Consider the following 56462-nt stretch of genomic DNA (forward strand, 5'->3'; position numbering starts at 1 on the left):
CAACGGTTCTTCAGGGCACTTTATTTCTGATTTCCCGAAAAACATGCAATCGGTGCGCTAGCTTAGCCAAATCGCCTGTCCGGGGGGCGGACATGCGATGGCGCGGCGGCCTTCGGCCTTGAATCCGCGCCGGGACCAGATCGTCCAACGTCCGCTCACGGCCAATACCGCCTGCGGCAAACCCGCCTCAGGCCACCCCTGCCCGAAGGCAATCATGGATATGCAAGAGACCGCGCAGCCGTCCCTCTTCTCCGACCACCAGAAGCGCGCCGATCTTGTGACGGTTCATCAGGCCGAGCGCCTCCGAGAGCAGCATCTCGGGTGTCGCGATGCGCGGATCGGGGGTCGCCACGGCTCCGGCTGTCCGCCCCATCAGCCCGTCGAGGTTGCGCCGCAGATCGCCGTCGGTGATGACCCCGCGCAGGCGGCCCTCCTCGACCACCGCTGCCACGCCGAAGCCCTTGGCGCTCATCTCCACCAGCGTCTCGCCCATGCCCGTGTCGGGGGCGACGACCGGCAGCGCATCGCCGACATGCATCACGTCGGACACCCGCAGGAACTGCGCCCCCAGCTTGCCGCCGGGGTGAAACACGTGGAACGCCTCCGCCGAGAAGCCGCGCGCCTCCATCAGCGCCACGGCGAGCGCGTCGCCCAGCGCCAGCGCGCAGGTGGTCGAGGTGGTGGGCGCCATGCCGATGGTGCAGGCCTCGGGCGCGTCGGGCAGGATCAGCGCCACCTCCGCCTGGCGCGCCAGCGTGCTGCCCGCCACCCGCGTGACCGCAATCACCGGGATGCCGAAGCGGCGGGTGTATTGCACGAGGTCCGACAATTCCCGTGTCTCGCCGGAATTCGACAAGAGGATGCAGACATCGCCGCCGGCCACCATGCCCAGGTCGCCGTGGCTCGCCTCGGCGGGATGCAGGAACAGCGCGGGCGTGCCGGTCGAGGCAAGCGTCGCCGCGATCTTGCGCGCCACGTGGCCCGATTTGCCCATGCCGGAAACCACCACCCGCCCCGGTGCATCCAGCACCAGCCGCACCGCGCGGGCAAAGCCCTCTGGCGGATCTTCGGCCATCGCGGCAAGCGCTGCCGCCTCCATGCGCAACACCCGGGCGGCCACGGCTCGCAGACGATCGCGCTCCGTCGCCCGCTCTGGCGTCATGTCGGATCGGGGACCATCGGATGCGCCCATCTGCCTGCCCTCCCAGCCGGTGCACCTCCCGCCATAGCGGCAGGCCGCGCCGGGGACAAGCCCGCCTGCACCGGGCACCGGCGCCTCAGCACCCCCTGCGGCAGACCACCGTGACCAGCGTGCGCCAGAAAAGATAGAGGTCGAGTCGCAGGCTCATCTCCGCGACATAGCGCAGATCCAGCGCCACCTTCTGCCGCGTGCCCTCGATGCAGTCGACATAACCAAGATCGGTCTGCGCCAGCCCGCTGATGCCGGGGCGCACGTCGTGGCGGCGGCGATAGCCGGGTATGCTGCGCACGTAGCGGCGCGCGTGGTGGAAATAATCGGGCCGTGGGCCGATCAGGCTCATCTCGCCGCGCAGCACGTTGACGACCTGCGGCAACTCGTCGATCCGGCTGCGCCGCAGGAACCGGCCCAGCGGCGTGATCCGCTCCTGCTCCAGCGGGTCGTCGGCGCGGCGCGTCACCCGCGCCACGGGCCGCATGGTGCGGAACTTGATGGCCCCGAACGCGCGGCAGGCGCGGCCCATGCGGGGCTGGATGAAAAAGACCGGACCACGGTTGAAGACCGGGTTGACCAGCACCAGCAACACGGCCACGACCGCCACCACCGGCAAGAGCAGAAGACTGACCGCGACATCCAGAACCGGCTTGATCCACCGTCGATATGCCCTGTCCCGAGGACGCGGTGACGGGACATGCTCTGCCAGGTGCGAATCGAAAACCTTGTACTTCAACCGAACATCCCCCTAAAGCCGCACCGACGCATCACTCTTAACGTGATTGAAAGTCACCTAATGCAACTTTAGGTTGCTTAGCATTTTACAACTTTCCCGAATAGAAAATTCTCTTCATATATTCTTGCGTTGCATTTCGAATACCGTTCTCATACCGCCGCGCGCGCCCTATCCATTCTGATAGTCGCTTGATCTCAGACGGTTTTTCCGGTTCCCGATGCCAGCCCAACTGCCCGGCAAGAAAATGCCAGCCGTGCCCCCCTTGCATCCGCCGCGCGGCCCGCCTAAGCCCCGCCCATGACCGCGATCTTCGACGAGGGGCCGCCGCCGCCCTGCCCCGCGCCCTTCAACCTTGCCGCGCATGTGCTGGCCGCCGCTGCGCGGCGACCGGACAAGGTGGCGCTGGCCGTGATCGGGCTGTCGGGCGCCGAGAGGTGGAGCTATGCGCGGCTCGAAGGGGCGGTGCGCGGCACCGCGACGGGGCTTCTCGCGCAGGGGCTCGCCCCCGGCGACCGGGTGCTGATGCGGCTGGGCAATACCGTGGAATTCCCGCTCACCTATCTCGGCGCGATCACCGCCGGGCTGGTGCCGGTGCCCACCTCCAGCCAGCTCACCGAGTCAGAGGTCGCGGGCGTGATCGCCACGACCGAACCGCGGCTGATCCTGCGGGGCGGCGGCATCGCCTGCCCCGACGACACCGGCCTGCCGGTGCTGGACGAGGCCGCGCTCGACGCCATGCGCGAGCTGCCCCCCGCCGACTGGCACATTGGCGATCCCGACCGGCTCGCCTATGTCATCTACACCTCGGGCACCTCCGGCATCCCGCGCGCGGTGATGCACGCGCACCGCGCCATCGTCGCGCGCGAGATGATGCACGCGGGCTGGTATGGCCTGGCCGAGAGCGACCGGCTGTGCCACGCAGGTGCGTTCAACTGGACCTTTACCCTCGGTACCGGGCTGCTCGATCCGTGGCGCGCGGGCGCGACCGCGCTTATCCCCGCCGCCGGGGTGACACCCGCGCAATTGCCGCTGCTGCTCAAGCGCCACGACGCCACGCTCTTTGCCGCCGCCCCCGGCGTCTATCGCAAGATGCTGGCCACCGACACGGACCGACCGCCGCTGCCGCCCCTGCCGCGCCTGCGCCACGGGCTCGCCGCGGGCGAGAAGCTGTCGGACGCGATCCGCACCCGTTGGCACGAGGCCACCGGCACCACGATCCACGAGGCCTACGGCATGTCGGAATGCTCCACCTTCATTTCTGCCAGCCCCGACCGCCCGGCGCCGCCCGGCACGCTGGGCCGCCCGCAGCGGGGCCGTCGCGTTGCCATCGTCGACGCGGACGGAACGCCGGTGGCGCATGGCGAGGAGGGCACCATCGCCATCCACCGCGACGATCCCGGCCTGATGCTGGGCTACATGGGCGCGGCGCAGGCGACGGCAGAGAAATTCGCGGGCGAGTGGTTCCTCACCGGTGATCGCGGCACGATGGACGAGGACGGCGCCATCACCTACATGGGCCGCGCCGACGACATGATGAACGCGGGCGGCTATCGCGTCTCGCCCATCGAGGTCGAGGCGGCGCTCGGCCTCCATCCGGGCATCCACGAGGCCGCCGTCACCGACATCGAGGTGAAAGAGGATGCACGCCTCGTCATGGCCTTCTATACTGGCCCCGAACCGCTCGACCCTGCGGAGCTAGACGCCCATTGCCGCGCCCGGCTCGCGGCCTACAAATGCCCGCGCGGCTTCTTTCACGTCGAAAGCCTGCCCACGGGTGCCAACGGAAAACTCCTGCGCCGCGCCCTGCGGCCGATATACGAGGCCCTCAATGGTCCGGCTTGACATCATCTCCGACCCGATCTGCCCCTGGTGCTACATCGGCAAGACCCTGCTCGACCAGGCGCTCGCGCAGCGCCCCGATCACCCGTTCGAGATCCACTGGCAGCCGTTCCAGCTCAACCCCGACATGCCACCCGAGGGCATGGACCGTCGCGAATACCTGGAGGCCAAGTTCGGCGGACGCGAGGGCGCGGCGCGGGCCTACGCGCCGGTGCTGGAGCGCGCCGAGGCGGCGGGGCTCGACATCGACTTCGCGTCGATCCCGCGCACGCCCAACACGATCGACGCGCACCGCCTGCTGCACTGGTCCGAGGTCGAGGAATGCCAGACGCCGATGGCGATGGCGCTGTTCCGCGCCTATTTCCACGAGGGGCGCGACATTTCCGACCACGAGGTGCTGGCCGATCTGGCCGACGGGCTGGGGCTCGACGCGGCCCTTGTCGCGCGGCTTCTGGCCTCGGATGCCGACCGCGAGGAGGTCGCCGCTCGCGATGCGCAGTTCCGCCAGATGGGCGTGACCGGCGTGCCCACCTTCATCGTGGCCGGCCAGCACGCGGTGCCCGGCTGCCAGCCGCCCGAAATGTGGCTGCAGGTGATCGACGACATCGCCCGGCAGGCGGTGAACGGCGCGGGCTGAGAGCGATGCGCGCGCGCACGCTTCTCGCCCTGCTCGCCGCCGTGATCGTCGGCGGCACCGTGTTTTTCCGCCTCGTCGAGGGGTGGAGCTGGCTCGACAGCTATTTCTTCACCGTGGTCACGCTCTCGACCGTCGGCTATGGCAACCTCGTGCCGGCCACGGTCGCGGGCAAGATCGGCACCACCGTGTTCATCATCGCCGGTCTCGGTATCTTCGCCGCGGCAATCCAGCGCTTCGGCTTTCACGCCATTGCCCGCCACCGCCGCGACAGCGAGGAGGAAGCCGAGGCCCGCCACAGCCTCGCCGCCCAGCGCAGCAAGAAGAAATGACCGCCCCGCAGCCCCCCGCGCGCCCCATGCCGCCGCGCGCGGAATTCATCGCGCTGATGGCGATGATGGCCGCCTCGGTGGCGTTCTCGATCGACGCGATGCTTCCCGGTCTGTCGGCCATCGCCACCGATCTCAGCCCCGCCGCACCAAACCGGGCGCAGCTTGTCGTCACCGCCTTTCTGGCCGGGCTGGGGCTGGGCACGCTGATCGCCGGGCCGCTCTCGGACAGCTATGGCCGCCGCCCGGTGATCCTCGGCGGGGCCGCGATCTACATCGGCGGCGCGGCGCTGGCGGTCATGGCGCAATCGCTCGACACGCTGCTCGCGGCGCGGGCGGTTCAGGGCTTGGGTGCGGCGGCGTTCCGCATCGTGGCGCTGGCGATCATCCGCGATGTCGCCTCGGGGCGCGACATGGCGCGGCTCATGTCCTTCGTGATGATGGTGTTCGCGCTCACCCCGGCGATGGCCCCGCTCATCGGCGCGGGGCTGATCGCGCTGGCGGGGTGGCGGGCGGTGTTCGCGGCCTTCATCCTCTTCGCGCTCATCCTCTCGACATGGATGATGCTGCGCCTGCCAGAGCCGCTGCCATCCGCGCGCCGCAGCCCGTTCCGCCTGCGCCCGCTCGTGCGCGCCCTGCGCGCGGTGGTGGCCCACCCCGTCACCCGCCGCGCCATCGCGGTGCAGATGCTGGCGATGACCACGCTCTTTACCTCGCTCAGCGTGGTGCAGCCGACGTTTGACATGACCTTCGGGCGCGGCGTGGAATTTCCCTTCTGGTTCTTTGGCATGGCGCTGGTGGCGGGCAGCGGCAGCCTGGTGAACGCGCGGCTCGTGGTCCGCTTTGGCATGGTGCGGATGGTGCGCGCGGCGCTCACGGTGCAGGTGGCGCTCACCTCTCTGGCGATCCTCGCATGGGTCACGGGGCTGCCGCCCGGACCGCAATTCGCCGTGTTCCTCGTCTGGCAGACGGGGGTTTTCATGCAGGCGGGATTCACCCTGGGCAATCTCAACGCGCTGGCGATGGCGCCGATGGGAAGTGTCGCGGGCATGGCGGCGAGCGTGACCGGCGCGGTCGCCACGCTGGGCAGCGTGGCGCTCGCCATCCCCATCGGCCAGCAATTCGACGGCACGCCGATGCCCGCGCACCTGGGCGTGCTGGCGGCGGTGCTGGCGGGGCTGGCGCTGCTGCACGGGCTGCGCGGCACGGCGGCGGAGGCGGTTTGATGACGGGTTTGGCGGCCGGGCGGGCGTTGCGAATGGCCTTGAGCGGACGTTCAGGCCTTAGTGAAAATGCGCGGAATCAAGGCGTGCTTGCACGCCGCCGCGCATCGCCGGGCCGCCCCCACGGCACGGCGATTTGGCTACAACCTGCGCGCCGCTGAAGTCTTTTTCGGATTTGGCCGCCATTAAGCACGCTAGCAAGACCGTCGGATCGCCGCGCCGCGGCCCGTCGATGCGCGGCTAACCGCAACGTCCCCTCAAGCCCAATAACCCGCCACCGCACCCGACAACGCATATCGTGTGTCGCAAGGTGGCGCCGGAGCCCCTTCCGCGCATTTCTTTATGTATACCGTCGCATACTATCTTTCCCACGCCGCGCTTTTCCGCTATGAGGCGCCCAAGCGGACGAGTCGTCCGGACCGCACCGGATCGCAAGGAGGAGCCCAGAGATGGCCAACACCGACATTCCCGACATCATCTACACCAAGGTGGACGAAGCGCCCGAGCTCGCCTCGGCCTCGCTCCTGCCGATCATCCGCCACTTCGCATCCGCCGCGGGCATCACGGTCGAGACCCGCGACATCTCGCTCGCCGGGCGCATCCTCGCCGCCTTTCCCGACCACCTGACCGCGGATCAGCGCCAGCCCGACCACCTCAAGGCCCTGGGCGAGATCGTCAAGACGCCGGGCGCCAACGTCATCAAGCTGCCCAACATCTCTGCCTCCGAGCCGCAGCTCGTGGCGGCAATCCGCGAATTGCAGGGCCAGGGCTACGCGCTGCCCGATTACCCCTACGATCCGACCACCGAGGACGAGAAAGCCGTCCGCGCGCGCTATGACGCGCTCAAGGGATCGGCGGTCAACCCGGTGCTGCGCGAGGGCAATTCCGACCGCCGCGCCGCCCCCGCGGTCAAGAAATACGCGCAAGCCAATCCCCACCGCATGGGCGAGTGGACACCCGACAGCAAGACCCGCGTCGCCACCATGTCGGCGGGCGATTTCTTCTCCAACGAGCGCTCTGCCACCTTGCCCAAGGCGACCGGCGCGAAGATCGTGCTGGAGACGGCAGACGGCGAAACCGTGCTCAAGGACGGGCTGAGCTACCCCGAGGGCACCGTGGTCGATGCCACCTACATGAGTGCGCGCGCCCTCGACGCCTTCCTCGCCGAGGAGATCGACAAGACCAAATCCGAGGGCATCCTGTTTTCCCTGCACATGAAGGCCACGATGATGAAGGTCTCGGACCCGATCATCTTCGGCCACGCGGTGCGGCAGTTCCTCGCGCCCGTGTTCGAACAGTATGGCGACGAGATGAAATCGCTCGGCGTCTCGCCCAATGCCGGGCTCGGCGACCTGTTGGAGCGCGTCAAGGACCGCAAGGATATCCTCCAGGCCATCGACGCCTGCATGGCCGACCGCCCGGCGATGTACATGGTCGATTCCGACCGTGGCATCACCAACCTGCACGTGCCATCGGATGTCATCATCGACGCCTCGATGCCCGCCCTCATCCGGGGCGGTGGCAAGGGCTGGGGCCCGGACAACAAGGAACATGACGCCGTCTGCGTCATCCCCGACAGCAGCTACGCGCCGGTCTATGACGAGGCGATCAGGTTCTTCAAGGAGAACGGAAAACTGAATCCCGCCACCGCCGGAACGGTGCAGAATATCGGCCTCATGGCGCAGAAGGCCGAGGAATACGGCTCGCATCCAACCACCTTCGAGATGCCCGAGGGCGGCACCGTGAAGATGGTGCTCGACGATGGCACCGTGCTGCATCAGCATGAGGTCGAGGCGGGCGACATCTGGCGCTCGGCCTCGGCGCGCAAGGCGCCCATCGAGGATTGGGTGAACCTCGCCATCGCCCGGCAAAAGGAGACGGGCTATCGCGCGATCTTCTGGCTGGACGCGGCCCGCGCCCATGATGCCGAGTTGATCTCTTACGTGAAACCCATCCTCGAAGCCGCTGGCGTCACTGACAAATTCGAAATCATGGCCCCGCGCGAAGCAACCCGCGCATCGCTGGACACGATCACCAAGGGCGAGAACACCATCGCCATCACCGGCAACGTGCTGCGCGATTACCTGACCGACCTCTTCCCAATCCTCGAGCTGGCCACCTCGGCCAAGATGCTATCGATCGTCAAGCTGATGCAGGGCGGCGGGTTGTTCGAGACCGGCGCGGGCGGATCGGCCCCCAAGCATGTCCAGCAGCTTCAGGCCGAGAATCACCTGCGCTGGGATTCCTTGGGCGAATTCTGCGCGCTGGCCGAGAGCCTCAAGTTCCTCGCCCAGACCCACGACAACGCCCGCGCCCGCATCCTTGGAGAGGCGGTCGAGGCCGCAACGCAAGGCGTGCTCGACCACGACCGCTCGCCCTCGCGCAAGGTGGGCGAGCCCGACAACCGCGACAGCCACTACTGGTTCGCCCGCTACTGGGCCGAGGCGCTCGCCGCACAATCGGATGACGCAAGCCTCGCACAGGAATTCGCCCCGGTGGCCCGCGCGCTGGCCGAGGGCGAAGCGCAGATCACCGGCGAGCTGGCGGCGGCACAGGGCAGCCCGGCGGATATCGGCGGCTACTACCACCCCGACGCCGGGAAACTCGCCTCGGTGATGCGGCCCTCGGCGACGCTGAACGCGATCATCGGGTGAGGTGCGCGGTTGGGGGGCAGGTGATCGGTTTTGGCCTTGAGCTGCCGTTGCGATCTTACCCCCGCGCGGAGCAAAGGCGTGCTTGCACGCCGCCGCGCGAGCGCCTGACCGCCCCCTCGGGCGGGCGCTTCTGCAACGGTTCAAACAACGGAAATATAAGAGGTATCTTTCACCATAAATCGCAGAGCGTAACCCGTTTTGCGCCCACCCGGCGGTCGGGCGCTTGCGCAGCTCAGCGCTTGTTTCTCAACACCTGCTACAGGCCAATGCCGCCGCCCAACCCTTCCCGCACGACACCACCGCTGATATAGCCAGACCACACCCACCCCAACCGCGGAGCGCGCCCCATGTCCAAGATCAAGGTCGAGAACCCCATCGTCGAGATGGACGGCGACGAGATGACCCGCATTATCTGGGATTTCATCAAGCAGAAACTCATCCTCCCCTATCTCGACGTGGACTTGCTCTATTACGATCTCGGCATCGAAGAGCGTGACCGCACCGAGGATCAGGTCACCATCGACGCGGCGGAAAAGACCAAGGAGGTCGGCGTCGCCGTCAAATGCGCGACCATCACCCCCGACGAGGGTCGGGTCGAGGAATTCGGCCTGAAAAAGATGTGGCGCAGCCCCAACGGCACTATCCGCAACATCCTGGGCGGCGTGGTGTTCCGCGCGCCGATCATCTGCCGCAACGTGCCCCGCCTCGTGCCCGGCTGGACGCGCCCCATCGTGATCGGTCGCCATGCTTTCGGTGACCAGTACCGCGCCACGGACATGAAATTCCCCGGCCCCGGCACGCTCAGCATGAAATTCGTGGGCGAGGACGGCACCGTGATCGAGGAAGAGGTGTTCCGCGCCCCCTCGTCGGGCGTCTACATGGGCATGTACAATCTCGACGCCTCGATCATCGACTTCGCCCGCGCCTCGATGAACTACGCGCTGGACTTGGGCTGGCCACTCTATCTCAGCACCAAGAACACCATCCTCAAACAATATGACGGCCGCTTCATGGAGCTGTTCCAGAAGGTCTATGACGAGGAATTCGCCGAGAAATTCGAGGCCAAGGGCATCGAGTATCAGCACCGGCTGATCGACGACATGGTGGCCTGCGCGATGAAATGGAACGGCGGCTTCGTCTGGGCGTGCAAGAACTACGACGGCGACGTTCAGTCCGACACCGTCGCGCAGGGCTTCGGCTCGCTGGGGCTGATGACAAGCCAACTGCTCACCCCCGACGGCAAGATCATGGAGGCAGAGGCGGCGCACGGCACCGTCACCCGCCACTACCGCCAGCACCAGCGCGGCGAACAGACCTCGACCAATTCCACCGCCTCGATCTTCGCGTGGTCCGGCGGGCTGCGCCACCGCGCCAAGCTCGACGACAACGCCGCGCTTGCTCATTTCGCCGAGACGCTGGAACGGGTGGTGGTCGAGACCATCGAATCGGGCGACATGACCAAGGATCTCGCGCTTCTCGTCGGCCCCGACCAGGGCTGGCGCACCACGATGGGCTTTCTGGAGAAGATCGACGAGAACCTCGACGCAGCACTCGGAGGCTGAGCGCCCTTAGCGCCCCCGGTTTTGCGTTTTCGCGTGCATCTCCGCGATCATCCGGCTTGCCGTCCGCTCGAAAACGCAAGGGATGATCGCGTGGATCAACGCCGCGCCCCCGGCCGCGAACAGCCGCAGCGCAAACCACCCGGCAAAGGCGGCATGTTCGGTATAGCTCTCATCCACACTGCGCGGATGATCGAGAAAGAGCCTGCTCAGCATCACTTCTGTCCTCCTGTTCGGGTTTCGCGGACAGGGTAACGCGACAGCAGGGTGACATTGTCCCATTTTTCCTTCCCTGATCACTTTCCTTGGGAATATTTCCACAGTATCATCCAGATCATGAGCATCATTGACGATATCGACCGACGGATACTCGCCGAATTGCAGCGCGACGCGAGCCTCGCCCTCGACGCGCTGGGCGCAAGGGTCGGGCTGTCGCGCAATGCCTGCTGGCGGCGTGTCCGTGCGCTCGAATCCGCCGGCGTGATCCGCGCCCGCGTGGCGCTGCTCGATCCCGCACGCATCGGCCTGCCGCTCACCGTGTTCATGCAGTGCCGCGCCGGCGCCCATGACGCCGCCTGGCTCGACACCTTCGCCCGCACCATCGGCACGCTGCCGCAGGTACAGGGCGTGTGGCGCATGAGCGGCGATCTCGATTACCTGATCCGCGCGCAGGTGGCCGACATGGCCGATTACGACCGGCTCTACCGCGCGCTCATCGCGCGGGTGCCGATGGGCGACGTCTCGGCCAGCTTCGTGATGGAGGAAATCCGCGCCACCACCGAGTTCCCGCTCAACCACGCCTGAACAACCGCCCACCATTGTGACCGCGCAGAACCGTGCTAAGGTCACGCGCGGGCAATCAGGGGAATCGGAGCATGGCCTCTCGGGTGATCCCGGTCGATCCGTTCGACCTGGTGATTTTCGGCGGCACGGGCGATCTCGCGCGGCGCAAGATCCTGCCTGCGCTCTATCGCCGGTTCGTCGCCGGGCAGTTCGGGGCCGATACGCGGCTCACCGGCGCCGCCCGCAGCGAGATGGACAGCGACAGCTATCGCGCCATGGTGCGCGACGCCCTCGACGAGTTTGCCCCCGAGGCCGCCGCCGACACGTCCTGCCGCGATGCCTTTCTCGACATGCTCGCCTACGTGCAACTCGACGCGCGCGGCACCGAGGGCTGGGAGGCGCTCGCCGCCCGGATGCGCGCGGGCCGCATCCGGGCCTTCTATTTCTCCGTGGCCCCCGGCCTCTTCTGTGACCTGGCCGAGCGGTTGCACCACCACGGGCTCGCCGACGACCGCGCCCGCATCGTGGTGGAAAAACCCTTCGGCCACGATCTCGACAGCGCCCGCGCCCTCAACCGCACCCTCGCGCGGTATTTCGACGAGGGCCACATCTACCGGATCGACCATTATCTCGGCAAGGAGACGGTGCAGAACCTGATGGCGATCCGCTTCGGCAATGTCCTGTTCGAGCCGCTGTGGAACAGCCAGTATGTCGATCACATCCAGATCACCGTGGCCGAGAGCGTGGGCGTCGGCGGGCGCGGCGATTACTACGACCGCGTCGGCACCATGCGCGACATGGTCCAGAACCACCTGATGCAGCTCCTGTGCCTCATCGCGATGGAGCCGCCCGCCCGCTTTGCCCCCGATTCGGTGCGCGACGAAAAGCTCAAGGTCATCCGCGCCCTCGACCCGGTGGCGCGCGCCGACGCGGTGCGCGGACAATACGAGGGTGAGGGCGACCAGCCCGGCTACCGCGACCAGGTCGGCAATGCCGAGAGCACGACCGAAAGCTTCGTGGCGCTCAAGGTGCATGTCTCCAACTGGCGCTGGGCCGGCACCCCCTTCTACCTACGCACCGGCAAGCGACTGCGCGCGCGCACCAGCGAGATCGCGGTGGTGTTCAAGGACGCGCCGCACTCGATCTTCGGGGCCGAGGCCGGGCGCCACCGCAACATCCTGATAATCCGTCTCCAGCCCAACGAGGGGATCGAACTGGGCGTGACGATCAAGGAGCCGGGACCGGGCGGCATGCGCCTTGTCGACGTGCCCCTCGACATGACCTTCGCCGAGGCGCTGGGGCCGGAAGAGACCGATTTCCCCGACGCCTACGAACGGCTTATCATGGACGTGATCCGCGGCAACCAGACGCTGTTCATGCGCGGCGACGAGGTCGAGGCGGCCTGGGCCTGGGCCGACCCGATCATCGCCGGGTGGGACGCGGACGGCGAGGCCCCCCTGGCCTACGCCACCGGCTCGGCGGGACCCGAGGATGCCCTGATGCTCATGCACCGCGACGGGCGGCGCTGGCGGGAGATAAGACCATGAACCTGACCAAATACGCAGATGCCGAGATGATGGCGCTCGATCTCGCCAACCTGCTGGCCGGCGAATTGCGCACCGCGCTCGACCACAAGGACCGCGTGCTCTTCGTGGTGCCAGGCGGCACCACGCCAGGGCCCATATTCGATGCGCTCTGCGATACCGACCTCGAATGGGATCGCGTGGACGTGCTCTTGTCGGACGAACGCTGGCGGCCCGAGCTTCATATCCGCTCCAACACGCGGCTCATTCGCGCGCGTCTGCTGACCGGGCGCGCGGCGGCGGCGCGCTACCTGCCGCTCTATGCCCGCGCCGACACGCCCGAGGCGGTGCTCGCGGAACTGGAATCCAACATCGCCCCGGCCCTGCCCATCGACATCTGCCTGCTGGGCATGGGCGCGGACATGCACACCGCCTCGCTCATCCCCGGCGCCGACGGGCTCGAGGCGGCGCTCGACCCGGATGACGCTCCGATCCTCGCCCCGATCCGCGTGCGCGGCGAGGAAGAGCCCCGCGTCACCCTCACCGCGCGGGTGCTGACGGGCGCGATCAACACCCATGTCGTCATTACCGGCGAGAAAAAGCACCGCGCGATCGAGCGCGCGCGCCACCTGCGCGCGATCGAGGCCCCCGTTGCCGCCGTGCTCGATGGCGCGACAGTCCATTGGGCGCCGGAGGACTGAGGCCCATGTGGGACGAGGTGAGAGCGGCGGCCCACGCCGCCCGATCCCGCCGGATCACGGATCTTTTCGCCACCGACCCGGATCGCGCCGCGACCTTCTCGGTGGCCGCCGACGGGATGCTTCTCGACTGTTCCAAGACCACGATGACCTCGGCCGACCGCGACACGCTGCTCGGGCTCATCGACGCGCAGGGGCTGGCGGCGCGCCGCGACGCGATGTTCGCGGGACAGCCCGTCAACGAGACCGAGAACCGCGCCGTGCTGCACACCGCGCTGCGCGATCTCACCTCCGAGGCACTTACCCTCGCGGGCACCGACATCCTGTCCGATATCCGCGCCACCCGCGCCCGCATGGCGGCTTTTGCCGATCAGGTGCGCGCGGATGGCTGGCGGGACGTGGTCAATATCGGCATCGGCGGCTCGCATCTCGGCCCCGAAATGGCCACCCGCGCGCTCAGCCCCTACCATGACGGGCCGCGCTGCCATTTCGTCTCCAACGTCGACGGGGCCGACATCGCCGACACGCTTCAAGCGCTCAACCCGGCGCGCACGCTGTTCATCGTCGCCTCCAAGACCTTCACCACCGTCGAGACGATGACCAACGCCGCCACCGCCCGCGACTGGCTCGTCTCCCACGGGCGCGACGCGGGCGCGCAGATGGCCGCCGTCTCCTCGGCCACCGACGAGACCACGGAATGGGGGATCGACACGGCCCGCGTGTTCGGATTCGGCGATTACGTGGGCGGGCGTTACTCGGTCTGGGGGCCGGTGGGTCTCGCGCTGATGATCGCCATCGGGCCGCACCGGTTCGAGGAATTCCTCGCCGGGGCGGCGGCGATGGACGCCCATTTCCACACCGCACCGCCCGCGCGCAACATGCCGGTTATGCTGGCGCTCACCGGGCTCTGGCACCACCAGGGCTGCGGCCACGCCACCCGTGCGGTGCTGCCCTACGACCAGCGCCTCGCCCGGCTTCCCGCCTATCTCCAGCAACTCGAGATGGAATCCAACGGCAAGGGCGTCACCATGTCCGGCGCGCCGCCGCCCGCGCCCACCGGGCCGGTCGTCTGGGGCGAGCCGGGCACCGGCGGGCAGCACGCCTTCTACCAGCTCATTCACCAGGGCACGCAGGTGGTGCCCTGCGAATTCATGGTGGCCGCAGAGGGGCACGAGCCCGCCCTCGCCCATCACCACCGGCTTCTGGTGGCCAATTGCCTCGCACAATCCGAGGCGCTGATGCGCGGGCGCAGTGAGGCCGAGGCGCGCGAAATGCTGCGCGCCGCCGGGCTCACCGGCGCGGAACTCGACCGGCAGGCCGCGCACCGCGCGTTTCCGGGCAACCGCCCCTCCACCACGCTGGTCTACGACCGGCTCACCCCGCACCGGCTGGGCCAGATCATCGCGCTCTACGAGCACCGGGTTTTCGTCGAGGGGGTGGCGCTCGGGATCAACTCTTTCGACCAATGGGGGGTGGAACTGGGCAAGGCGCTCGCCACCGAGATGGCCCCGCTGATCGACGGCGCGGATGCGTCGGCCAAGGACGGCTCGACGCGCGCGCTGCTCGCGTTCTTGCGCAGGGCCGGTACTGATCGCTGATCTTCCTGGCCCGAGATGGACGCGCGGCCCCATCGCGCCCCCAGAGGAACTTCAACCATGAAGTAATGAAATGACGTTTCCTCTTGGCAAAAATTCGCGATTTCGTCATTTCCTTCCAAAGGGGCTTGCGATTTGGAATTGCCGTTCTGTAAAAGGCGATCTATCTTTACGCACTTATAGGAAAAAGAGGCACCTGAATGGCCAATCCAGATCTCAACGCGCTTTCCCTCAAGGAACTGCGGCAATTGCAAAAAGACGTGGCGCGCGCCATCAACAGCTACGAGGAACGGCAAAAGGCCGAGGCCCGCGCCAAGCTTGAGGCGATGGCCCATGAATTGGGTTATTCGCTGGCCGAACTGGCGCCATCGTCCAAATCCGGCGCCAAGGTTCCGAAATACTGCCACCCCGAGGATCCGCGCCTCACCTGGTCGGGTCGCGGGCGCAAACCGCGCTGGTTCACCGAGGCGATCGCCGCGGGCCATAGCCCCGACGACATGCTGATCGCCAAGCGCGGGTGAGCCCGCGCGTCGAAACGTGATCGCGGGGCATGCGCAAAACATTTGCCTTGGCGGGCCCGGCTTGCCAAGACTTGTGACATGACGCGCCCCGCTTTCCTCGCCCTCGCCGCGCTCCTCTGCGCCACCGCTGCCCTCGCAGAGCCGCGCGGCACGTTCCGCCACGCCCACAACGTGGGCTTCGGCGCACAGTCGAGCCTCGACCCGGCCTCCAAGGGCCGCGTCCTCCAGATCATCGAGAAAATCCAGAGCCGCCTTGTCCGCCCCGGGCGCGACGGCACCCCGGCGCCCGATCTCGCCACCCGGTGGTATCCCAACGAGGACGGCACCGTCTGGACCTTTCATATCCGCGAGGGCGTGCGTTTTCACGACGGCAGCACGCTCGACGCGGATGACGTGGTCTACTCCCTCGCCCGCGTCATCGACCCCGATTACGGAAGCCCCGCCCGCGCCGCCGTCAAGATGATCGAAACGGTCGAGGCCACCGGCCCGCACACCGTGCGTATGGCGCTATCCTCCACCTTCGCCGATTTCCCGCTGCAACTGATGGATCCCCGCCTGCGCATCATCCCCGACGGCTCGGGCGACACGGTGGACCAGACCGGCATCGGCACCGGGCCCTTCCGGGTGGAGAAATTCGACCCCGACGGCAACACCATTCTCACCGCCTATGACGCGTATTGGGAAGGGCCCCCCGCGCTGGAGCGGATCGAGGTGATCGGCGTGCCCGACGCGCAGGCGCGGCTACAGGCGTTCCTCTCGGGCCAGCTCGACATGGAGCGCGGGATCGCCCCGGTGCTGCGCCGCGCGCTCGACAAATCCCTGCGCTACCAGCTTCTCGAAATCCCCACCGGCAACTGGATGGGCCTCGTCTTCCGCGCCGATTACCCGCCCTTCGATGACGCCCGCGTGCGCCGCGCCCTGCGCATGGTGGTGGACCGCGAGGAAATGCTCGCCCTCGCCCTCGACGGTGGCGGCGTGCCGTCCTGCGACACGCCGGTGGCCCCCAATGATCAGTACCGCCTGACCATGTCCTGCCCGCCCGACCCCGAGCGCGCCCGCGAATTGCTGGCCGAGGCAGGCTACCCCGACGGCATCGACGTCAATATCCACGTCTCGTCGCTGGACCCGAGCTGGCCGGTGCTGGGCGTCGCGTTCCAGGAACAGGCCGCCGCCGCGGGCATCCGCGTCACGCTCGACAACGCCGCCGCCGATGGCTACTGGTCCAATGTCTGGATGAAGAAACCCGCCTTCGCCACCGCCTGGGGCGCCCGCCCCGCCGACCAGGTGCTCAACGAGGCGTTCCATTCCTCGGCCAAATGGAACGAGAGCCACTACCACGACCCCAAATTCGACCGCCTGTTAGAGGCCGCCCGCGCCGAGCTCGATTTCGACAAACGCCGCGCGCTCTATCACCGGGCGCAGCGCCGCCTGACAGAGAACTCCGGCACCCTCATCCCCTTCCACGTCACGCAACTGGTGGTGCTATCCAACCGCGTGACGCACTTTGACCCGGTGCAGAACGATGCCTTGCGGTGGCATCTGGTGTCGGTGGTGGATTGAGGGGGGATGATTTTGTCCGTACTCCCGGTAGTTAGGTGGCAACCGATGCCTTGAGGACGAAGTTGAACGCTGTTTAACACAAGGTTTCTGTTGCAAGTAAAGCTCGATTACTGACATCTAAGAAGGTAATGGCCAGAGAGCAGATTCCCATAACTCCAAGAGTCCTACGGTGGGCACGAGAAAGAGCACGCCTCTCAGTAGATGAGATGCGCGCCGAGTATCGTGACATAGAAGCGTGGGAAGAAGGTGAATCTTGTCCAACATATCCTCAGCTTGAACGGCTTTCGGAAACCTTAAAGGTGCCGGTCGCTGTGTTTTTCTTCCCCGAACCACCTGAGGTGCCGCCTATCCGGGAGTCCTTCCGGACCTTACCAGATGTGCAGTTCGACGCGCTGCCTAGAGACGTGCATTACCTACTGCGCAAGGCAAAGGCGCTTCAGATCAACCTTGCCGAGTTGAACGAGGGCAGGAATCCAGTTGATCATTTCATCCTTCACGATCTTCGCTTCGCGCCTGACATGGACATCCCAGCAATGGCGCAGCGAGTGCGTCACTATTTGGGCATAACGCTTAACACGCAAACAGGGTGGGCAGATACCGAAACTGCATTTTCGGCGTGGCGTGAAGCGTTGGAAGCTCGCGGTGTCGCAGTTTTTAAAGATGCTTTCAAGAATGACTTTTATTCTGGGTTCTGCTTATATGATGATACCTTTCCTTTGATTTATGTGAATAACTCCGTAAAGACACGGCAGATTTTTACTATTTTTCACGAATTGGCGCATCTTCTTTTTCATACGAGCGGAATCAATACGCTAAGCGATGAGCCTGACGATGAACTACCAATCCCAAACAGGCAGATCGAGATAGTTTGCAACCAATTCGCGGCTGAATTTTTACTCCCCGCAGCACAATTTGAAGCAGACATGCGAGATCTAAGACCGACAGAAGAAACGGCAGAGATTCTTGCAGATCGTTATCACGTTTCGCGAGAATCGATCTTTCGGCGCTTTTTGGACCGTGGAGATATCACTGTAAACCAATATCGGGACGCTGCTAATCGATGGATTGGGCAGCGCCAGAGAGGAAGTGGAGGGAACCATTACTGGACCAAGATAGCGTATCTCGGAACCAACTATATCGATCTAGCTTTTTCCCGTTACTATCAAAATCGCATCTCGGAACCGGAACTCGCCGACTACCTAGATACGAAAGTGAAAAACCTTCCGAAACTAGAAAGTTATTTTGCGAGGAAGGTCATTTAAATGTATGTTTTTGACACCTCTCCTTTATCAAACCTCTTTCGGCATTTCTACAGGCGAAGATTTCCAACTCTTTGGGAAAGTTTTGATGAACTCATCGCGAATGGTGACGTAACTTCCACGCGTGAAGTTAAGCGAGAGTTGGAGCGTTATGCTCACGTTAATGAAGATTGGATGCGTGACAATGCTGCCATCTTTACAACACCTACAGCAGCGGAAGGGGGAATCATCCGCAACATTTACGCTGTTCCCCATTTTCAACAGAATATTGAGCTAAAGAAAATTCAAAAAGGAGGGTTAAACGCTGATCCTTTTGTTGTTGCGAAAGCTCTCGTGGGGGAAGGGACGGTGGTCACGCTTGAAGGTGCTCCGCCCAACGCAGCGAAAATACCGAACATCTGCCGCCATTTTAACGTTCGCTGTCTAAATCTCGAGGAATTTATGGAAGAAGAAGGTTGGCAATTCTGACCTCACCCCAACGCCCCCTCCAAATCCCTGATCAAATCCCCCGAATCCTCGATCCCCACCGACAACCTAATCAGCGTCTCCGGGATGCCCGAATGCGGCTCGATGCTGGCGCGGTGCTCGGCGAGGCTCTCGACGCCGCCCAGCGACGTCGCCCGGTGAAACAGCCGCAGCCGCCCCAGCACCTCCAGCGCGCGCGCACGGTCGCCCTTCACCATGAACGACAGCAGGTACCCGTACCCCCCGCGCATCTGCCGCGCGGCGACGTCATGCCCCGTATGCTCCGCCAGCCCCGGATATAGCACCGCCGCCACCCCCTCATGCGCCGCCAGGTACTCCGCCACCGCCATCGCGTTGGCGCACATCCGCTCCACCCGCAGGGGCAATGTCCGCATCCCCCGCATCAACAGCCACGCCTCGAACGGCCCGATCACCGCGCCCGCATCATGCCGGTCGGTGGCGATCTCGGCCCACATCGGCAGCTTGGGATCACGGCACGACAGCACACCGCCCAAGACATCCGAATGCCCCCCCAGCGCCTTGGTCGCCGAATGCATCGACAGGTCGGCGCCGAGGTCCAGCGCCCGGGTCAGCACCGGCGTCGCTGCCGTGCCATCGACCACCAGCACCGCGCCCGCCTTGTGCGCCATCCCGGCGGCTGCGGCGATATCCACGGTCTTCAGCCACGGGTTCGACGGCGTCTCGATCCACACCATGTCGGCCGACGACCGGCACGCATTGGCCAGCGCGTGCGTGTCCGACGCGTCCACCTCGTCCAGTATGATCGCGCGGCGCACGCAATACGCGCGCACCCATTTCAGCGTGCCCCAGTAGATGCCATTCTGCATCACCACCCGCGCGCCCGACGGCAGCGCCCGGAACACCGCCGCCACCGCCGCCATACCGCTGGGAAACAGCAGGCTCGCCGCCGCCCCCTCCAGCGCGCGCACCACCTCCTCGGCCTGCCGCACGGTGTCGTTCTGGTCCCGGCCATAGGTGTTGTCGGGGCGCAACAGCGCGTTGTCGGCGCCGCGCAGGTAGGTGGTGGCAAGGCTGATCCCCGGCACCACGCCACCGGTCTGCGCATCCGCCGCGCCGCCTGCCTGCGCCGCGACGGTGGCGGGGCTCAATTTGCTGTCCTTCATGGCCGTTTTCGTCCTTTTATTGTTCGTTGTCTTTCAATGCGCACCAGCGCCGCTATCCCCCGCCCGGCGGCACCGCCGGGCAGCGCCTGCCTGCCCCCCGGCAGGCGCTTCAGACGTTACACCAGGTAGCAACGCCGCGCATTACTTGACCGCATCGCCGCTGGCACGGTTACGCCCGCGCGCCCGCCCAGGCGGGCGCTGCCCTCAGCACAACAGCACATCATGCCGCACTCTTTCACACCGCAAACAGCCGCCCCGGCCCCCAGCCCCGCGCCCGCTCGCCCGCGCCCGCCAGCCGCAGCATGTGCCAGAACATCGCCTGGTTCGAGGTCACCACCGGCTTGCCCAACGCCGCCTCCGCCTCGTCGATCACCGCCATGCTACGCAGGTTTGTGCACGAGGTGAACACCGCCTCTACCCCGGGCCGCGCGCCGACGTCCAGCATCCCGCGCAACGTGGCCGCCTCGGGGATGCGCCCCACGATCCGGTCGTCACTCTCGCCAAAGCTTTCCGAGGCCACCGCCTCGATCCCCGCCGCGCCCAGCGCCGCCTGCATGGGTGCCACCACCTCCGGCAGGTAGGGCGTGACCATGCCGATGCGATCCACCCCCAGCACCCCCAGCGCCGCGATCACCGCGCTCAGCGGGTCGGTCACCGGCGTTCCGGGATGCGCCTCGCCCACGCGCGCCGCCACCTCCGCAGGCCCGATCACCGTCGCGCCGGAGGTGCAGCCATACCCCACCGCCCCCAGCCCCGGCGGCAACAACGCCGCGCTGCGCGTCAGCTCCGGCGCCATATGCGCGAGGTCGTCGGGCGTGACATGGTCGCGCGCCGGGATACGGCTGTGCATCACATGCGCCGCGCGACCCGCGAACACCTGCCGCGCCTCCCATTCCAGCCCGGTATCCACGCTCAGCACGATCAGGCCCAGCCGCAGCCCGCCCCCCGGCCCCTCGTCAAGCGCGTAATCCATCTGCCCCTCCTTCCGCCCGGCTCAGCGTGCCGCCCGACACGGCGGCGCGCACGCCCGTGGTCCCCGGGCAGGACGTGGGCAACCCCCGCGCCACCCGCACCGCCAGATGCGCGAATGCCTGCGCCTCCAGCATATCACCATCGAGCCCCGCCTCCTCGACCGGCACCACCGGGCAATCCAGCGAGGCGCGCAGCATCTCCATCATCACCAGGTTCTTGCGCCCGCCCCCGGTCACCAGAACACGCGCGGGCGGCACCGGGCAATGCTCCATCCCGCGCATCACCGCCGACACCGCCATCGCCGTCAGCGTCGCCGCCGCGTCGGCATCGGGCAATTCGCCCACCAGCGCCACCATCGCGGCAAACGCGTCGCGGTCAAGCGATTTGGGCGGCATCCGCAGGAACCAGGGCTCGTCGAGGAACATCTCCAGCGCCCCCTGCGCCACCCGGCCCCGCCGCGCCAGCGCGCCGTCGCGGTCGCACTCTGCCCCCAGCCGCGCCTGCACCAGGTCGTTGATCGGCGCATTCGCCGGCCCGGTGTCAAAGGCCAGCAGCGCGCCCTCCTCCTCGGGCCGCGCACACCGCGGATCGACCCAGGTCAGGTTGCCCACCCCCCCGAGGTTGAGAAACGCCAGCGGCGCCCCGGCCCCGATCCATTTCGCGCAGGCGAAATGGTAGAACGGTGCCAGCGGCGCGCCCTCGCCGCCGAACCGCACATCGGCACTGCGGAAATCCCACACCACCGGCAGGCCCAGCATCTCCGCCAGCCGCGCGCCGTCCCCCGCCTGATGGGTGCCGCGCCCGCGCGGCTCGTGCGCCAGCGTCTGCCCGTGAAACCCCACCAGCGCGACGCCGTCAAAGCCGCGCAGCAACTCCGCATGCGCGTCCTCCACCACGCGCGCGGCGGCCTCGACCTCCGACCCCGCCCACTGCCCGAGTGCGCGGCGCAACACCGCGCGCTCAGTGTCCGAGTAGGGCCGGTATCCCACCGGGCCAAAGCCGTGGATCAGCTCGCCATCGGTCTCGATCATGGCGGCGTCCACCCCGTCCAGAGAGGTGCCCGACATCGCCCCAAGCGCCCGGATGCGCCCCGCCTTCAACATGGCCTTTTCCTTCGCCCCACGACTGCCTATACATGCCGCGCAAATCAAAGCGGGACAAGCGCCATGACCTACCACCCGAAATCCGATTTCATGCGCGTGATGATCGAGCGCGGCTTTCTCGCGGATTGCACCGATTACCAGGGGCTGGACGAGGCGCTCAGCGCGGGCGTGGTGCCCGCCTATATCGGGTTTGATGCCACCGCGCGGTCGCTGCATGTCGGCTCGCTCATCCAGATCATGATGCTGCGCTGGCTGCAAAAGACCGGACACAAGCCACTCACGCTGATGGGTGGCGGCACCACCAAGGTGGGCGATCCCTCGTTCCGCGCGGATGAGCGCCCGCTCTTGGACGATGCCGCGATCCAGGCCAATATCGACGGCATCCAGCGCGTGTTTGCCGCCTACATCACCTATGGCGATGGCCCCACCGATGCGCTGATGCTCAACAATGCCGAATGGCTCGACGGGCTGAAATACATCGAGTTCCTGCGTGACATCGGGCGGCATTTCTCGGTCAACCGGATGCTGGCCTTTGAATCGGTGAAATCGCGCCTCGACCGAGAGCAATCGCTGTCGTTCCTCGAATTCAACTACATGATCCTGCAGGCGTATGACTTTCTCGAACTCAACCGCCGTTATGGCTGCGTGTTGCAGATGGGCGGCTCGGACCAGTGGGGCAATATCGTCAACGGGATCGACCTCACGCGCCGCGTCCTCGACCACGAGATCTACGGCCTCACCTCGCCGCTGCTGACCACGGCGGACGGGCGCAAGATGGGAAAATCCGCCGATGGCGCGATCTGGCTCGATGCAGAAATGTGCAGCCCGTACCAGTTCTGGCAATTCTGGCGCAACACGATGGACGCCGACGTGGGCCGCTTCCTGCGGCTCTACACCGAATTGTCCCTCGACGAGTGCAACCGCTTGGGCGCGCTCGCGGGGTCAGAGATCAACGAGGCCAAGATCATCCTGGCCAACGAGGTGACGACGCTGCTGCACGGGGCCGAGGCCGCGCAGGCCGCCGAGGCCACGGCCCGCGAGGTGTTCGAGAAGGGCGGCGTCGGCGATGACCTGCCCACGCTCGACCTGAGCCGCGCCGAGGTGGCGAATGGCATCTCGGTGGTGCAACTCATCGTGCGCGCGGGGCTCGCCAAATCCGGCAAGGAGGCCAAGCGCCTCATCGCCGAGAACGGTGCCCGCCTCGACGACGCGCCGCTCACCGACGCGGGCCTCGTGCTCGACGCGGACGCGCTGTCCTCCCCGATCAAGCTATCGGCGGGCCGCAAGCGCCACGCCCTTGTGAAACTCACCGACTGATCCGCCCCGATTTCTTCAAAAGAAATCGGCCCGAAGTCTTTTCAAGACTTCGACCCCCGTCACGGCACCTTCACGAAACCCCGCTTGCACCCCCCGGGACAGCAGCCTATCCCTCCCGCCATGACCGATCACACCGCAGACGCCCCCGGCGGGATGGGCACGTTCGAGCGCTGGCTCTCGCTCTGGGTGGCGCTGGCCATGGGCGCGGGGCTGTTGCTGGGCAATCTCCTGCCGGGCGTCTTCCAGACCCTCGCCAGCGCCGAGATCGCCCGCGTCAACCTGCCCGTGGCGGTGCTTGTGTGGGCAATGGTTTACCCGATGATGGTGGGCGTCGATTTCGGCGCGCTGCGGCAGGTGGGCGAGCGGCCCAAGGGCCTCGTCATCACCCTGACGGTCAACTGGCTCATCAAGCCTTTCACCATGGCCGCACTTGGCGTGTTGTTCTTCAAACATGTCTTCGCCGGGCTGATCCCGCCCGAGGACGCGCAGGGCTATCTCGCGGGGCTGATCCTGCTCGGGGCCGCACCCTGCACCGCGATGGTCTTCGTCTGGTCACAGCTCACCCGTGGCGACGCCACCTATACCCTCGTGCAGGTCAGCGTGAACGACGTCATCATGGTGTTCGCCTTCGCGCCCATCGTGGCGCTGCTGCTGGGCGTGACCGACATCGCCGTACCGTGGGAGACGCTGCTGCTGTCGGTCCTGCTCTACATCCTCATCCCGCTCATCGCCGGGATCGCGACGCGCAGCCGTCTGATGCGGCAGGGGGGCGAGGCCGCGGTCGAGGAATTCCGCGCCCGCGTCAAGCCGATCACCATTCTCGGCTTGCTGGTCACGGTGCTGCTGCTCTTCGGCTTTCAGGGGCAGGTGATTATCGACACGCCGCTGGTGATCGCCCTCATCGCCGTGCCGCTGCTGTTGCAGAGCTACGGCATCTTCATCATAGCCTACGGTCTCGCCCGGGCGTGGCGCGTGCCCTTCAACGTCGCCGCGCCTTGCGCGCTCATCGGCACGTCGAATTTCTTCGAACTCGCGGTCGCCGTCGCGATCAGCCTGTTCGGTCTCGGCTCCGGTGCGGCGCTCGCCACCGTGGTCGGCGTTCTGGTCGAGGTGCCGGTGATGCTTTCGCTCGTGGCCTTCGCCAACCGCACGCGGCACTGGTTTCCAGCCGCTTGACGCACCGCGCGCCGCCGGCCGCGAACCTTGCGGTTCGCGTCCTGAACCTACAGGTTCGCGCGGCCCGCCAGCGCGTCATCCAGCACCTTTCGCACCGCCTCGGGCGGCACGTCCCCCGTGATGAAGGCGTCGCCGATGCCGCGCGCGAGGATGAACCGCAGGGTGCCATCCACCACCTTCTTGTCCTGCGCCATCAGCGACAACAGCCCCTCGGCATCCGGCAATTTTCCTGGAATATCCGACAGGTCGGCCTTCATCTTCATGTCGCGAAGATGGGCGCGCACGCGGCTCGGCTCCTCCTGCGCGCACAGCCCCAGCCGCGCAGACAACTCGAACGCCAGCGCGCAACCGATCGCCACGCCCTCGCCATGCAGCAATCGTGCCCCATCATATTGTGTCGCCGCCTCCAGCGCATGACAAAATGTATGGCCCAAGTTGAGCAAGGCCCGCTCGCCCTGCTCGGTCTCGTCGCGACTGACGATGCCTGCCTTCATCTCGACCGAGCGTTTCACAAGATGGAGGCGCGCCGCCATATCGCCCTCGGCGGCGGATGAGCCGTGCCCTTCAAGCCATTGAAAGAATTCGCTGTCTCCCAACAGACCGTATTTCACGACCTCGCCATATCCCGCCCGGTAGTCGCGCAGCGTCAGCGTGCCCAGCACCTCCGTATCCGCCAGCACGAGGCTCGGCTGATGAAACGCCCCGATCAGGTTCTTGCCCCTCGGCGAGTTGATCCCTGTCTTCCCCCCGACCGAGCTATCCACCTGCGCCAGCAGGCTCGTCGGCACCTGCACGAACCGCACCCCCCGCCGCAGGATCGCGGCGGCAAAGCCGACAAGGTCGCCGATCACCCCGCCGCCGAACGCCACGACCACGTCGCCGCGTTCGATCCGCTGCTCCAGAAGCCACTCGACGACGCGCTCCAGGTGCGGCCAAGATTTCGTCGCCTCGCCCGGTGGCAGGGTCAGTAAGTCAGATGAAATTCCTCTATTGTCCAGCCCCTTACGGAGTGTTTCCCAATGCAGTCCCGCCACCGTCTCGTCGCTCACCACGGCCACGTGCGGGCGCTGCAACAGCGGCCCGATGCGCGCGCCCGCCGCGCCGAGCAGCCCCGGCCCGATCACCACGTCATAGGCCCGCTCACCCAGTGGCACATGCACGGTTTCGATCATTTCTCCTCCTCCAGAATATCCGGTCGCGCGGCCAGCGCCGCCTCGACCTGCGCGGCCATGTCGTCGATCGCGTAGTCGCGATGTGCCTCTACTCGCACATCCGCCAGCGCATAGAGCGGTACGCGCGCCTCGTAGAGCTCGCGCAGCGTCTCTCGTGGATGAGCTGTGCGCAACAAGGGCCTGGTATTCTTTCCTTTTACCCGTGACCACAGCAGATCGAGCTCAGCATCCAGCCACACCGAAAGCCCCTTGCGCGCGATCATCTCACGGTTACGTTGCGCGAGAAAGGCACCGCCGCCGACCGACAGGATCGCCGGCGTCGCATCGAGCAACCGGTCGATCACCTCGCTCTCTCGGGCGCGAAAGAACTGCTCTCCATCCCTTTGAAATATCTCGGCAATTGTCATGTTGGCTGCCTTCTCGATCTCGACATCCGAGTCAAGAAACGGCACCCCCAAACGGGCCGCGAGCGCGCGCCCCACGGCGGTCTTGCCCGCGCCCATCATGCCGACGAGCACGATTGTTTTCTTCAGTTTCCAACGCTTGCCAGCCGCCACGCCCGGCGCTCCCTTGCCTCTTGGGGATATTTTGCACTCAATGGCGTGATCTTGCCGGAAATGCCAGCTATAAGTGGGAAAAATCACCCTCAGAGCACATGGACCGCCTCATGCTTCGCCTTATCAAATGGTTGTTCTACCTTGCAATTCTGGGGTTCATTGGGCTCGTGGCCTATGCCTATCTCGGCCCGTTCTTCGGTGCCGATTTCACCCCGACCCAAACCGAGACGCGGCAGGATATCATTCTTGAGATCGAGTAGCGCCTTTCTCGCCGCCCTTCTATGGTCCGGCACCGCCGCGGCACAGGCCCCACTCTCGGCCATCGACTGGCTCGACGAGATGGGCACCGCCGCCGTCACGCCCCCCGGTCCCGACGCACCGGACACCGCCGACCGCATCGCGCGGCCCGACGTCACGGTGACGCCACTCGGCGCGCAACGTGCGGATTCGGTTGGGCTTTTGCCGAGCACCACGACCGGCCTGCCGCGCACGCTCTGGGAGGCAAGCAACACCGCCATCCTCACCCGCTATCTCGAGCGGCTGCCCGAGCGCCCGCTCCCCGCGATGCGGGCGCTCTACTACACGCTGCTACTGGCCGAGGCCGACGCCCCCCCCGACAGTACCGGGGCCGCGTCGTTCCTGCACGCGCGCCTGGCGGCGCTGCGCCGGTTCGGCGCGGTCGAGCCCGCGCTGGCACTGGTCGAGCGCGCAGGCGGGTCGCGGCCGGGACTGTTCGACACCTGGCTCGACCTCGCGCTGCTCGACGGCCGCGAGGACCGGGCCTGCGCAGCACTCGCCGCCACGCCACACCTGAGCGATGATCCACGGTCGCGCATCTATTGCCTCGCCCGCGCGGGAGACTGGCAGACGGCGGCGCTGATCCTGCACGGGGCCGAGGCAAGCGGCGCGATCACCGAGCCGGACGTGACGCTCCTCGCGCTCCATCTCGAACCCGAACTCATCGAGGAGATCGCCCCGCCCGTGCCCCCCACCGAGATGACGCCGCTTCGATTTCGTCTCTACGAATCCATTGGCGCACCACTCGGCACACATGGCCTGCCGCGCGCCTATGCCATGGCCGACCTGCGCGGTACGGCGGGCTGGAAGGCCGAGATCGTCGCCGCCGAGCGGCTTGCGCAGACCGGGGCGCTCGCTGCTACACGGCTCTTCGGGCTCTACACGGCGCGCAAGCCCGCAGCCTCGGGCGGTGTGTGGGACCGCGTCGCCGCGGTACAGGCGCTCGACAGTGCGCTCGCGCCCGGTGGCGGGGCTGAAGCGCTGGCCAAGGCGCTGCCCGCCGTGTGGGAGGGTGCGCGTGCGCTTGGGCTGGAAACGGTGATGTCCGAGATTTTCGCCGAGCGCCTTCTCGCCGCCGCCCCCCTGCCCGACCCGCTCGCTGCGCGCGCTGCCGAGATGGTCCTTCTGTCGCCGCTCTACGAGCGCGCGAGAGAGATCGCGTCACCCTCCATGCGCGACAGGTTCCTCGCCGGGATCGCCGAGGGCACCCCGGGAAACGCGGATGCCGCCACCCGGATGCAATCGGCGATCGCCGCAGGATTTGCCGCCACCACTGCCGCCCCCGAGCATCAGCAGATGATCGCCGAGGGTCGGCTGGGCGAGGCGATCCTCGCCGCCGCCGCGCTGCTCGACCACGGTGCCGAGAGGGTTGCGCCCTCGTCGGTGGAGGCCGCGCTCGCCACCCTGCGCGCCGCCGGGCTAGAGGACACCGCGCGGCGCGCGGCCTTGCAGATCGTGCTACTCGGGCCGGACCAATGAACCTGGCCGAGAACCGCATCGACACCTTTCTCGAGGCGCAGGCCGCCGAACTGGGGGCCGCGCGCAACACGCTGATGGCTTATGGCCGCGACCTGCGCGCCTACGCAGGTTGGCTCATCACGCGGGGCGGGCGCGGCTTGCTGACGGCCACGCAGGCGGATGTCGAGGCCTATCTCGTGGCCTGCGATGCAGAGGGGCTGGCGCAGGCCACCCGCGCGCGGCGCCTGTCCTCGATCCGGCAATTCTACCGGTTCGCGGTGGATGAGGGCTGGCGCAGCGACAATCCCGCGATTCGCCTTCAGGGTCCGGGGCGCAGCCGGGCATTGCCACGCACGCTTACCGAGGGGCAGGTCGAGCGCCTGCTCGACGCCGCGCCGCAGGTCGGGCGCGGCGAAGTCGAACAGGTGCGCAACGGGGCCCTCATAGCGCTGCTATACGCCACGGGGATGCGGGTGAGCGAGCTCGTGGGCCTCCCGCTGGCCGCCGCACAGGGCGACCCCGAGATGCTGCTGGTGCGCGGCAAGGGCGGCAAGGAGCGGCTGGTGCCGCTGTCGCCGCCGGCGCGCGCGGCGCTCGCTGCGTGGCTCGTGGTGCGCGCCCGCGACAAGCGGCGCGCGGCTTCGCCCTGGCTGTTTCCGTCGTCTGGCCGCGCCGGGCACCTGACGCGGCATCGGTTCTATGGCCTCGTCAAGCAGATCGCCACCCGCGCGGGCATCGACCCCGACGCGGTCACGCCGCACCGGTTGCGCCATGCCTTTGCCACGCATCTGCTGGCGAACGGGGCCGATCTGCGGGTAATCCAGACGCTTCTGGGCCACGCCGATCTCGCCACCACCGAGATTTACACCCACGTACTCGACGCACGGCTGCGCGCGCTGGTGGAGGCGCATCACCCGCTCGGCACCATTCGCCGCAAGACTGACCCCAAGGGCTGAGCGCGCGCCTGCCGCCTTGATTGAGCCGCCCCGAGACCGCATAACCCCGCCATATCATCTCAAGGACGCTGACCCATGGACTCGCTCGCCGCCTATCTCGACCCGACCTTCTGGATCACCGTCGTGGCGATTCTCGGGCTGCTGGTGCTCTCGGGTTTTTTCTCGGGCAGCGAGACCGCGCTCACGGCAGCCTCGCGCGGCAAGCTGCGCGCACAGGCGGAAAAGGGCTCGCGCGGGGCGGAGACCGCACTCGGGATCACAGAGGACAACGAGCGCCTGATCGGCTCGGTTCTTCTCGGCAACAACCTCGTCAACATTCTGGCAGCCTCGCTGGCCACCGCCCTATTCACACGGCTCTTCGGCGAGAGCGGCGTAGCGCTGGCGACGCTGGTGATGACGCTTCTTGTGCTGATCTTCGCCGAGGTGCTGCCCAAGACCTATGCCATCACCAATGCCGAGTTGGCGGCGGCGCGCACCGCGCCGGTGATCGTCTGGGTGATCCGCGTCTTCGACCCAATCGTGTCCGCGGTGCGCTGGCTGGTGCGGCTGATCCTGCGCTGCGTCGGTGTGCAAACCGACCCCGACAGCCACATCCTCGCCGTGCGCGAGGAGATCGCCGGTGCGCTCTGGCTGGGGCAGTCCGAGGGCGTGGTCGAAAAGGAGGATCGCGACCGCATCCTGGGCGCGCTCGATCTCAGCGATCGCGCGGTCGAGGAGGTGATGATCCACCGCTCGCGCATCCAGATGCTCGACGTAGAGGCCCGCCCGCAGGATATCCTGTCGCAATGTCTTGCCAGCAACCACACGCGCCTGCCTCTCTATGAGGGCGATCCCGACAATATCGTCGGCATCGTCCACGCAAAGGACCTGCTGCGCGCCATCCACAAACTCGCCGTGGAGGGCGATAACAGCACCGGCGAACTCGACGATTTCGACGTGCGTACCATTGCGCGAGAGCCATATTTCATACCCGAGACGACCACGCTCGACGAGCAGATGCGCCAATTCTTGCGGATGCGGAGCCATTTCGCGTTGGTGGTGGACGAATATGGCGCGCTTCAGGGGCTGATCACGCTTGAAGACATCCTCGAGGAGATCGTCGGCGAGATCGTCGACGAGTTCGATGCCGAAACCGATCACCCGGTGCGCCGCGCCTCAGACGGCGACTATATCGTGGACGGGGCGATGACCATCCGCGACCTCAACCGCGCCACCGACTGGACCCTGCCCGACGACGCGGCCAACACCGTCGCGGGGCTGGTGATCCACGAGGCGCAGAGCATCCCCACGGTGGACCAGGTGTTCAGCTTCCACGGCTTTCGCTTCCAGGTCATGTCACGCAAGGATAACCGCATCACGAGGCTGAAGATCCGCAAACTGTGAGGGGGGCTTTTGGCCTGGAGGGGACGTTCGGGTCTTGAGCGATGAGCCGCGCAGCGCCCGACCGCCGGGTGGGCGCAGGTCGGTTTATGATATGCGATTTATGGTGCAAGATACCTCTTTTATTTCCGCGGCTTGCAGCGTTGCAAAAGCGCCCGCCCGAGGGGGCGGTCGGGCGCTGCGCGGCGGCGCGCAAGCGCGCCTTGATTCCGCGCAGGGCAGGAGGTGAATGGCAGCAACAGGCCATCCAGCAACTTTCCTTCCGTCCGCGCGCCTCACCCACCCGCCGGGAACACGAAACACCGGTCGCGGCGGATCATCAGCCACAGCGGCTTGCCCGGCTTGGGCAGGAACACGTTGGGCACGCTCGCCTTGATGAGCGAGCCGTCGTGGTCCATGCGAAACTCCACCAGGCTTTCCGACCCCATGAACCGCGCCCGCGTCACCACCCCGCGCGCAGGCGTGCCATCGAGCGGCGTGGGGTTGGGCCCGCGCCCGTTGCGGTCGAAATCGATCTTGATGTGCTGCGGACGGATCACGATCTCGACCACTTGCCCGTCCGGCACGCCAGGGGCGAGAAACTGGCCAAAGGGGGTCTCGGTCAACGCCCCGCGCACGGTGCCCCGGATCACGTTGATTTCGGAGAAGAACGCCATCGCGCTGCGATCCATCGGCGCGTTGTAGACGTTGTAGGGCGCGCCCTGCTGCACGATCCGCCCGTCGCGCATCAGCGCGATCTGATCCGCCATGCGCATCGCCTCTTCCGGCTCGTGCGTGACCAGCAGGACGGCGGTGTCCTCCTCGCGCAGGATGTCGAGCGTCTCGTCACGGATACCATCGCGCAGCCGGTTGTCGAGCCCCGAGAACGGCTCGTCCATCAGCATGATCCGCGGGCGCGGCGCCAGCGCACGCGCCAGCGCCACACGCTGCTGCTCGCCCCCCGAAAGCTCGTGGGGGAAGGCATCGATATGATGCGCCAGATGCACCCGCTCAAGCAGTTCGATCACCCGTGCGCGCCGCGCCCGTCTCGGCCCGTCGAGGCCAAATCCCACGTTATCGGCCACGCTCAGATGCGGAAACAACGCGAAATCCTGGAACATGAGGCCGATCCGCCGCCGCTCGGGTGGCACGCGGAAGATCGTGTCGCACACCAGCTTGCCATCGACATGGATCTCGCCCGCGTCCTGCATCTCGACGCCCGCGATCATCCGCAGGGTCGTCGACTTGCCGCAGCCCGACGGTCCCAGCAGGCACATCACCTGCCCCGGCAAGACCTGCAGCGATACGTCGTCTACCACCAGCCGCCCGTCATAGCGGCGCGTGACGTTCCTGATTTCCAGCCGGGGAGTGGGGCTTTGCACCGGTGTCTCTCGCCATCTATCCGACCGATTTGATCGGCCTTTGACCGCAGCCAATAGCAACCCCACCCCGCCCATGCAAGCACCGCCGCCCCTGCGCCGTTGACAGCATGGAATCGAAGTGCTTGTGTGCCCACGGATTTTTCATACCGGAGTTTGACTCATGCGATTTGTCACAGGTGCCGCTCTGGCGCTCAGCCTTGCGCTTCCCGCCCATGCCGAAACTGACCGCGAGGCACGGCTCGCGGTCGCGCGCGACTATGTCGAGGCCAGCATGGCCGACATGAACATCCAGGAGTTCATCCGCCAGATATGGCAGCCGATGGTGCAGCAGATGGCCGCCAACCGACAGGCGCTCTCGCCCGCGCAGGTGGCCGATATCGAGGCGCTCTTTTCCGAGGAGTTGACCGCGCCCCTCACCGAAGTCATGCGCCGCCAGGACGAGAACCTCGCCGATCTACTGACGCTTGAAGAATTGACGGCACTGCACGATTTCTACACTTCCGAGCACGGCGGCGAGGTAATGCGCAAGATGCCGCGGCTGGCACAGGCGCAACAGCCGATGATCTCCGCGGTGTTGCAGGACGCCATGCCGCGAATGATGCCCAGGATCGAGGAGATCACCACCCGCGCGCCCGAGGCGGATTAGACCCGCGCCAACACGGCCCGCGCCGCGCGCAATCCCGGGGCCTCGCCCCCCTCGCCGAGGCGCTGCATGGTGGTCTCCATCGCCGCTTCTTGCGCGTCCCGGTGCTCCATCACCTGCAAGAGCGCCGGCGCGATCGCCTCGGGGCGGCAGGCCCGGCCGATGAATTCCGGCACCGCGCGGGTCTCGCTCACGAGGTTGACGAGGGTGAGCGTATCCACCCGGATGAGCCGTGACAGGATCGCGCGGCTGAGCGGCGCCATATCGTAGGCGATCACCATCGGCGTGCGCGCATGCGCAAGCTCCAGCGACACGGTGCCCGACGCCGCGAGCGCCAGGTCAGCGGCGTGAAAGGCGCGGGCCTTCTCGGCGGCATGGTCGGGATCATCGGGCGACAGGATCAGCGGCTGCGCGGGCCAGTCCGCCACCGCCTCGCGCACCAGCGGCACCATCGCCGCGGTGGTGGGTAGCACCAGCCGCGCCTCGGGTCGCGCGTCCAGCACCCGCCGGAGCGCCGCGCCGAAAACCGGGGCGAGCCGCGTCACCTCGCCCCGCCGCGAACCCGGCAGCACCAGCAGGAGCGGCGCGTCGCCGATCCCGTGGCGCGCGCGGAACGCTGCCACCTCCGCCGCGTCGGGATGCGGCTCGGCCACCACCGGGTGGCCCACGAAATCGCAGGCCATGCCCGCGGCCTCCATCAGCGGCGGCTCGAACGGCAGAAGCGCCAGCACCTGATCGACATACTGCGCCATCCTTGCCGCGCGCCCCGCCCGCCAGGCCCAGACCGAGGGGGCGACGTAGTGCACGGTACGGATGGCCGGATTCGCGGCGCGCACCTGCCGCGCCACGCGCAGACCGAAATCCGGGCTGTCGATGGTCACCAGTACGTCCGGCGCGGTCTCCAGAACGGCGGCGACGGTCTGCGCGAGACGGCGGCGCAGGTGCAGGTAGCGCGGCAGTACCTCCGCCAGCCCCATCACGCTCAGATCGTCCATCGCGAACAGGCTGTCGAGTCCCTGCGCCTGCATCATCGACCCGCCCACGCCGAAGAATCGCGGCGTGGCGAGCGTCTTGAGACCGGACATCAGTGCGCCGCCCAGCCGATCGCCGGACGCCTCACCCGCGACGAGAAACACCTTCACCCCTGCCCCCCGGACGACCCGCCGTCGCGCACCCACAGGAACAGGCCCGCGCCCGCCAGCACCTCGATCACCCGCGCACGGTCGAGCACCATTACACCACCCGCTGCAATCACGATACCGGCAAGCCCTGCCTCGGCGGCGCGCGCGGCGGTATCGGGGCCGATCACCGGCATGTCCACGCGCATCTCCTGACGGGGCTTTGGCGCCTTGTATAGAAACGCGGGCGTGGCCTGCGCATCCGCCGCGCGCCGCCAGTCGACGGCTGCATCGAGCGCGAGGTCTAGCGGGTTAAACGCCCCCAGTGCGAGATCGGCCAGCATGGCGTCGGTGCCGCGCGCGTCCTCGCGTGCGACGACCGTGCCACCGCGCAGGACCACCGCCTGCCCGGTATCGCTGCGCCCCATCTCGGCGAGCGCGGCCTCGGCGGCGGGCAATGCGATCGCCACGCCCTCGGGCAACGTGCCGGTCAGAAGCCCCACCTCCGGCAACAGGTCCGGCGCGATATCCGCCGCGCCCACCACGGCGATCCCGGCCTCCTCGATGATCGCCACGATCTCGCGCAGGGTGCCGTCGTCGCCCTTGGCCATCGCTGCCGTCAGGCGTGGCACCAGCGGCGCGGTGGCCGCGTCGATGCGGCTCGGGTCCACCTCGGGCCGCCGCATGGCGCCCGCCATGCACAGCCGCGTCACCCCGCGCGCGCGCAGTTCCGCCAGCAAGCTGCCGAATGTCTCGAGCCGAAAGCCCAGCCGGGGCATATCGCCGGTGACCTGCGAGGGAAACTGCTCCACCTCGCACAGCACAGGCACCTCGCCCCGCGCCAGCAGCACCCGAACCAGGTGCGGCGGCACGCCGCCCTGCCCGGCGATAAGCGCGAGGCCCACCGGCCTAGCCCTGCCCGGGGGTGAGGTAGGAGCGGTCGGAATGCGCGGTCACGAAATTGACGATGCGGCGCACGTAATCGCTCGTTGTCTCCTCGCCCAGCCTGCGTGCGCGGTCCTGGAACGCGCCCTCGCCCTGCGCCAGCATCTGGAACGCGGCGCGCAGCGCGGTGATGTCGGCGCGCGGCACGCCGCGCCGCTTGAGCCCCACGAGGTTGAGCCCGTCGAGATAGCCGCGCGGCCCCTGCACCAGGCCATAGGGGATCACGTCGTTGGTCACCATCGTCACCGCCCCGATAATCGCGCCGCGGCCGATACGCACGAATTGATGGACCCCCGACAGCCCGCCGATGATGACATCGTCCTCCAGCACGCAATGCCCCGCGAGGGCCGCGTTGTTGACCACGATCACCCGGTCTCCGATCTGCACGTCATGGGCCACGTGACAGCCCGCCATGAACAGGCCGTCGTCGCCCACGCGCGTGACGCCGCCGCCGCCCTCGGTGCCGGTGTTCATGGTGACGTGCTCGCGGATACGGTTGCGCGCGCCGATCACCAGCCGCGTCTCCTCGCCACGGTACTTCAGATCTTGCGGAATCTCGCCGATGCAGGAGAACGGAAAAATCAGCGTGCCCTCACCGATCTCGGTCGCGCCGGTCACCACCACGTGGGACTTGAGCGTGACACCGGGAGCAAGCCGCACCCGCGGGCCGACATGACAGAACGGCCCGATCTGGCAGCCCTCCCCGATCTCGGCCCCCGGCTCGACCACCGCCGCCGGGTGGATCATCGTCTCGCTCATCGCGTCAATCCTTCGGCATGTCCATCATGGCGGTGAATTCCGCCTCGGCGGCCACTTCGCCCGCGACCGAGGCCACGCCCGCGAATTTCCAGACCTTGCCGCCCGGCTTGCCCCGGCGCGTCTCGACCTTGAGCTCCAGCACGTCGCCCGGCACCACCATGCGGCGGAACTTGGCCGTCTCGATGGCCATGAAATAGACCAGCATGTTGCGGTCCTCCAGACCCAGCGCACAGCCCACCATGACCGCAGCGGTCTGCGCCATCGCCTCGATGATGGTCACCCCCGGCATGATCGGGTGGCCCGGGAAATGGCCCTGGAAATGCGGCTCGTTCATCGAGACGTTCTTGAGGCCGCGCGCCGAGTTGAAGCCGTCGATATCGACCACACGATCCACCAGCAGGAACGGGTAGCGATGCGGGATAATCCGCTGGATCAGATGGATATCCGCGGATTTCAGCGGCTCGCTCATGGCACGTCCTCTCAAAGTTGCGACGCGCTGTCCCTAGCAAGTGCGCCCGCGCGGGGCAAGCGCGGCGCGCGGCTACTCCTGCGGCGCGTCGGGTGGCTCGGGGCCCTCGCCGATGCGGGCGTCGATGCGCGAAACGGCGATATCGGTCACGTCGGCCACCTCGGCGCGCAGGATCACGCTGCGCACATCCAGCAGCGCCACCGCATCCGCCTCGTTCAGGATCTCGCCCAGAACCGGCTGCACCACCCGCATGAACTGCACCGGCGCGAGATCACGCTGCCGTTCCAACTCGCGCGAGAGCCGCTCGCTCTCGCGGCGCAGTTGCGTCACCTTGGTATCGAACGCGTCGGCCATCTCGCGGAACTCGTCCGGCGGGGTGGTGGCGCGCAACTCCGTGAGCTTCTGCTCTTCGGCCTCGAGCTCGGCGGCCACGCGATCGTTGCGCGCGATCAACGCGTCACGCTCGGCCTCGATCCCGGCCTGGAGCTTCTGGCCATAGGCGGTTTCCGCCAGCAGCCGCTCGATGTCGATCACAAGCACATCGCTCTGCACGACGCCCAGTTGCTGCGCCCGCGCGGGCGCATCGGCGCCCCCCGAGAACAGGGCCAGAAACGTTGCGAGAAAGAGCCCCGCGCGCATGATCAAAAGTCGGTGCGAACCGTCAGGTTGAAGCTCTGCTCGAAATCGCCCGGCTCCTTCTTGAGTGCGTTGGAGAAGTTCATCCGCAGCGGCCCGAAGGGCGAGCTCCAGAACACCGACAGGCCGATGACGTGGCGTGGCTCGAACCCGGTGGCGGCGAGCGTGCCAACCGCCGCGCTCTTGTTGTCGACGCCCCAGATCGCGCCGACGTCGTAGAATGCGCCACCGGTGATACCGTATTCCTCCGGCAGGCCGATGGGGAATTCAGCCTCAAGCTTCAGCGCCGCGTAGTAGTCGCCGCCAAGATGCTCGTTGCCCTCGACCGGGCCCATCCCGTTGGGCTCGAACCCGCGGATCACCTGATCGTTGAAGCGGTTGAGGAATCGGCTGTTTTGCCCGCTGTTGAACTCGATCGCACCACCCTCGACGATGGCACGCAGCGTCACTTCCTCGTTGAGCACCGCGGTCTGTCCGACCAGCCGCAGGGTGGTCTTGATATACTCGTTATCCCCACCGAGCCCAGCCAGTTCCTGCCCGAAGGACAGAAGTATCCCCGAGTTGGGGTCGAGACCGGTGCGGCGCGTGTCAAAGCTGTAATCATAGCCCACGGCACTGGTCCAAAGGTCGCCCTGATTGATCTCGTTCTGGAGAATGCCACTGTTGCCGTTGTAGTCCGACATCTCCTCGTAGCGACCGTTGTAGAACAGGCCCAGACGTCCATTCTCGCCGGTGGGAAAGGTCAGGCTGGGGCGGAACACACCGATGGCGGTATCGAACAGGGCGTTGTCGCTGTCGGTCTCCTGGAACGCGAAGTCGAGCCCGAACGCCACGTCCCGCCCCAGGAAGGCGGGTTCGACGAAGCCGATGTTGTAGTTGAGCGTGTCGCCGGTGCCCAGGATGTTGAATTTGAGTTCCTGCCCCCGCCCGAGGAAATTGCGCTCGGACAGGCCGAATTGCAAACCCAGACCCGAATTGGTCGAGAAGCTGGCACCGACCGAAACAGAGCCGGTCGTGGTTTCCTCGACATCGGTCTCGATCACGACCTGGTCGGGGCGCGACCCCTCGCGCGCGTTGACATCGACATTCTCGAAGAAACGCAGCGCACGGATGCGCTCGGCCGCCTGCCGGATCGCGCGCGGATTGAACGGATCGCCCTCGGCGGTGTCGAACTGGCGCCGGATCACCCGGTCAAGCGTGGTGGTGTTGCCCTCGATATCAATACGCTCGACGAACACGCGCGGTCCCCGCTGGAGCACGAATTCAACGTCGAGCGTCAGCTCGCGGTCGTTGCGCGTCACCCGTGGCTCGACGCGCAGGAAATCCACGCCCTGCTTGACGCCCAGCCGCTCCATCCGGGCGATGGCATTTTCGACCACGTTAGGGGAGTAGACCACGCCAGAGCGCAGCTTGAGCGTGTCGTGATACGGCTCGGCCTCCACGCCGTCATACTCGCTCACCGTCGTCACCTCGCCAAAGCGGAACTGCTGCCCCTCTTCAACGTTAAAGGTAACGAAATAGCCGTCGCGTTCGCGCGCCAGCTCGGCATTGACGCCGGTCACGCGGAAATCGACATAGCCCCGCGAATTGTAGAAGTCCGTCAGCACCTGCCGGTCAAAGCTTATCCGATCCTCTACGAAGGTATCCCTGCTGATGATCGCACGCAAAAGCCCCGCCTGCTTGCTCTGGATCGCGCGGCGCAGGCGACGGTCGGAATAGACCCGGTTGCCGGAAAAGCCGATACGCTTGATCTCGATGGCGCCGCCCTCGAAAATCTCGAAAACGACGTCCACCCGGTTGTCGCTACGGCGGATCACCTTGGGCGTGACCCGCGCCGAGATGCGCCCGTTCTGGGCATAGGCCTCGGCGATGGTGGCGGCGTCGCGCTCGGCCTGCGCGGGGCTGAACACCTGCCGCGACCGGCTCTGGATAAAGCCCGACAGCTCCTCGTTCTTGAGCTTCTTGTTGCCCTCGAAGGCGATGCGGTTGATGGTCGGGAACTCGGTCACGCGAATGACCAGGCGATTGCCCTGCGGATCGAGCTCGACGGTCTCGAACAGGCCGGTATCGAGAATGCGCTGATAGGCAGCGTTGAGCTCGCCCGCGCTCACCGTCCCGCCCCGCGCGATCTCGGCATAGGACAGGATCGTATCGCCCTCGATCCGCTGATTGCCCTCGATTGCCACCTCGGTAAAGCGGTATTCTTGGGCCTGACCCTGCGAGGCAAGCCCGACCAAGGCGAGCGACAGCACCGCAACTAGGTGGAAAAGACCCTGCTTCAAAAAGGCGGCAAGCGGCCGTGCCGCGTCACAATCGCTCATCGGTCAAACCCAGTCAGACATCCCATTAACCGAAGTCACTACCCGGTCTGTCAGGGCTTGTCAAAACGCGAATGACCAGGTCACAGCGTGCCGAGATATCCCGCCGCCATCAGTGCCGCGGCCAACGTCGCGGCAAACAGCAACAGATCGGCATTGACGGCGACCAGCACGCTTGCGCCGCGATATGCGTCCCTGAGACTTGGCATGATCCGCTCCTTCGCGCATAATTCCGGACATTGCCGAGCTTGCCTGCCCGCAATGACGAATTTTTGCTCGAATCGTGGCAAGAATCGGGCGCGCACACCGTGTCAGCGCGCCGCCATGAACGCCGCGAGCCGCGCCAGCCCCTCCTCGATATCTGCGGTGGCGCGTGCATAGGAAAAGCGCAGCGTTCCCGCCCCGCGGCCGGGGTCGAAATCAAGCCCCGGTGTCACCGCGACGCCCGCGCGTTCGAGGATTTCGGCGGCCAGCGCGCGGCTGTCATCGGTCAGGTGGCGCACGTCGGCATAGACGTAGAATGCACCGTCGGGTGGCGCGATCCGGTCAAAGCCCGCCTTGGGCAGCCCCTCCAGCATCAATGCACGATTGCGGGCATAGACCGCCCGGTTGGCCTCCAGCTCCTCGTGGCAGTCCATCGCCGCCAGCGCCGCGATCTGGCTGGCATGTGGCGGGCAGATAAAGAGATTCTGCGCCAGCCGTTCGATAGTGCGCACGTGATCCTCGGGCACCACCATCCAGCCGATGCGCCAGCCGGTCATCGAAAAATACTTGGAGAAGGAATTGATGACGTAACAGTCGTCGGTGATCTCCAGCGCGCTCACCGCGCGGGCCTCGTAATGCAGGCCATGATAGATTTCGTCGCTGATGAATTGCCCCCCGGCCTGTTGCGTGGCGCCAATCAGCGCCGCCAGCCGGTCGCGGTCCAGCATCGTGCCCGATGGATTGCCCGGGCTCGCCACCAGCAGCCCTGCCAGATCGCGGCCCGCGAGGTCTCCGGGCACTGGTTGCAGGCGGTTTTCCGCCGACGTTTCGATATCGACGGGCACGAGGTCCAGCGCGCGCAGGATCTGGCGATAGCTTGGATAACCCGGAGCGCCGATTCCCACCCTGTCGCCCGCGTCGAAGAGCGCGGTGAAGGCAAGGATGAACGCCCCCGACGATCCCGGCGTGATGACCACGCGCGCGGGGTCGAGATCAACGCCATACCATTCGCCGTAATGCCGCGCGATGCGGGCACGCAGCTCCGGCAACCCCAGCGCCACTGTATAGCCGAGCGCGCCCGCCTCCATCGCCGCGGCCAGCGCCGCGCGCGCACCCGCAGGGGCCGGGGTGCCGGGCTGCCCCACCTCCATGTGGATGATCCGCCGCCCCGCCTCTTCGGCGCGGCGCGCGGCCTCCATGACGTCCATCACGATGAACGCATCGACCTTGGATCGGCGGGCACGGCGCATTACATTCCTCCTCGAACGGGTGCGGCACGCCTCCGTTTCACTGACAAAGGCAGGCAAGGTCAATGCAGCCAATCCGATTTATCGCCGCACTGCTGGTGCTGGTCCTGACGCTCGCCGCCCCGGCGCGCGCCGTCACGCTGTTGCGCGATCCCGATATCGAGCACGGGCTGAAGATGCTGGCCGAACCGGTGCTGCGTGCCGCCGGGCTCAGCCCCGAGCGGGTGGATATCCTTGTGCTCGACGCTCCCAGCCTCAATGCCTTCGTCGTCGATGCCAATTCCATCTTCCTGCATTCCGGGCTGATCCTGCGGATGGACAACCCGGCAATGCTGCAATCGGTGATCGCCCACGAGGCCGCGCATATCTCCAACGGCCACCTGATGCGCCGCCCCATCAACCTGCGCAACGCCCGCAACGCCGCCGCACTCGGCACGATCCTCGCGGGCATCGCGGGGGCCGCCGCGGGCAGCGGGGAATTCGCCGCCGGTGCGGCGGCGGGGATACAGGGCGCGGCGATGCGCAGCTTCTTCTCGCATACCCGCGCCGAGGAAAACGCCGCCGATACCAGCGGGATGCGCTATCTGAACAGCGCCGGCGTGAACCTCTCAGGCGCGGTGCAGGTGATGGATCTCTTCCGCGGACAGGAATCGCTGTCGCTGACGCGGCAGGACGCCTATGCGCGCACCCACCCATTATCGCGCGACCGGTTTCGCCGGGTACGCGCGCTGGCCGAGGCGCAATCGGGCGAGGCCAGGCCCGACCGCGAGGCCGAATACTGGTTTGCCCGCACCAAGGGCAAGCTCTCGGCCTTCCAGCGCTCGCCGAAATGGACGCTGACGCGCGCGGGCGAATCGGGCTTCGAGGATGTGCGCCTTATGCGACAGGCGGTGGCGTATCACCGCCTCTCTGATCTCGGTCGTGCGCTGCCGGCCATCGACGCGGCCGTCGCGCGGCGGCCCGATGATCCCTACCTGCACGAGTTGCGCGGCCAAATCCTGATGGAAAGCCGCCGGATCAAGCCTGCGGTCGCCGCCTATGCCCGCGCCGCGAACCTCGCGCCACGCGACGCGCTCATCCTCGGCGCCTACGGGCGCGCGCTGCTTGCCGACGGGCAGGTGCAGCAGGCCGCCCGCCGGCTCGAAGAGGCCCGCGCCCGCGACGGGCGCGACATCCGCGTGCTGCGCGACCTCGCTCAGGCCGAGGCGCAGATGGGCAATCGCGGCATGGCCTCTGTCCTCACCGCCGAGCGTTATGCGATGGCAGGCCGTCTCAAAGATGCTAGGATACACGCCGAACGCGCCAGCGGCCTGCTGCCTCGGGGCTCGCCAGGCTGGCAGCGCGCACAAGACATCCTTGCGGCCGCGGACGCCGCCGAGAAACGGAGAAAGTGACAAAGTGACCCTACCCTACCGACTCGTGACCGCCGCCCTGCTCTCGCTCGGCATGTCCCTGCCCGCCCATGCGCTCGACCTCGACAATCTGAGCAACGCCGACCGCGCGCTCCTGCGCAAGGAAATCCGCGCCTACCTGCTCGAGAACCCCGAAGTCATCATGGAGGCGGTGGCCGTTCTCGAGGAACGTCAGGCCACCGGTCAGGCAGAGGCGGATGTTCAACTCGTGCGCGCCAATGCCGAAGCGCTCTTCGACGCGCCCCATGACTGGGTCGGCGGCAACCCGGACGGCGACATCACACTGGTCGAGTTCATGGATTACAGATGCGGCTATTGCCGCCGGGCTTTCGAGGACGTGAAAAACCTCGTGAAAGAGGATGGCAACATCCGCTTCATCCTCAAGGAATTCCCGATCCTCGGCGAGGAATCGGTCGCCGCGTCGCGCTTTGCCATCGCCACGAAACAGGTGGCTGGCGACGACGCCTACAAATCCGTGCATGACGCGCTGATGACCTATAATGGCGCGATGAACGAGGCCGGGTTCACCCGCCTCGCCGACGCGCTCGGGCTCGACGCAAACGCCATCATCGCCGAGATGCAGAGCGACGCCGTGACCGAGGTGATCGCCGCCAACCACGCGCTTGGACAGCGCCTGCGCGTCAGCGGTACGCCCTCCTTCGTGATGGATGACCGGATGCTGCGCGGCTACCTGCCGCAGGACGCGATGCAGCAGGTCGCCGACGAAATCCGTGCGCAATAGGCCATGCCACACGCCTGGACCGGGGCGGCGCTATTGACCGTCGCCGCCGTCACCGCTGCGGGCGCGCAGGACGTGCCCTCGACCTCGCGCAGCCCGCTGGGCGAGGCGATTCGCGCAGCGCTCATCGCAACGCCGGACCTGCTCTCGGGGCTAACCGCCACGCCACGCCCGCCGCTCGATCTCTACGGGGCCGAGATAGCCCGCGATCTCGATCTGCTCGCCCGCGCGGCGCCTCACCTCTTCGATCCCGACCGGCCCGGTCTCGGCCCGGCGGGCGCGCCAACTCGGATCGCATTCTTCACCCGCGCCGACTGCGCCGACTGCGCCACGGCACAAGCGGAGTTGCAGGCGCTCGCCGCGCGGATGAGCTTTCGCGCCACGCTGTTCGACATGGATCGCGAGGTGACGCTCGCCCGCGATCTCGGACTCGACATGGCCCCGTCCTACGTTCTGCCCGACAGGATGCTGCGCGGCGCGATGCCCACCATCGTACTCGAACGCTACCTCCCCGAGTAGGCCCGCCTCAGCCCCCGATCACCGGCAGGTCCGCCCCCGCCAGCGGCGACAGCGCGCGGGCGGGCCCGTCGGTGATCGCGATCACCTCCTCGTGGACCATGATCCGCCCCGGCGCGGTGGCGACAACCGGCTCCAGCGTGATGACCATGTCGGGCAACAGCACCGTCTCGTCACCCGCCATCAGCGACAGCCCCTCGGTCAGCTGCATCCCCAGCCCGTGCCCCAGCCGCCCGTCACCCTCGCCCACCACATCCGCCATCGCGCGCCATACATCGCAGGCCCGCGCCCCGGGCCGCGCCGCCGCCAGCCCCGCCTGCGTCGCCTCGATCAGTCGCGCATGGGCCGCACGCTGCGCCGGGCGCGCATGAGCGATCGCGAAATTCCGGTCGAAATCGCAGAAATACCCGTCGCACACCGCGCCCGTATCGAGCATCAGCACGTCCCCCGCCGCAAGCGGCCGCGCATCGGCCGGCGAGATCACGTCCGCGTAGCCCTCCGGTCCCGCACCCCCGGCGAGGTAGGGCACCCAGTCGGCCCCCTCCTCCAGTAGCAGCCGCTGGAAATCGCGAAACACCCGGTCGAGCGGCACGCCGGGCCCGGCTATCTCGCCCACCCGATCAAAGGCCCGCCCGGCAATGGCACAGATGCGCGCAATCCGGTCAATCTCCGTCGCCGACTTCACCGCCCGCAGCCCCGCCACGATCCCGCGATCATCGTTGAACTCCAGCTTGCTCACCGCCTTGAGCCGTGCGAAATCGCCCAAAGGCATCCGCAAATGGCTCTCCGACCCCGAGGCCCCCCCCACCGGCCCTCCGATCTCTCGCAAGGCATCGGCCAGAAGCGGCACGCCGTCGCCCGCGGGCGCGGGCCAGGTGCGGATATCGGCAATCCATGTGCGCGCCATCAGCGCCGCGCCGATTTCCGGGATCACCGCCACCGGATCGCCCGAGGCAGGGATCATGAGAAACCAGTCCCGGCTCGGGCTCTCCCAGAACCGGGTAAGAAACCCGCTGAAATAGCGGAATTCCGGCTCGGTAGTCAGCAGCAGCACCCCCAGCCCCGCCTCTGCCATGCCCGCCTGCGCCCGTGCCAGCCGCGCGCGATACTCGGGCTCTCCAAAACCGCTCACGCCTCGGGCTCCTCGCTGATGATGGCCAGCGCCCGCGTCTCAGGCCCCAGCCCCATCGCCATCAGCGCGGCCACACCCGCCGCCCCCGATTCCGTCGTCGCCATGCCCCTTTCGGCCAGCGCGGGCAGCACGCGCGCCGCCTCGTCCTCGGTCACGGTGGCAAAGGCGTCGGCATCCCGCGCCAGCCCCTTCAGCGCAATCAGCGACGGCGCCTTGCAATCGAGCCGCCCCATGTTCGAGACCGGGCCCTCCGTCTCCACCGGCCGCCCCGCTCGGATGCTCTCGACCAGCGCGGGCGCGACTTCCGGCTCCACCACCACGATCCGCGGGCCATCCCCCCAGACCGCCCGGACATGCGCCGCCACCGCCCCGGCCAGCCCACCGACCCCGGCCTGAAGCGCGATCACGTCGAAGGGCGCGGGCGATTGCGCGGTGATCTCGGCGGCCATCGCCAGGTATCCCTCCATCAGCCGGTGCGGCAGCGCCATGTATCCCGGCCACGAACTGTCGGACAAAAGCGTGCCGTCGCCCGCTGCGGCCGCCGCCTCCGCCGCCGCCATGCTGCCCGCATAATCCACCCCGGCGCGCACCACCTCCGCGCCCTTGCCCCGCAGCCGCGCGGCAAAGTTCTCGGGCACCGTCTCGGCCAGGTAGACCACCGCCCGCGCGCCAAAGACGCGCGCACCCGCGGCCACAGACAGCCCGTGATTGCCCGCGCTCGCGGTGACGTATGACCGCCCTTCCAGCGCGCGGCCCATATCCTCTGCCCCCGTGGCCGCGGCGTCGCAGGCGATGACGTAGGCCGCCCCCAGCGCCTTGAAGCTGCCCAGCCCCATGCGCCCGCGTTCGTCCTTGACCCACAGGTCCGGGCCCAATCCCGGCATCGCCACCAGCGGCGTCTCTGCCGCCGCCGGACAGCGCGCCAGCAACCCCTGCACCGCCGCCGCATCGACGCTCGGCCACGGCGCCCCCGCCAGGCCACGCTCGTCCATGCCCGTACCACGCAGTGAATTTTCCAGGATATCCATGGCTGCCCTTTCCGTGTTTCGCGCATCTGAGCCAAACCCGAGTGCGAAATCAATCCTTCAACCCCTTTCCCGGTCACGATCCGGTGAAACCGCCGCTTGACGGCGGGTCGTCGGCATCGAGATGCTGACAGATCGGTCGAATATCAGCAAGATATTGCGAAATATAGGAATTTTCACACCGCCCCCTGACACGGATCGCCTGAATTCCCACCTCGGTTGCGTGAAACGGCGCAAACCGCGCCCCCGAAACCCGCAGGAAAACGCCTGCAGAAAAGGAGGAAAGAATGACCTTTCGTGACCTCGCACTCGCCACGGCCCTGACCAGCGCAGCGGCCCTCGCCGCACCCACGGCATTTGCACAGGACTCCGCGCAGCGGATCGACGATCCCGCTGTCGGAAGCCAGGTGGATAATCTGCCCAGGGCAAATGCCGATCTGCCAGAGATTCCAAACAATATCGACGTGGAAGCGGCTTCACCGTCCGAACTTGACCTCATGGGCAAGGACCTGACCGAGGCCGAGAAGACCCTCGTCAAGAACATCCTTGTCGAGGCAGAAAATGGGGCCACGCTCAGCTCGGTGGATGACTATGTCATTGGCGAGGTGAGCGGCACCATGGGCAATGCGGGATCAGACCACCTGATCTATGTTGATGTCCGCCAAGAGGCCGGTCTGGCGGCCGACCGTCTTGCCTTCCGGGCAAGCGCACTCAGTGTCGAGGAGGTCGGCGATCTGGAATACGCAATGACCCTCAAGGACCTGCGCAAGAACGTGGCGGAACGCGTTGCCACGCAGCGCATGTAACCCGGCCAGCGGGCAGGGCGAGCATGTCCTGACCCAGTGGCCCGTCAGCGGCCCGGCCTCGTGCCGGGCCGCTTTTCCCTCATCTGGCCCGAAAAACACGAGCCAAAGCCCGCCGATGTTTCACACGGGCTGGCGTTCAGGCAACTGACCGCCGATGCGCGAGGGCCGTTCTCGCGGGAATCTGCCAACTGGCACGCCATTCCGCCGACCGATCTTGAGAGCGCCCGAAGGCGTACCCAGTCTCGAAAGGCCGAAACGGCAACGAACGCACTCCGCCAAGGTGCGATCTCGAGAAATGCACTGGCAAGCGAAAGGAGAACCACCATGAAACTCCGGACCATCGCAACAACCCTTCTGCTGAGCACCGGACTAGCTACCATTGGCCACGCCCAAAGCGTCGGCGTTGGCACCGACGGAAGTGCAGGCGTGGGTGTCGGCGCAAGTACAGGCGGCACTGTCGACGGCAATGTGGGCGCGAGCGCCGACACAAGCGGAACCGCGAGCCTCGGCATCGACGGCGACAGCTCCGGCGATGTCGGCGCGGGCACAAGCGGGCGCGCCCAGCTCGGCGTCGCACTCGGCCTGGCCGGGAAAAACGCTGCGGAAATCACCGGGGCGACGGTCGTGTCTGCCGACGGTCAGGTGATCGGCACCGTGCAAGGCGCCCGGACCGACCCCGCGGACGGTAGCGTGCAAGCGCTTGTTTCCCTGGACGAGTCGGTCGGCCTGTCCGTCGAGACGCTGGCCTTCGAGGCCGCAAGTCTGAAGGCAGAAAGCGAGGACACGCTGGTCAACGCCATGACTGCCGCCGAATTGCGCAGCAATGTCGAAGCGCAGGCCTCGGGCAATGCCCGGGCCACCGCCTCGAACGACTAGGCATCGCAACACCGCAACCGGGCCGTTCCATACCGGCCCGGCGCCCCCCGGCTGCCTGCGGGCAGCCGGGTTCTGCCCCTTTCCCCCGGCCCGCCGATCGCATAAACAGGCGCGCAAAGCGCCAGCCGAGGGGACACCACGCCGATGCAAGAGCCCGATATCACGCCCGACCTGATCGCCGCCCACGGCCTCAAGTCAGAGGAATATGACCGCATCCTCGAAATTCTCGGGCGCGACCCCTCCTTCACCGAAATGGGCATCTTCTCGGCCATGTGGAACGAACACTGTTCCTACAAATCCTCCAAGAAATGGCTGCGCACCCTGCCCACCTCCGGGCCACAGGTAATCTGCGGACCGGGCGAAAACGCGGGCGTGGTCGATATCGGCGACGGGCAGGCCGTGGTGTTCAAGATGGAGAGCCACAACCACCCCTCCTATATCGAACCTTACCAGGGGGCTGCGACCGGCGTGGGCGGCATCCTGCGCGACGTCTTCACCATGGGCGCGCGCCCTGTTGCGGCGATGAATTCATTGAGCTTCGGCTCCCCCGACCACCCGAAAACCCGCCAACTCGTGCATGGCGTGGTCGAGGGGATCGGCGGCTACGGCAACTGCTTCGGCGTGCCCACGGTGGGCGGCGAAGTCCGCTTCGACCCCGCCTATGACGGCAACTGCCTCGTCAACGCCTTCGCCGCCGGATTGGCCGACGCGGACGCCATCTTCTACTCGGCGGCCTCCGGCGTTGGCATGCCGGTGGTCTATCTCGGGGCCAAGACCGGCCGCGACGGCGTCGGCGGCGCGACCATGGCCTCGGCAGAGTTCGACGAAAGCATCGAGGAAAAGCGCCCCACCGTGCAGGTGGGCGACCCCTTCACCGAAAAGCGCCTGATGGAGGCCTGTCTGGAGCTGATGGCCACCGGCGCGGTGATCTCGATCCAGGACATGGGGGCGGCAGGCCTCACCTGCTCGGCGGTGGAGATGGGCGACAAGGGCAGGCTCGGCATCCGCCTCGATCTCGACCGCGTGCCACAGCGCGAGGACGCCATGACCGCCTACGAGATGATGCTGTCCGAGAGCCAGGAGCGCATGCTCATGGTGCTGCGACCCGAGAAAGAGACAGAGGCCCGCGCCGTGTTCGAGAAATGGGATCTCGATTTCGCGATCGTCGGCGAGACCATCGCCGAGGATCGCTTTCTCATCCTGCACGGCAACAGCATCAAGGCCGATCTGCCGCTCTCCACCCTCGCCTCCTCGGCGCCCGAATACGACCGCCCCTTCACCGAGGCAGAGCCCCCTGCCCCGCTCGACCCCGACAGCGTCCCGGCGCTCGATCCCATCGACGGGCTCAAGGCGCTGATCGGCTCGGTCAATTACTGCGCGCGGCAATGGGTCTACGAGCAATACGATACGATGGTGATGGCCGACACGGTGCGCACGCCCGGCCTCGGCGCGGGCGTGATCCGCGTCCACGGCACAGAAAAGCTGCTGGCCTTCACCTCGGACGTCACCCCCCGTTACGTTGCCGCCAACCCCGAGGAGGGTGGCAAGCAGGCGGTGGCCGAGGCGTACCGCAACCTCACGGCCCTGGGCGCCGTGCCGCTCGCTAGCACCGACAACCTCAACTTCGGCAACCCCGAGAAACCCGCGATCATGGGCCAGTTCGTCGGCGCGATCCGCGGCATCGGTGCCGCCTGCGCAGCACTCGACATGCCCATCGTGTCGGGCAACGTCTCGCTCTACAACGAGACCGACGGCACCGCGATCCTGCCCACCCCCACCATCGGCGCGGTGGGCCTGATCCGCGATCCCGACACGGCCATCCTCGGTCAGGCGCGCGAAGGCCATGTGGCGTTGGTGCTTGGCGAGACGCATGGCCATCTCGGGCAATCGGCGATCCTCTCGGAAGTGTTCAACCGCGCCGAGGGCGACGCGCCCCCCGTCGATCTCGAGGCCGAGCGCCGCCACGGCGATTTCATCCGCGACAACCACGCGCTGATCCGCGCCTGCACCGATCTCTCCGATGGCGGGCTCGCGCTCGCCGCCTTCGAGATGGCCGAGGCGGCAGGCGTGGGCGTCCATCTCGACGCGGACGACATGGGCACGCTATTCGGCGAGGACCAGGGCCGCTACCTGATCGCCTGCAATTTCGACCAGGCCGAGGCGCTGATGATCGCGGCTGGCAAGGCAGGCGTGCCGCTCACGAGCGTGGGCCGGTTCACTGGCGACACCGTGCGCATGGGCCGGGTCGAGGCGCCGCTTGCCGAGCTTTCGACACTCTACCGCGGCACCTTTGGCACGGTTTTCGGGTAAGGTCGGGACACCCCTGAGCCCGGGTGACGGGAAATGCGCGCACCCGGAGATTTCGGGATTGACGGCGGCGCGCAGCTTGCCTATCCAGCCGCTCACGCGGTTGTAGCTCAGTTGGTTAGAGTGCCGGCCTGTCACGCCGGAGGTCGCGGGTTCGAGCCCCGTCAACCGCGCCACTCTTTATCCCGTTTGGATGATGTTCCGCACCCGTCCGATGCCTGTCAGACCACCAGAACGGGGATGTCAGACAGCCCTGTCACCTTGTGCGAGACACTGCCGAGCAGATAACCCTCGACCGAGCCCATGCCGCGGCTGCCGATCACGATCAGGTCGTTCTCGTGTTCCTTGGCGAATTTGACAATGGTGCGCGAGGTGGGGCCGGACTTGATGAACGCGCGGACCTCGGCAAAGCCGGAGTCGATCGCGTGCTTCTTGGCATAATCAGCAACTTCGCGGGCGTGGGCCGACATGATATCGTCGAGATTGCCGGGGTCGGATGGCCGCACCATCGACAGCGACGCCTCGAGCATCGAGTGGTGGCGGTAAACCGTCAGGATGGTCAAAGCCGCGTCGGTGAGGCGGGCCATTTCCATTGCCTTGTCGAGAGCATTCTTCGCGTTGGGCGAGCCGTCGAAGGGCACAAGAATCGATTTGAACATGGACGTTCTCCTCGGGGTTATTTCGCGAAGGCCAGATCGCGCAGGAAGAGCGCGATCTGCGGGAAGTAGATCAGCGCCACGGCGACCGAGAGCAGGATGAAGATAAAGGGCGGCGTGCCGCGGATCACCTCCCAATACGGCCGCTTGAATACCGCGATAGCGGTAAAGATGTCACAGCCAAAGGGCGGCGTGGCCGAGCCGATGGCGACCTGAAGCGTGATGATCGTGCCCACCAGCACCGGATCGAGGCCCACGGAGTCCACCACCGGCGCGAAGATCGGCACCATCACGAGGATCACCACGATCGGATCGACGAACATGCAGCCGATGAAAAAGGCGATGGAGATGACAAAGAGCACGCCGATCTGTCCCATCTGGTCGATGCCTATGGACCCGAGGATTTCCTGCGGAATCTGGGCAAAGGAAATCACCCATGAAAACGCCGCCCCGACACCCACGAGAATGAACACCACCGCCGTGATCAGCCCGGTGGATTTCGCCGTGTCGTAGACGCCAGAGAGGTCAAGCGAGCGAAACACCAACACTTCGAGGATGAGCGCGTAGAGCACGCAGGCTGCCGCCGCCTCTGTCGGGCTGAAGATGCCGCCATAGATGCCGCCGATGATGATCAGCGGAAAGCCCAGCGGCCAGAGCGCGTGCTGAATGGCACGGGCGCGGTCCGGCCAGCTTGTCTTTTCCTCGGTGGGCACATTGTTGCGCACCGCGTAGATCCACGAATAGATCGAGAACAACAGGAGGATCAGCAGACCCGGCCCGATGCCCGCGATGAACAGCTCGGCAATCGAGGTGTTGGAGACGACGCCATAGATAATCATCCCGATGGATGGCGGGATCAGGAACGCGATGTCCGACGAATTGACGATCAGCGCGAGGATGAAACTGTCGTTATAGCCGGCCTTCTGCATCCGGGGCCGCAGCGGAGAGCCGATGGCGACCACCGTCGCCTGGGTCGAGCCCGAGACCGCGCCAAACATCGTGCAGGCCGCCGCCGTCGATACCGCGAGCCCCCCCTTGAGGTGGCCCACGAAGGCCATCACGAGATCGATCAGCCGCCCCGCCGATTGCCCGCGCGTCATGATGTCGGCGGCAAAGATGAACATCGGTACCGCGATCAGCGAGGCGGGGCGGATACCCGCCATGATCTGTTGAATCATCGTCTCAAGCTGACCAAACCCGCCAAACAGCGTGTAGAAGCCCACGAAGGCCCCGACGATGAGCGGGATCATCATCGGAAAGCCGAGGAGAAGCAGGACGATCATGATCGAGAAAATCGTGACAGCCATGGCTCAGACCTCCATCTCGTTGTCGTCATATCCCTCAAGCACGGCGGTCGAGAGGTAGATATCCCTGGACAGGATGTTCTTGATGGCCGTGAGCAGGTATTGCAGCCCGGTCATGAAGAAGCCGACGGGCACCCAGACAAGGGTGATCCACACGGGGATTTGCAGCGAGGGCAGGACACGGCCGCGCCCGGCCTGCGTTAAGATGTAATTGAAGGAGTAATAACAAAGCCCCAGCATGAACACCGCCGTCACCAGCGCGATCACGATCATCATGAGTTTGCGCACCTTGGGCGGCAGCGCGTCGTAGATGGCCGACATGCGGATGTGACGCCCCTGCCGGGCGGCATAGCTGATCCCCGCGAAGGTGATCAGGATGATCAGGATGCGGTTAAGCTCTTCGGAAAAGAAGATGCTGTTCTGAAAGACGAAACGCCCCACCACGTTGGCGACGGTATTGGCCGCCATGAGAAGAACGCCAACCGCAAGCATGATCGCCTCGACGCGCGCAATCAGGTTGTCGATGGTGCCGAGAAATCCAGGCAGCGTCGAAGAATAGGCGTCCACTGACGGTGTGGCGCGTATCGGTTCTTCCGGCGGTGACGCGCCGTCCGTTTCAGGCTTGTCGTTCACGGCTGACCCTCCCCGTGAATATCAATTGTAAAATATGGGTGCGGGGGCGGCGGGATGCGGGCCGCCCCCGATGTGGTGCCGGTGTTATTCGGTCACGGCTTCGAGGTCGGCCTTCATCTGGTCAAGGATCTTCTTGCCGCTCTCACCGGTCATTTCGATGAAGCGGTCTTCGACCTGTTTGCCAGCCTCGATGAACGGCTGACGCTGCTCTTTGCTGAGCACGTTGATCTCGATCTCGGGCTTGGCGTCCTTGATTTTCTTGATGCTCTCTTCGTGCAGCCCTTTCTGGTAGTCGATGATGTGATCGAACGCCACGTCGATCGCATCCTGCACGACCTGTTGCTCCTCGTCCGAGAGGCCGTCATAGAAGTCCTGATTGGCCATCACGGCGGTGGTAAAGTTGTTGTGGCCCAGACAGGTGATGACCTTGGACACCTCATACATGTTGGCGGACCAGTTCCAGAACATCGGGTTTTCCTGCCCCTGAATGATGCCGGTCTGGAGCGCGCCGTAAACCTCGCCCCACGGCAGCGGCGTGGGTGTCGCACCAAACGCCTGATAGCTTTCGACAAGCAGCGGGTTGGTCATCACGCGCACCTTGACCTCGTTGAGGTCTGCCGGTTCGGTCACCGGTTCCTGCGTGGTCACACAGACCTCGCCCTCTGGGAACATGGCCAGCAGCTCCAGCCCTTGCTCAGCATAAAGCTCGGGGAACATCTCGTTGACCGCCTTCGAGGTGCGGAAAAATTCACCGAGCGCCTGGGTGTCCTGCGGCAGCAGGTAGGGGACGAAAAAGACCTGCGCCTCGGGGATGAGCGAGCCGGTGAAACCCGGGCTCTGATCGACGAATTGCAGGATGCCGGCCTGCGCCTGTTCCATCGTATCGGCGGATTCACCGAGCGTGCCATAGGGGAAGAGTTGCACCTGGTGGTCGGAATTGGCCTCGACCTCTTCCTTGAATTTCTGGGCAAAGACGCCCTGCACGTCCTCAAGCGCCTCCTCAAAGGCGTATCGCCATGTATCGGCGGTCGCGGCGGTCGCGCTGAGGGCCAGAATACTGGTGGTGGCGAGCGCCGTGAATGTGCGTTTGACGAATGGGGTCATAATTTTCTCCCTCCAGTTAACCTACCCTTCGAGCCTGTCTCGAACTGATCCACATGTCAAATGAGTCCACTAAGCCATTGTTAAAATTAACAATACACCGGCGTTGAGCGAGAGTCGCGCATGCCGTTCTAGACGTGTTTCAACGCGCGCGCGCGTCGAGGAACGGCTGTAGGGCGGTGCAGGTGGCGGTGGGGTTGGTGTCGGGAAAAAAATGGCCGCCGGGGATCGCCTGTGCCTGCATATGGCGGCATTTCGCGGCCCACGCGGCAGGCACGTCGTAGTGCCGCGCCATCGCACCCTGCGCACCGTAAAGGACCAGCGTGGGACAGGCGATGCAGGCGTCCGCATCGGCGCTGTCATCGGCCATGTCACGGGCGAGCGTGGCGCGATAATCGTTGCACATGCCCCGGATGGTGTCGGGGTCGCGCCAGGCCGCGCGGTATTGCGCCAGTTGATCCGCATCGAAATCCGCGAGCTGCGCGCCGCCCCACCCGAGCAGACAGGCGTAAAAGAACGCATCCGGGTCGGCCTCGATCATGCGGTCGGGGAACGGGTATGGCTGGGCAAGAAAGAACCAGTGGTAATAGGACTGCGCCACCGGCCAGCGCAGATCGGACAGCAGGGTATGCGTTGGAATGATGTCCATCAGCACAAGGCTGCGCACCCGGTGGCCCGCATCGAGCGCGAGCCGGTGGGCTACGCGCGCACCCCGGTCATGGCCGATGAGGTCAAAGCGGTCATGACCGAGGCTGTCCATGAGACCCGCCATCTCGCGCGCCATCGCGCGGAAGCTGTAGGCGTCCAGACTGCCGGGCTTGGCCGAGGCGCCATATCCAGGCAGGTCAGGGCAGATCACGGTGTGGCTCAGCGCCAGTTCCGGTGCGATATGCGCCCACATGGCGCGGCTCTGCGGAAACCCGTGCATAAGCAGCACTGGCGGCCCCTCGCCACCCATGCTGTAGCCAACGTTATCGGTCTGGTGATCGGTGAAGCCCGGGATCATCTCGCCAGCGCGTCAAGCACCCGTGCCCAGCTTCGGATACCCTTGTGAAAGCTCGTCACGTTGTACTTCTCGTTGGGCGAGTGGATCGCGTCATCCTCTTGCGCAAAACCGATCAGCATCGCGTCGAGCCCGAGGATCTCCTTGAAGAACCCCGCGACCGGGATCGAGCCGCCCATGCCTGTGAGTACCGCCTCGCGATTCCATTCATCCGACAGCGCCTGCCGCGCGGCCTCGAATTCGGGGCGGTTCGTGTTCATCACCACCGCAGGAGAGCCGTCGAGGTCCTGGTTCCAGGTGATGTTCGCGTCCGGCGACAGCCGGTCCTCCACATGCTTGCGAATTTTCCGGCGCAGCGTGTCGGGGTCCATGTCCCCGACAAGGCGACAGGTGAGCTTGCAATGCGCCTTGCTTGGGATCACCGTCTTGGTGCCCGCGCCCTGGTAGCCGCCCCAGAGCCCGTTGATTTCCAGCGTGGGGCGTGCCCATTGCTGCACCAGCGTGGAATAACCCGCCTCGCCATGCGGCTGCGTCATGCCCACCGAGGAGAGGTATTCCTCCTCGTCGAAACCGCAGTCTTGCCATTGGCGCAGCAGCTCGTCTGGCACCTCGTGCACGCCCTCGTAAAAGCCCTCGACCGCGACGCGGCCCTGATCGTCGTGGAAAGACGCGATGATGCGGGAGATTTCCCGCAACGGGTTGAGTGCCGGGCCGCCGTAATGGCCGGAATGCAGGTCGATGGAGGGGCCCTGGATGGTAAATTCGTCCTTGAGCATACCCCGAAGCTGCGACGCGATCGACGGCACGCCGGGCGCCACCATAGAGGTATCGCAGATCAGCGCGAGATCGGCGGAAAGCTCGTCCGCGTTCTCGCGCAGGAAGGGGATGAGCGAGGGCGAGCCCGATTCTTCCTCGCCCTCGAAGAAAAAAGTGATCCGGCAGGGCAACGTGCCGTTGACCGCCTGCCAGGCACGGCACGCCTCGACGAAGGTCATGAGCTGCCCCTTGTCATCCGAGGCACCGCGCGCGCGGATCACGCGGCCCTTATCGGTGTCCTGGATTTCGGGGGCGAAGGGATCGCTGTGCCACAGATCGAGCGGGTCCACGGGCTGCACGTCGTAATGGCCGTAGAACAGCAGGTGCGGCCCGTCGCCCTCGACATGGCCTACCACCATCGGGCGGCCCGGGGTGGCGCGCTTTTCCGCCTTTACGCCAAGACTTTGCAGGTCGGCCACGAGCCAGTCGGCGGCGGCCTCGCAATCGCCCGCATGGGCCGGGTCGGTCGAGATCGAGGGGATGCGCAAAAGCCCCGTGAGCCGGTCGAGCGCCGCGTCGAGAGAGGTGTCGATATGCGCAAGCGTCGCGGGTAGGGTCATGGGCCGGGCCTTTCGGACTGTTTGATGCTGTGGTCAGCGGCGAGGGTAACAGGCGCGGCGGCGCTGTCCAGACGCTTGACCCATGTCAAGGTGAGGGGTCGCGGCGTTTTGTAGCCTGTTCTCATCCGGGTGATACGGTATACAAGCCCCCGGAAATTGACTAGATAATGGGCATAGGGGCGAAGCACCGACGGCTCTCGAAGGGAAGGACATGCCAGTGGATTACGTGGCCAAGCTGGATCAGGCAATCGCGCGTCTGCACGAGGAGGGGCGCTATCGCACCTTTATCGACATCGAACGCGAGAACGGCAATTTCCCGCATGCCACGTGGTGCAGGCCCGACGGGTCGGACCAACCGATCACCGTCTGGTGCGGCAATGACTATCTCGGCATGGGGCAGCACCCAGTGGTGCTCGAGGCGATGCACGAGGCGATCGACGCCACCGGTGCCGGGTCTGGCGGCACGCGCAATATCAGCGGCACCACCGTCTATCACAAGCGGCTGGAGGCGGAACTGGCCGATCTGCACGGCAAGGAGGCGGCGCTGCTGTTCACCTCGGCCTATATCGCCAATGACGCGACGCTGAGCACCCTGCCCAAGCTGTTTCCCGGCCTCATCATCTATTCCGACGCGCTCAACCATGCGAGCATGATCGAGGGCGTGCGCCGCAACGGGGGCGCCAAACGCATCTTCCGGCACAACGATGTGGCGCATCTGCGCGAGTTGATGGCCGCCGACGACCCCGCCGCGCCCAAGCTCATCGCCTTCGAATCGGTCTACTCGATGGATGGCGATTTCGGCCCCATCGAGGCGATCTGCGATCTGGCGGATGAATTTGGCGCGCTGACCTATATCGACGAGGTGCACGCGGTGGGCATGTATGGCCCGCGCGGCGCAGGGATTTGCGAGCGCGACCGCCTGATGCACCGGCTCGACATCATCAACGGCACGCTGGCCAAGGCGTATGGCGTGATGGGCGGCTATATCGCCGCGAGCGCCAAGATGTGCGACGCGGTGCGCTCCTACGCGCCGGGCTTTATCTTCTCGACCTCGCTCGCCCCGGCACTCGCGGCGGGGGCGCGGGCCTCGGTCGCCTTTCTCAAGACCGCCGAGGGGCAAAAGCTGCGCGAGCGTCACCAGACGCAGGCCAAGATCCTCAAGACCCGGCTCAAGGCGCTGGGCCTGCCGATCATCGACCACGGCAGCCATATCGTGCCGGTGATCGTGGGCGACCCGGTGCATACCAAGGCGCTCTCGGACATGCTGCTCGACGGCTACGGCATCTACGTGCAGCCGATCAATTTCCCCACCGTGCCGCGCGGCACCGAACGGCTGCGCTTTACACCATCGCCGGTGCATGGTCCCCGCGAGATGGATGCGCTGGTGCGCGGAATGGATGCACTATGGAGCCAGTGTGCGCTGAATCGCGCCGAATGCGCCGGGTGAAGCACGCAGACGTGCAATGCCGCTTGCCTTGTGTTAACGTGTCCTAAACAAAAGGTTGTAAGCCGAATCGTAGATATCGGTTCCTAGGCAGGGACATGCAAGAGGCTCGTGGCACATGATAGGCCGCCGTCGGACGCTCGACACGAACACCGAAGAGGCCGATATCCGCGGTTTCGACGCCTATGACCTGCGTCTTGGCGACCTGATGCGCGGCGAGCGCGCCACCCTTGGAAAATCGCTTCTGGATGTCGAGCGCGAGTTGCGCATCCGCGCCAATTACGTGGCCGCCATCGAGAATGCCGACCCCTCCGTTTTTGACACACCCG

The 56462-nt window shown here is 66.3% G+C and carries 54 protein-coding genes and 1 tRNA gene (1 of these 55 running past the window's edge); 30 read left to right on the forward strand and 25 right to left on the reverse strand.

The window, feature by feature from the left end:
- Positions 1-187: 187 nt before the first annotated feature.
- Both AC13D8_RS14090 and AC13D8_RS14095 read right to left on the reverse strand, forming a co-directional pair.
- Positions 188-1162 carry a KpsF/GutQ family sugar-phosphate isomerase gene (locus AC13D8_RS14090; protein WP_482969455.1) on the reverse strand — a complete coding sequence of 325 codons (975 nt, stop codon included), beginning with the start codon at positions 1160-1162 and terminating at the stop codon, positions 188-190.
- Positions 1163-1277: 115 nt separating this feature from the next.
- Positions 1278-1928 carry a sugar transferase gene (locus tag AC13D8_RS14095; protein WP_482969347.1) on the reverse strand — a complete coding sequence of 217 codons (651 nt, stop codon included), beginning with the start codon at positions 1926-1928 and terminating at the stop codon, positions 1278-1280.
- Positions 1929-2225: 297 nt separating this feature from the next.
- Between AC13D8_RS14095 and AC13D8_RS14100 the strand changes: the two genes are divergently transcribed.
- The 6 genes from AC13D8_RS14100 to AC13D8_RS14125 all read left to right on the forward strand — a co-directional run bounded on the left by AC13D8_RS14100 (position 2226) and on the right by AC13D8_RS14125 (position 10169).
- Positions 2226-3770, forward strand: coding sequence for a class I adenylate-forming enzyme family protein (locus tag AC13D8_RS14100; RefSeq protein ID WP_482969348.1), 1545 nt, complete (start codon positions 2226-2228; stop codon positions 3768-3770).
- The gene (locus AC13D8_RS14105) at positions 3757-4404 is read left to right on the forward strand and encodes a DsbA family oxidoreductase (protein ID WP_482969349.1); all 648 of its coding nucleotides are present in this window, start codon (positions 3757-3759) and stop codon (positions 4402-4404) included. Before AC13D8_RS14100 ends, AC13D8_RS14105 begins: the two co-directional genes overlap by 14 nt.
- Positions 4405-4409: 5 nt before the next feature.
- Entirely contained in the window at positions 4410-4733 is a 324-nt protein-coding gene (locus tag AC13D8_RS14110; protein WP_482969350.1) for a potassium channel family protein, read from the forward strand.
- 26 nt (positions 4734-4759) lie between these two features.
- Positions 4760-5956 carry an MFS transporter gene (locus AC13D8_RS14115; RefSeq protein ID WP_482969351.1) on the forward strand — a complete coding sequence of 399 codons (1197 nt, stop codon included), beginning with the start codon at positions 4760-4762 and terminating at the stop codon, positions 5954-5956.
- Between the two features lie 446 nt (positions 5957-6402).
- The gene (locus AC13D8_RS14120; protein ID WP_482969352.1) at positions 6403-8607 is read left to right on the forward strand and encodes an NADP-dependent isocitrate dehydrogenase; all 2205 of its coding nucleotides are present in this window, start codon (positions 6403-6405) and stop codon (positions 8605-8607) included.
- Positions 8608-8954: 347 nt separating this feature from the next.
- Positions 8955-10169 carry an NADP-dependent isocitrate dehydrogenase gene (locus AC13D8_RS14125; RefSeq protein ID WP_129434241.1) on the forward strand — a complete coding sequence of 405 codons (1215 nt, stop codon included), beginning with the start codon at positions 8955-8957 and terminating at the stop codon, positions 10167-10169.
- Positions 10170-10175: 6 nt separating this feature from the next.
- On the opposite strand, the gene AC13D8_RS14130 is transcribed toward AC13D8_RS14125, so the two are convergent.
- The gene (locus tag AC13D8_RS14130; RefSeq protein ID WP_104019052.1) at positions 10176-10382 is read right to left on the reverse strand and encodes a DUF6356 family protein; all 207 of its coding nucleotides are present in this window, start codon (positions 10380-10382) and stop codon (positions 10176-10178) included.
- Positions 10383-10502: 120 nt separating this feature from the next.
- Between AC13D8_RS14130 and AC13D8_RS14135 the strand changes: the two genes are divergently transcribed.
- The 8 genes from AC13D8_RS14135 (at position 10503) to AC13D8_RS14170 (ending at position 18573) form a co-directional block, all read left to right on the forward strand.
- Entirely contained in the window at positions 10503-10970 is a 468-nt protein-coding gene (locus tag AC13D8_RS14135; RefSeq protein WP_482969353.1) for an Lrp/AsnC family transcriptional regulator, read from the forward strand.
- A gap of 71 nt (positions 10971-11041) precedes the next feature.
- Positions 11042-12496 (forward strand): glucose-6-phosphate dehydrogenase, encoded by a 1455-nt coding sequence (gene zwf, locus AC13D8_RS14140; RefSeq protein WP_129434245.1) that lies wholly within the window; start codon positions 11042-11044, stop codon positions 12494-12496.
- Positions 12493-13173, forward strand: a complete 681-nt coding sequence (pgl, locus tag AC13D8_RS14145) for a 6-phosphogluconolactonase (RefSeq protein ID WP_482969354.1) — start codon at positions 12493-12495, stop codon at positions 13171-13173. Before zwf ends, pgl begins: the two co-directional genes overlap by 4 nt.
- 5 nt (positions 13174-13178) lie before the next feature.
- Positions 13179-14768, forward strand: a complete 1590-nt coding sequence (gene pgi / locus AC13D8_RS14150; protein ID WP_482969355.1) for a glucose-6-phosphate isomerase — start codon at positions 13179-13181, stop codon at positions 14766-14768.
- Positions 14769-14965: 197 nt separating this feature from the next.
- Positions 14966-15286: an H-NS histone family protein gene (locus tag AC13D8_RS14155; protein ID WP_482969356.1), complete on the forward strand. Its 321-nt coding sequence runs from the start codon at positions 14966-14968 to the stop codon at positions 15284-15286.
- Between the two features lie 78 nt (positions 15287-15364).
- A complete protein-coding gene (locus AC13D8_RS14160; RefSeq protein WP_482969357.1) occupies positions 15365-16846 on the forward strand; it encodes an ABC transporter substrate-binding protein in 1482 nt (493 codons plus the stop codon).
- Positions 16847-17052: 206 nt separating this feature from the next.
- Entirely contained in the window at positions 17053-18108 is a 1056-nt protein-coding gene (locus tag AC13D8_RS14165; RefSeq protein ID WP_482969358.1) for an ImmA/IrrE family metallo-endopeptidase, read from the forward strand.
- Positions 18109-18573, forward strand: a complete 465-nt coding sequence (locus AC13D8_RS14170) for a PIN domain-containing protein (RefSeq protein ID WP_482969359.1) — start codon at positions 18109-18111, stop codon at positions 18571-18573. It begins immediately after the preceding gene.
- A gap of 2 nt (positions 18574-18575) precedes the next feature.
- Here AC13D8_RS14170 and AC13D8_RS14175 read toward each other — a convergent pair whose 3' ends face one another.
- The 3 genes from AC13D8_RS14175 to AC13D8_RS14185 form a co-directional block, all read right to left on the reverse strand.
- Positions 18576-19715, reverse strand: coding sequence for a trans-sulfuration enzyme family protein (locus tag AC13D8_RS14175; RefSeq protein WP_482969360.1), 1140 nt, complete (start codon positions 19713-19715; stop codon positions 18576-18578).
- Between the two features lie 235 nt (positions 19716-19950).
- The gene (locus tag AC13D8_RS14180) at positions 19951-20688 is read right to left on the reverse strand and encodes a maleate cis-trans isomerase family protein (protein ID WP_129432820.1); all 738 of its coding nucleotides are present in this window, start codon (positions 20686-20688) and stop codon (positions 19951-19953) included.
- Positions 20672-21790 carry an anhydro-N-acetylmuramic acid kinase gene (locus tag AC13D8_RS14185; protein ID WP_482969361.1) on the reverse strand — a complete coding sequence of 373 codons (1119 nt, stop codon included), beginning with the start codon at positions 21788-21790 and terminating at the stop codon, positions 20672-20674. Before AC13D8_RS14185 ends, AC13D8_RS14180 begins: the two co-directional genes overlap by 17 nt.
- A gap of 63 nt (positions 21791-21853) precedes the next feature.
- On the opposite strand from AC13D8_RS14185, the gene tyrS reads away from it, so the two are divergent.
- On the forward strand, positions 21854-23107 hold the full coding sequence (gene tyrS, locus AC13D8_RS14190) for a tyrosine--tRNA ligase (RefSeq protein ID WP_482969362.1): 1254 nt from the start codon (positions 21854-21856) through the stop codon (positions 23105-23107).
- A 120-nt stretch (positions 23108-23227) separates the two neighbouring features.
- Positions 23228-24283 (forward strand): ACR3 family arsenite efflux transporter, encoded by a 1056-nt coding sequence (gene arsB, locus AC13D8_RS14195; RefSeq protein ID WP_482969363.1) that lies wholly within the window; start codon positions 23228-23230, stop codon positions 24281-24283.
- A 47-nt stretch (positions 24284-24330) separates the two neighbouring features.
- Here the strand turns inward: arsB and aroB are convergent, their stop codons facing one another.
- Together aroB and AC13D8_RS14205 are read right to left on the reverse strand one after the other, a co-directional pair.
- Positions 24331-25455 carry a 3-dehydroquinate synthase gene (gene aroB / locus AC13D8_RS14200; protein WP_482969364.1) on the reverse strand — a complete coding sequence of 375 codons (1125 nt, stop codon included), beginning with the start codon at positions 25453-25455 and terminating at the stop codon, positions 24331-24333.
- Positions 25452-25961 carry a shikimate kinase gene (locus AC13D8_RS14205; protein WP_482969456.1) on the reverse strand — a complete coding sequence of 170 codons (510 nt, stop codon included), beginning with the start codon at positions 25959-25961 and terminating at the stop codon, positions 25452-25454. The genes aroB and AC13D8_RS14205 overlap by 4 nt, the downstream gene beginning before the upstream one ends.
- Before the next feature lie 161 nt (positions 25962-26122).
- On the opposite strand from AC13D8_RS14205, the gene AC13D8_RS14210 reads away from it, so the two are divergent.
- The 4 genes from AC13D8_RS14210 (at position 26123) to AC13D8_RS14225 (ending at position 30106) form a co-directional block, all read left to right on the forward strand.
- Positions 26123-26272, forward strand: a complete 150-nt coding sequence (locus AC13D8_RS14210) for a hypothetical protein (RefSeq protein WP_164989213.1) — start codon at positions 26123-26125, stop codon at positions 26270-26272.
- Entirely contained in the window at positions 26259-27788 is a 1530-nt protein-coding gene (locus AC13D8_RS14215; RefSeq protein WP_482969365.1) for a hypothetical protein, read from the forward strand. The genes AC13D8_RS14210 and AC13D8_RS14215 overlap by 14 nt, the downstream gene beginning before the upstream one ends.
- The gene (locus tag AC13D8_RS14220; RefSeq protein WP_482969366.1) at positions 27785-28723 is read left to right on the forward strand and encodes a site-specific tyrosine recombinase XerD; all 939 of its coding nucleotides are present in this window, start codon (positions 27785-27787) and stop codon (positions 28721-28723) included. The genes AC13D8_RS14215 and AC13D8_RS14220 overlap by 4 nt, the downstream gene beginning before the upstream one ends.
- A gap of 75 nt (positions 28724-28798) precedes the next feature.
- Positions 28799-30106, forward strand: a complete 1308-nt coding sequence (locus AC13D8_RS14225; RefSeq protein ID WP_129432827.1) for an HlyC/CorC family transporter — start codon at positions 28799-28801, stop codon at positions 30104-30106.
- Between the two features lie 272 nt (positions 30107-30378).
- On the opposite strand, the gene AC13D8_RS14230 is transcribed toward AC13D8_RS14225, so the two are convergent.
- Positions 30379-31464 carry an ABC transporter ATP-binding protein gene (locus AC13D8_RS14230; protein WP_482969367.1) on the reverse strand — a complete coding sequence of 362 codons (1086 nt, stop codon included), beginning with the start codon at positions 31462-31464 and terminating at the stop codon, positions 30379-30381.
- 160 nt (positions 31465-31624) lie between these two features.
- Here AC13D8_RS14230 and AC13D8_RS14235 point away from each other — a divergent pair, with 160 nt between their 5' ends.
- Complete coding sequence (locus AC13D8_RS14235; protein ID WP_482969368.1) at positions 31625-32110, forward strand: DUF2059 domain-containing protein; 486 nt, start codon at positions 31625-31627, stop codon at positions 32108-32110.
- Here AC13D8_RS14235 and lpxB read toward each other — a convergent pair.
- From lpxB to AC13D8_RS14275, 8 genes are all read right to left on the reverse strand, one after another.
- Positions 32107-33249, reverse strand: coding sequence for a lipid-A-disaccharide synthase (lpxB, locus tag AC13D8_RS14240; RefSeq protein WP_482969369.1), 1143 nt, complete (start codon positions 33247-33249; stop codon positions 32107-32109). The genes AC13D8_RS14235 and lpxB overlap by 4 nt on opposite strands.
- Positions 33246-34130 carry an LpxI family protein gene (locus tag AC13D8_RS14245; protein ID WP_482969370.1) on the reverse strand — a complete coding sequence of 295 codons (885 nt, stop codon included), beginning with the start codon at positions 34128-34130 and terminating at the stop codon, positions 33246-33248. The genes lpxB and AC13D8_RS14245 overlap by 4 nt, the downstream gene beginning before the upstream one ends.
- 4 nt (positions 34131-34134) lie before the next feature.
- Positions 34135-34929, reverse strand: coding sequence for an acyl-ACP--UDP-N-acetylglucosamine O-acyltransferase (lpxA, locus tag AC13D8_RS14250; protein ID WP_482969371.1), 795 nt, complete (start codon positions 34927-34929; stop codon positions 34135-34137).
- A 4-nt stretch (positions 34930-34933) separates the two neighbouring features.
- Positions 34934-35398 (reverse strand): 3-hydroxyacyl-ACP dehydratase FabZ, encoded by a 465-nt coding sequence (fabZ, locus tag AC13D8_RS14255; protein WP_482969372.1) that lies wholly within the window; start codon positions 35396-35398, stop codon positions 34934-34936.
- 72 nt (positions 35399-35470) lie between these two features.
- Complete coding sequence (locus tag AC13D8_RS14260; protein WP_482969373.1) at positions 35471-36037, reverse strand: OmpH/Skp family outer membrane protein; 567 nt, start codon at positions 36035-36037, stop codon at positions 35471-35473.
- 2 nt (positions 36038-36039) lie between these two features.
- Positions 36040-38355 (reverse strand): outer membrane protein assembly factor BamA, encoded by a 2316-nt coding sequence (gene bamA, locus AC13D8_RS14265; RefSeq protein ID WP_482969374.1) that lies wholly within the window; start codon positions 38353-38355, stop codon positions 36040-36042.
- Positions 38356-38435: 80 nt separating this feature from the next.
- Positions 38436-38561 (reverse strand): hypothetical protein, encoded by a 126-nt coding sequence (locus tag AC13D8_RS14270; RefSeq protein ID WP_276308229.1) that lies wholly within the window; start codon positions 38559-38561, stop codon positions 38436-38438.
- Positions 38562-38663: 102 nt separating this feature from the next.
- The gene (locus AC13D8_RS14275) at positions 38664-39806 is read right to left on the reverse strand and encodes a pyridoxal phosphate-dependent aminotransferase (protein WP_482969375.1); all 1143 of its coding nucleotides are present in this window, start codon (positions 39804-39806) and stop codon (positions 38664-38666) included.
- 62 nt (positions 39807-39868) lie between these two features.
- Here AC13D8_RS14275 and AC13D8_RS14280 point away from each other — a divergent pair, with 62 nt between their 5' ends.
- From AC13D8_RS14280 to AC13D8_RS14290, 3 genes are read left to right on the forward strand one after another with little or no spacing between them, the layout of a single operon-like run.
- Positions 39869-41197: a M48 family metalloprotease gene (locus tag AC13D8_RS14280; RefSeq protein WP_482969376.1), complete on the forward strand. Its 1329-nt coding sequence runs from the start codon at positions 39869-39871 to the stop codon at positions 41195-41197.
- 4 nt (positions 41198-41201) lie between these two features.
- Positions 41202-41957 carry a DsbA family protein gene (locus AC13D8_RS14285; protein WP_482969377.1) on the forward strand — a complete coding sequence of 252 codons (756 nt, stop codon included), beginning with the start codon at positions 41202-41204 and terminating at the stop codon, positions 41955-41957.
- Positions 41958-41960: 3 nt separating this feature from the next.
- Positions 41961-42473 (forward strand): hypothetical protein, encoded by a 513-nt coding sequence (locus tag AC13D8_RS14290; protein WP_482969378.1) that lies wholly within the window; start codon positions 41961-41963, stop codon positions 42471-42473.
- A 7-nt stretch (positions 42474-42480) separates the two neighbouring features.
- On the opposite strand, the gene AC13D8_RS14295 is transcribed toward AC13D8_RS14290, so the two are convergent.
- Positions 42481-43602, reverse strand: a complete 1122-nt coding sequence (locus AC13D8_RS14295; RefSeq protein WP_482969379.1) for a M24 family metallopeptidase — start codon at positions 43600-43602, stop codon at positions 42481-42483.
- A complete protein-coding gene (locus AC13D8_RS14300; RefSeq protein ID WP_482969380.1) occupies positions 43599-44630 on the reverse strand; it encodes a pyridoxal-phosphate dependent enzyme in 1032 nt (343 codons plus the stop codon). Before AC13D8_RS14300 ends, AC13D8_RS14295 begins: the two co-directional genes overlap by 4 nt.
- A 284-nt stretch (positions 44631-44914) precedes the next feature.
- Here AC13D8_RS14300 and AC13D8_RS14305 point away from each other — a divergent pair, with 284 nt between their 5' ends.
- From AC13D8_RS14305 to AC13D8_RS14320, 4 genes are all read left to right on the forward strand, one after another.
- Positions 44915-45433 (forward strand): phosphoribosylglycinamide synthetase, encoded by a 519-nt coding sequence (locus AC13D8_RS14305; protein ID WP_482969381.1) that lies wholly within the window; start codon positions 44915-44917, stop codon positions 45431-45433.
- Between the two features lie 324 nt (positions 45434-45757).
- On the forward strand, positions 45758-46309 hold the full coding sequence (locus AC13D8_RS14310) for a hypothetical protein (RefSeq protein ID WP_482969382.1): 552 nt from the start codon (positions 45758-45760) through the stop codon (positions 46307-46309).
- A 144-nt stretch (positions 46310-46453) separates the two neighbouring features.
- Positions 46454-48619, forward strand: coding sequence for a phosphoribosylformylglycinamidine synthase subunit PurL (purL, locus tag AC13D8_RS14315; protein ID WP_482969383.1), 2166 nt, complete (start codon positions 46454-46456; stop codon positions 48617-48619).
- 96 nt (positions 48620-48715) lie between these two features.
- Positions 48716-48792, forward strand: a tRNA-Asp gene (locus tag AC13D8_RS14320).
- A 45-nt stretch (positions 48793-48837) separates the two neighbouring features.
- Here AC13D8_RS14320 and AC13D8_RS14325 read toward each other — a convergent pair.
- The 6 genes from AC13D8_RS14325 to AC13D8_RS14350 all read right to left on the reverse strand — a co-directional run bounded on the left by AC13D8_RS14325 (position 48838) and on the right by AC13D8_RS14350 (position 54689).
- Positions 48838-49275, reverse strand: coding sequence for a universal stress protein (locus AC13D8_RS14325; protein ID WP_482969384.1), 438 nt, complete (start codon positions 49273-49275; stop codon positions 48838-48840).
- A gap of 17 nt (positions 49276-49292) precedes the next feature.
- A complete protein-coding gene (locus AC13D8_RS14330) occupies positions 49293-50579 on the reverse strand; it encodes a TRAP transporter large permease (RefSeq protein WP_482969385.1) in 1287 nt (428 codons plus the stop codon).
- Positions 50580-50582: 3 nt separating this feature from the next.
- Positions 50583-51143 carry a TRAP transporter small permease gene (locus AC13D8_RS14335; protein ID WP_482969457.1) on the reverse strand — a complete coding sequence of 187 codons (561 nt, stop codon included), beginning with the start codon at positions 51141-51143 and terminating at the stop codon, positions 50583-50585.
- Positions 51144-51293: 150 nt separating this feature from the next.
- Entirely contained in the window at positions 51294-52313 is a 1020-nt protein-coding gene (locus AC13D8_RS14340) for a TRAP transporter substrate-binding protein (RefSeq protein WP_482969386.1), read from the reverse strand.
- 139 nt (positions 52314-52452) lie between these two features.
- Positions 52453-53316 (reverse strand): alpha/beta fold hydrolase, encoded by an 864-nt coding sequence (locus tag AC13D8_RS14345; RefSeq protein ID WP_482969387.1) that lies wholly within the window; start codon positions 53314-53316, stop codon positions 52453-52455.
- Positions 53313-54689: a dipeptidase gene (locus tag AC13D8_RS14350; RefSeq protein ID WP_482969388.1), complete on the reverse strand. Its 1377-nt coding sequence runs from the start codon at positions 54687-54689 to the stop codon at positions 53313-53315. The genes AC13D8_RS14345 and AC13D8_RS14350 overlap by 4 nt, the downstream gene beginning before the upstream one ends.
- A 217-nt stretch (positions 54690-54906) precedes the next feature.
- Between AC13D8_RS14350 and hemA the strand changes: the two genes are divergently transcribed.
- Positions 54907-56136, forward strand: coding sequence for a 5-aminolevulinate synthase (hemA, locus tag AC13D8_RS14355; RefSeq protein ID WP_129432890.1), 1230 nt, complete (start codon positions 54907-54909; stop codon positions 56134-56136).
- A 115-nt stretch (positions 56137-56251) separates the two neighbouring features.
- Positions 56252-56462: the beginning of a helix-turn-helix domain-containing protein gene (locus tag AC13D8_RS14360; protein ID WP_482969389.1), read on the forward strand. 1004 nt of this gene lie beyond the right edge of the window; the window shows 211 of its 1215 coding nt (coding positions 1-211); it begins with the start codon at positions 56252-56254; its stop codon lies off the right edge, out of view.

Source organism: Roseovarius sp. B-10, assembly GCF_056859295.1.

Excerpts from the sequence above, each read along its gene's own strand:
- lpxA (WP_482969371.1), bottom strand. The coding sequence starts at position 34,929 with ATGAGCGAGACGATGATCCACCCGGCGGCGGTGGTCGAGCCGGGGGCC.
- AC13D8_RS14205 (WP_482969456.1), bottom strand. The coding sequence starts at position 25,961 with ATGATGGGCGCGGGCAAGACCGCCGTGGGGCGCGCGCTCGCGGCCCGT.
- arsB (WP_482969363.1), top strand. The coding sequence starts at position 23,228 with ATGACCGATCACACCGCAGACGCCCCCGGCGGGATGGGCACGTTCGAG.
- bamA (WP_482969374.1), bottom strand. The coding sequence starts at position 38,355 with ATGAGCGATTGTGACGCGGCACGGCCGCTTGCCGCCTTTTTGAAGCAG.
- pgl (WP_482969354.1), top strand. The coding sequence starts at position 12,493 with ATGAACCTGACCAAATACGCAGATGCCGAGATGATGGCGCTCGATCTC.
- AC13D8_RS14235 (WP_482969368.1), top strand. The coding sequence starts at position 31,625 with ATGCGATTTGTCACAGGTGCCGCTCTGGCGCTCAGCCTTGCGCTTCCC.
- AC13D8_RS14260 (WP_482969373.1), bottom strand. The coding sequence starts at position 36,037 with ATGCGCGCGGGGCTCTTTCTCGCAACGTTTCTGGCCCTGTTCTCGGGG.
- AC13D8_RS14115 (WP_482969351.1), top strand. The coding sequence starts at position 4,760 with ATGCCGCCGCGCGCGGAATTCATCGCGCTGATGGCGATGATGGCCGCC.
- zwf (WP_129434245.1), top strand. The coding sequence starts at position 11,042 with ATGGCCTCTCGGGTGATCCCGGTCGATCCGTTCGACCTGGTGATTTTC.
- AC13D8_RS14330 (WP_482969385.1), bottom strand. The coding sequence starts at position 50,579 with ATGGCTGTCACGATTTTCTCGATCATGATCGTCCTGCTTCTCCTCGGC.
- AC13D8_RS14225 (WP_129432827.1), top strand. The coding sequence starts at position 28,799 with ATGGACTCGCTCGCCGCCTATCTCGACCCGACCTTCTGGATCACCGTC.
- AC13D8_RS14130 (WP_104019052.1), bottom strand. The coding sequence starts at position 10,382 with ATGCTGAGCAGGCTCTTTCTCGATCATCCGCGCAGTGTGGATGAGAGC.
- AC13D8_RS14300 (WP_482969380.1), bottom strand. The coding sequence starts at position 44,630 with ATGGATATCCTGGAAAATTCACTGCGTGGTACGGGCATGGACGAGCGT.
- purL (WP_482969383.1), top strand. The coding sequence starts at position 46,454 with ATGCAAGAGCCCGATATCACGCCCGACCTGATCGCCGCCCACGGCCTC.
- AC13D8_RS14350 (WP_482969388.1), bottom strand. The coding sequence starts at position 54,689 with ATGACCCTACCCGCGACGCTTGCGCATATCGACACCTCTCTCGACGCG.
- AC13D8_RS14310 (WP_482969382.1), top strand. The coding sequence starts at position 45,758 with ATGAAACTCCGGACCATCGCAACAACCCTTCTGCTGAGCACCGGACTA.
- AC13D8_RS14125 (WP_129434241.1), top strand. The coding sequence starts at position 8,955 with ATGTCCAAGATCAAGGTCGAGAACCCCATCGTCGAGATGGACGGCGAC.
- AC13D8_RS14165 (WP_482969358.1), top strand. The coding sequence starts at position 17,053 with ATGCGCGCCGAGTATCGTGACATAGAAGCGTGGGAAGAAGGTGAATCT.
- AC13D8_RS14100 (WP_482969348.1), top strand. The coding sequence starts at position 2,226 with ATGACCGCGATCTTCGACGAGGGGCCGCCGCCGCCCTGCCCCGCGCCC.
- AC13D8_RS14180 (WP_129432820.1), bottom strand. The coding sequence starts at position 20,688 with ATGGATTACGCGCTTGACGAGGGGCCGGGGGGCGGGCTGCGGCTGGGC.
- AC13D8_RS14155 (WP_482969356.1), top strand. The coding sequence starts at position 14,966 with ATGGCCAATCCAGATCTCAACGCGCTTTCCCTCAAGGAACTGCGGCAA.
- AC13D8_RS14175 (WP_482969360.1), bottom strand. The coding sequence starts at position 19,715 with ATGAAGGACAGCAAATTGAGCCCCGCCACCGTCGCGGCGCAGGCAGGC.
- AC13D8_RS14135 (WP_482969353.1), top strand. The coding sequence starts at position 10,503 with ATGAGCATCATTGACGATATCGACCGACGGATACTCGCCGAATTGCAG.
- tyrS (WP_482969362.1), top strand. The coding sequence starts at position 21,854 with ATGACCTACCACCCGAAATCCGATTTCATGCGCGTGATGATCGAGCGC.
- AC13D8_RS14275 (WP_482969375.1), bottom strand. The coding sequence starts at position 39,806 with ATGCGCCGTGCCCGCCGATCCAAGGTCGATGCGTTCATCGTGATGGAC.
- AC13D8_RS14160 (WP_482969357.1), top strand. The coding sequence starts at position 15,365 with ATGACGCGCCCCGCTTTCCTCGCCCTCGCCGCGCTCCTCTGCGCCACC.
- AC13D8_RS14345 (WP_482969387.1), bottom strand. The coding sequence starts at position 53,316 with ATGATCCCGGGCTTCACCGATCACCAGACCGATAACGTTGGCTACAGC.
- AC13D8_RS14325 (WP_482969384.1), bottom strand. The coding sequence starts at position 49,275 with ATGTTCAAATCGATTCTTGTGCCCTTCGACGGCTCGCCCAACGCGAAG.
- AC13D8_RS14280 (WP_482969376.1), top strand. The coding sequence starts at position 39,869 with ATGCAGCCAATCCGATTTATCGCCGCACTGCTGGTGCTGGTCCTGACG.
- AC13D8_RS14170 (WP_482969359.1), top strand. The coding sequence starts at position 18,109 with ATGTATGTTTTTGACACCTCTCCTTTATCAAACCTCTTTCGGCATTTC.
- aroB (WP_482969364.1), bottom strand. The coding sequence starts at position 25,455 with ATGATCGAAACCGTGCATGTGCCACTGGGTGAGCGGGCCTATGACGTG.
- fabZ (WP_482969372.1), bottom strand. The coding sequence starts at position 35,398 with ATGAGCGAGCCGCTGAAATCCGCGGATATCCATCTGATCCAGCGGATT.
- AC13D8_RS14340 (WP_482969386.1), bottom strand. The coding sequence starts at position 52,313 with ATGACCCCATTCGTCAAACGCACATTCACGGCGCTCGCCACCACCAGT.
- AC13D8_RS14210 (WP_164989213.1), top strand. The coding sequence starts at position 26,123 with ATGCTTCGCCTTATCAAATGGTTGTTCTACCTTGCAATTCTGGGGTTC.
- AC13D8_RS14090 (WP_482969455.1), bottom strand. The coding sequence starts at position 1,162 with ATGACGCCAGAGCGGGCGACGGAGCGCGATCGTCTGCGAGCCGTGGCC.
- pgi (WP_482969355.1), top strand. The coding sequence starts at position 13,179 with ATGTGGGACGAGGTGAGAGCGGCGGCCCACGCCGCCCGATCCCGCCGG.
- AC13D8_RS14120 (WP_482969352.1), top strand. The coding sequence starts at position 6,403 with ATGGCCAACACCGACATTCCCGACATCATCTACACCAAGGTGGACGAA.
- AC13D8_RS14105 (WP_482969349.1), top strand. The coding sequence starts at position 3,757 with ATGGTCCGGCTTGACATCATCTCCGACCCGATCTGCCCCTGGTGCTAC.
- AC13D8_RS14220 (WP_482969366.1), top strand. The coding sequence starts at position 27,785 with ATGAACCTGGCCGAGAACCGCATCGACACCTTTCTCGAGGCGCAGGCC.
- AC13D8_RS14305 (WP_482969381.1), top strand. The coding sequence starts at position 44,915 with ATGACCTTTCGTGACCTCGCACTCGCCACGGCCCTGACCAGCGCAGCG.
- AC13D8_RS14185 (WP_482969361.1), bottom strand. The coding sequence starts at position 21,790 with ATGTTGAAGGCGGGGCGCATCCGGGCGCTTGGGGCGATGTCGGGCACC.
- AC13D8_RS14290 (WP_482969378.1), top strand. The coding sequence starts at position 41,961 with ATGCCACACGCCTGGACCGGGGCGGCGCTATTGACCGTCGCCGCCGTC.
- AC13D8_RS14270 (WP_276308229.1), bottom strand. The coding sequence starts at position 38,561 with ATGCCAAGTCTCAGGGACGCATATCGCGGCGCAAGCGTGCTGGTCGCC.
- AC13D8_RS14110 (WP_482969350.1), top strand. The coding sequence starts at position 4,410 with ATGCGCGCGCGCACGCTTCTCGCCCTGCTCGCCGCCGTGATCGTCGGC.